The sequence below is a fragment of the Pseudomonas sp. 20P_3.2_Bac5 genome (genome assembly GCF_025466035.1).
Lineage (GTDB): Bacteria > Pseudomonadota > Gammaproteobacteria > Pseudomonadales > Pseudomonadaceae > Aquipseudomonas.
In genome coordinates this window covers 1-56,510 of sequence record NZ_JANLOA010000067.1, presented here as the reverse complement: position 1 = coordinate 56,510, position 56,510 = coordinate 1, and the positions used below count along the sequence as shown (strand labels likewise).

52 protein-coding genes (1 of these 52 running past the window's edge) are annotated in these 56,510 nt (G+C 64.2%); 19 read left to right on the top strand and 33 right to left on the bottom strand.

The features are described 5' to 3' along the window. From rimM to NTD88_RS12340, 4 genes are all read left to right on the top strand, one after another. On the top strand, window positions 1-42 hold the end of the coding sequence (gene rimM / locus NTD88_RS12355; RefSeq protein WP_095154193.1) for a ribosome maturation factor RimM. 495 nt of this gene lie to the left of the window's left edge; the window shows 42 of its 537 coding nt (coding positions 496-537); its start codon lies beyond the left edge, outside the window; it ends in the stop codon at window positions 40-42. Between the two features lie 3 nt (window positions 43-45). After that, the gene (gene trmD / locus NTD88_RS12350; protein ID WP_110968198.1) at window positions 46-798 is read left to right on the top strand and encodes a tRNA (guanosine(37)-N1)-methyltransferase TrmD; all 753 of its coding nucleotides are present in this window, start codon (window positions 46-48) and stop codon (window positions 796-798) included. Window positions 799-840: 42 nt separating this feature from the next. Continuing rightward, complete coding sequence (gene rplS / locus NTD88_RS12345; protein ID WP_095154191.1) at window positions 841-1,191, top strand: 50S ribosomal protein L19; 351 nt, start codon at window positions 841-843, stop codon at window positions 1,189-1,191. A gap of 194 nt (window positions 1,192-1,385) precedes the next feature. Next, complete coding sequence (locus tag NTD88_RS12340) at window positions 1,386-1,793, top strand: acyl-CoA thioesterase (protein ID WP_095154190.1); 408 nt, start codon at window positions 1,386-1,388, stop codon at window positions 1,791-1,793. A gap of 9 nt (window positions 1,794-1,802) precedes the next feature. Here NTD88_RS12340 and NTD88_RS12335 read toward each other — a convergent pair whose 3' ends face one another. Next, entirely contained in the window at window positions 1,803-3,608 is a 1,806-nt protein-coding gene (locus NTD88_RS12335; RefSeq protein WP_262153444.1) for a cation:proton antiporter, read from the bottom strand. 77 nt (window positions 3,609-3,685) lie between these two features. Here NTD88_RS12335 and xerD point away from each other — a divergent pair, with 77 nt between their 5' ends. The 6 genes from xerD to NTD88_RS12305 all read left to right on the top strand — a co-directional run bounded on the left by xerD (window position 3,686) and on the right by NTD88_RS12305 (window position 10,312). Further along, complete coding sequence (gene xerD / locus NTD88_RS12330; protein WP_262128505.1) at window positions 3,686-4,582, top strand: site-specific tyrosine recombinase XerD; 897 nt, start codon at window positions 3,686-3,688, stop codon at window positions 4,580-4,582. Window positions 4,583-4,758: 176 nt separating this feature from the next. Then, the gene (gene dsbC / locus NTD88_RS12325; protein ID WP_095154187.1) at window positions 4,759-5,484 is read left to right on the top strand and encodes a bifunctional protein-disulfide isomerase/oxidoreductase DsbC; all 726 of its coding nucleotides are present in this window, start codon (window positions 4,759-4,761) and stop codon (window positions 5,482-5,484) included. Window positions 5,485-5,566: 82 nt separating this feature from the next. After that, the gene (locus tag NTD88_RS12320) at window positions 5,567-6,871 is read left to right on the top strand and encodes a homoserine dehydrogenase (protein ID WP_095154186.1); all 1,305 of its coding nucleotides are present in this window, start codon (window positions 5,567-5,569) and stop codon (window positions 6,869-6,871) included. A 95-nt stretch (window positions 6,872-6,966) separates the two neighbouring features. Continuing rightward, a complete protein-coding gene (gene thrC, locus NTD88_RS12315; protein ID WP_095154185.1) occupies window positions 6,967-8,376 on the top strand; it encodes a threonine synthase in 1,410 nt (469 codons plus the stop codon). Between the two features lie 275 nt (window positions 8,377-8,651). Continuing rightward, window positions 8,652-9,863, top strand: coding sequence for an EAL domain-containing protein (locus NTD88_RS12310; protein WP_262153443.1), 1,212 nt, complete (start codon window positions 8,652-8,654; stop codon window positions 9,861-9,863). Window positions 9,864-10,027: 164 nt separating this feature from the next. Next, window positions 10,028-10,312, top strand: coding sequence for a DUF3509 domain-containing protein (locus NTD88_RS12305; protein ID WP_095154359.1), 285 nt, complete (start codon window positions 10,028-10,030; stop codon window positions 10,310-10,312). Window positions 10,313-10,461: 149 nt separating this feature from the next. On the opposite strand, the gene NTD88_RS12300 is transcribed toward NTD88_RS12305, so the two are convergent. Beyond that, a complete protein-coding gene (locus NTD88_RS12300) occupies window positions 10,462-11,310 on the bottom strand; it encodes a TIGR02285 family protein (protein WP_410017273.1) in 849 nt (282 codons plus the stop codon). A gap of 23 nt (window positions 11,311-11,333) precedes the next feature. Continuing rightward, window positions 11,334-12,533, bottom strand: a complete 1,200-nt coding sequence (locus NTD88_RS12295; protein WP_262153442.1) for a CaiB/BaiF CoA transferase family protein — start codon at window positions 12,531-12,533, stop codon at window positions 11,334-11,336. A gap of 151 nt (window positions 12,534-12,684) precedes the next feature. Between NTD88_RS12295 and NTD88_RS12290 the strand changes: the two genes are divergently transcribed. The 3 genes from NTD88_RS12290 to NTD88_RS12280 all read left to right on the top strand — a co-directional run bounded on the left by NTD88_RS12290 (window position 12,685) and on the right by NTD88_RS12280 (window position 16,208). Beyond that, on the top strand, window positions 12,685-13,227 hold the full coding sequence (locus NTD88_RS12290; protein ID WP_095154181.1) for a YaeQ family protein: 543 nt from the start codon (window positions 12,685-12,687) through the stop codon (window positions 13,225-13,227). Between the two features lie 45 nt (window positions 13,228-13,272). After that, entirely contained in the window at window positions 13,273-14,982 is a 1,710-nt protein-coding gene (recJ, locus tag NTD88_RS12285; RefSeq protein WP_262153441.1) for a single-stranded-DNA-specific exonuclease RecJ, read from the top strand. Window positions 14,983-15,101: 119 nt separating this feature from the next. Then, entirely contained in the window at window positions 15,102-16,208 is a 1,107-nt protein-coding gene (locus NTD88_RS12280; RefSeq protein ID WP_262128498.1) for an NADH:flavin oxidoreductase/NADH oxidase, read from the top strand. 36 nt (window positions 16,209-16,244) lie between these two features. Here the strand turns inward: NTD88_RS12280 and NTD88_RS12275 are convergent, their stop codons facing one another. The 23 genes from NTD88_RS12275 to NTD88_RS12165 form a co-directional block, all read right to left on the bottom strand. Further along, a complete protein-coding gene (locus tag NTD88_RS12275; protein WP_095154178.1) occupies window positions 16,245-16,577 on the bottom strand; it encodes a type II toxin-antitoxin system HicB family antitoxin in 333 nt (110 codons plus the stop codon). Then, entirely contained in the window at window positions 16,574-16,828 is a 255-nt protein-coding gene (locus tag NTD88_RS12270) for a type II toxin-antitoxin system HicA family toxin (RefSeq protein ID WP_095154177.1), read from the bottom strand. Before NTD88_RS12270 ends, NTD88_RS12275 begins: the two co-directional genes overlap by 4 nt. Before the next feature lie 179 nt (window positions 16,829-17,007). After that, window positions 17,008-18,870 (bottom strand): NAD(P)/FAD-dependent oxidoreductase, encoded by a 1,863-nt coding sequence (locus NTD88_RS12265; protein ID WP_262153440.1) that lies wholly within the window; start codon window positions 18,868-18,870, stop codon window positions 17,008-17,010. A gap of 16 nt (window positions 18,871-18,886) precedes the next feature. After that, complete coding sequence (locus NTD88_RS12260; RefSeq protein ID WP_262153439.1) at window positions 18,887-20,311, bottom strand: gamma-aminobutyraldehyde dehydrogenase; 1,425 nt, start codon at window positions 20,309-20,311, stop codon at window positions 18,887-18,889. A 27-nt stretch (window positions 20,312-20,338) separates the two neighbouring features. Continuing rightward, window positions 20,339-21,145 carry an ABC transporter permease gene (locus NTD88_RS12255; RefSeq protein ID WP_262153438.1) on the bottom strand — a complete coding sequence of 269 codons (807 nt, stop codon included), beginning with the start codon at window positions 21,143-21,145 and terminating at the stop codon, window positions 20,339-20,341. Further along, window positions 21,135-22,085, bottom strand: a complete 951-nt coding sequence (locus tag NTD88_RS12250) for an ABC transporter permease (protein WP_095154173.1) — start codon at window positions 22,083-22,085, stop codon at window positions 21,135-21,137. Before NTD88_RS12250 ends, NTD88_RS12255 begins: the two co-directional genes overlap by 11 nt. 1 nt (window position 22,086) lies before the next feature. Beyond that, window positions 22,087-23,124 carry an ABC transporter ATP-binding protein gene (locus NTD88_RS12245; protein WP_262153437.1) on the bottom strand — a complete coding sequence of 346 codons (1,038 nt, stop codon included), beginning with the start codon at window positions 23,122-23,124 and terminating at the stop codon, window positions 22,087-22,089. 152 nt (window positions 23,125-23,276) lie between these two features. Beyond that, window positions 23,277-24,428: a putative ABC transporter substrate-binding protein YdcS gene (gene ydcS / locus NTD88_RS12240; protein ID WP_262128492.1), complete on the bottom strand. Its 1,152-nt coding sequence runs from the start codon at window positions 24,426-24,428 to the stop codon at window positions 23,277-23,279. 83 nt (window positions 24,429-24,511) lie between these two features. Next, window positions 24,512-25,975: a gamma-aminobutyraldehyde dehydrogenase gene (locus NTD88_RS12235; protein ID WP_095154170.1), complete on the bottom strand. Its 1,464-nt coding sequence runs from the start codon at window positions 25,973-25,975 to the stop codon at window positions 24,512-24,514. Between the two features lie 117 nt (window positions 25,976-26,092). Then, a complete protein-coding gene (locus NTD88_RS12230) occupies window positions 26,093-27,004 on the bottom strand; it encodes a LysR family transcriptional regulator (protein ID WP_095154169.1) in 912 nt (303 codons plus the stop codon). 126 nt (window positions 27,005-27,130) lie between these two features. Further along, complete coding sequence (locus NTD88_RS12225) at window positions 27,131-27,751, bottom strand: TetR/AcrR family transcriptional regulator (protein WP_095154168.1); 621 nt, start codon at window positions 27,749-27,751, stop codon at window positions 27,131-27,133. Between the two features lie 116 nt (window positions 27,752-27,867). After that, entirely contained in the window at window positions 27,868-28,950 is a 1,083-nt protein-coding gene (locus NTD88_RS12220) for an endonuclease/exonuclease/phosphatase family protein (RefSeq protein ID WP_095154167.1), read from the bottom strand. A gap of 61 nt (window positions 28,951-29,011) precedes the next feature. Then, window positions 29,012-29,983, bottom strand: a complete 972-nt coding sequence (locus tag NTD88_RS12215) for a S1/P1 nuclease (RefSeq protein WP_262153436.1) — start codon at window positions 29,981-29,983, stop codon at window positions 29,012-29,014. Further along, complete coding sequence (locus NTD88_RS12210; RefSeq protein ID WP_262153435.1) at window positions 29,980-31,260, bottom strand: phosphopentomutase; 1,281 nt, start codon at window positions 31,258-31,260, stop codon at window positions 29,980-29,982. The genes NTD88_RS12215 and NTD88_RS12210 overlap by 4 nt, the downstream gene beginning before the upstream one ends. Beyond that, window positions 31,257-32,579 carry a thymidine phosphorylase gene (gene deoA, locus NTD88_RS12205; protein WP_262153434.1) on the bottom strand — a complete coding sequence of 441 codons (1,323 nt, stop codon included), beginning with the start codon at window positions 32,577-32,579 and terminating at the stop codon, window positions 31,257-31,259. Before deoA ends, NTD88_RS12210 begins: the two co-directional genes overlap by 4 nt. After that, window positions 32,579-33,355, bottom strand: coding sequence for a deoxyribose-phosphate aldolase (deoC, locus tag NTD88_RS12200; RefSeq protein WP_262153433.1), 777 nt, complete (start codon window positions 33,353-33,355; stop codon window positions 32,579-32,581). The genes deoA and deoC overlap by 1 nt, the downstream gene beginning before the upstream one ends. Window positions 33,356-33,385: 30 nt before the next feature. Then, the gene (locus NTD88_RS12195; protein WP_262153432.1) at window positions 33,386-34,645 is read right to left on the bottom strand and encodes a NupC/NupG family nucleoside CNT transporter; all 1,260 of its coding nucleotides are present in this window, start codon (window positions 34,643-34,645) and stop codon (window positions 33,386-33,388) included. Between the two features lie 65 nt (window positions 34,646-34,710). After that, window positions 34,711-35,127 (bottom strand): cytidine deaminase, encoded by a 417-nt coding sequence (locus tag NTD88_RS12190; RefSeq protein WP_262153431.1) that lies wholly within the window; start codon window positions 35,125-35,127, stop codon window positions 34,711-34,713. Then, window positions 35,117-36,817, bottom strand: coding sequence for a bifunctional metallophosphatase/5'-nucleotidase (locus NTD88_RS12185; protein WP_262153430.1), 1,701 nt, complete (start codon window positions 36,815-36,817; stop codon window positions 35,117-35,119). Before NTD88_RS12185 ends, NTD88_RS12190 begins: the two co-directional genes overlap by 11 nt. Window positions 36,818-36,833: 16 nt before the next feature. Next, on the bottom strand, window positions 36,834-37,478 hold the full coding sequence (locus NTD88_RS12180; protein ID WP_095154159.1) for a MotA/TolQ/ExbB proton channel family protein: 645 nt from the start codon (window positions 37,476-37,478) through the stop codon (window positions 36,834-36,836). A 79-nt stretch (window positions 37,479-37,557) separates the two neighbouring features. Beyond that, entirely contained in the window at window positions 37,558-39,858 is a 2,301-nt protein-coding gene (locus NTD88_RS12175) for a TonB-dependent receptor (RefSeq protein ID WP_262153429.1), read from the bottom strand. 115 nt (window positions 39,859-39,973) lie between these two features. Further along, window positions 39,974-40,732: an energy transducer TonB gene (locus tag NTD88_RS12170; RefSeq protein ID WP_262153428.1), complete on the bottom strand. Its 759-nt coding sequence runs from the start codon at window positions 40,730-40,732 to the stop codon at window positions 39,974-39,976. 3 nt (window positions 40,733-40,735) lie between these two features. Then, window positions 40,736-41,143 carry an ExbD/TolR family protein gene (locus tag NTD88_RS12165; protein ID WP_262153427.1) on the bottom strand — a complete coding sequence of 136 codons (408 nt, stop codon included), beginning with the start codon at window positions 41,141-41,143 and terminating at the stop codon, window positions 40,736-40,738. A gap of 414 nt (window positions 41,144-41,557) precedes the next feature. On the opposite strand from NTD88_RS12165, the gene aphA reads away from it, so the two are divergent. Next, window positions 41,558-42,199, top strand: a complete 642-nt coding sequence (aphA, locus tag NTD88_RS12160) for an acid phosphatase AphA (RefSeq protein WP_262153426.1) — start codon at window positions 41,558-41,560, stop codon at window positions 42,197-42,199. On the opposite strand, the gene NTD88_RS12155 is transcribed toward aphA, so the two are convergent. The 6 genes from NTD88_RS12155 to NTD88_RS12130 form a co-directional block, all read right to left on the bottom strand. After that, the gene (locus tag NTD88_RS12155; RefSeq protein WP_262153425.1) at window positions 42,196-43,461 is read right to left on the bottom strand and encodes an NAD(P)/FAD-dependent oxidoreductase; all 1,266 of its coding nucleotides are present in this window, start codon (window positions 43,459-43,461) and stop codon (window positions 42,196-42,198) included. The genes aphA and NTD88_RS12155 overlap by 4 nt on opposite strands. 3 nt (window positions 43,462-43,464) lie before the next feature. Continuing rightward, window positions 43,465-45,042 (bottom strand): aldehyde dehydrogenase (NADP(+)), encoded by a 1,578-nt coding sequence (locus tag NTD88_RS12150; protein WP_262153424.1) that lies wholly within the window; start codon window positions 45,040-45,042, stop codon window positions 43,465-43,467. Window positions 45,043-45,126: 84 nt separating this feature from the next. After that, window positions 45,127-46,074, bottom strand: coding sequence for a dihydrodipicolinate synthase family protein (locus NTD88_RS12145; protein WP_262153423.1), 948 nt, complete (start codon window positions 46,072-46,074; stop codon window positions 45,127-45,129). 94 nt (window positions 46,075-46,168) lie between these two features. Beyond that, complete coding sequence (locus tag NTD88_RS12140; protein ID WP_262128477.1) at window positions 46,169-47,095, bottom strand: 4-hydroxyproline epimerase; 927 nt, start codon at window positions 47,093-47,095, stop codon at window positions 46,169-46,171. 33 nt (window positions 47,096-47,128) lie between these two features. Beyond that, entirely contained in the window at window positions 47,129-48,142 is a 1,014-nt protein-coding gene (locus NTD88_RS12135; protein ID WP_262153422.1) for an Ldh family oxidoreductase, read from the bottom strand. A 17-nt stretch (window positions 48,143-48,159) separates the two neighbouring features. Beyond that, window positions 48,160-49,788, bottom strand: coding sequence for an APC family permease (locus tag NTD88_RS12130; protein WP_262153421.1), 1,629 nt, complete (start codon window positions 49,786-49,788; stop codon window positions 48,160-48,162). Window positions 49,789-50,289: 501 nt separating this feature from the next. On the opposite strand from NTD88_RS12130, the gene NTD88_RS12125 reads away from it, so the two are divergent. Next, complete coding sequence (locus NTD88_RS12125; protein ID WP_262128474.1) at window positions 50,290-51,072, top strand: AraC family transcriptional regulator; 783 nt, start codon at window positions 50,290-50,292, stop codon at window positions 51,070-51,072. A 552-nt stretch (window positions 51,073-51,624) separates the two neighbouring features. Here NTD88_RS12125 and NTD88_RS12120 read toward each other — a convergent pair. Next, complete coding sequence (locus tag NTD88_RS12120) at window positions 51,625-52,386, bottom strand: DUF2092 domain-containing protein (RefSeq protein ID WP_262153420.1); 762 nt, start codon at window positions 52,384-52,386, stop codon at window positions 51,625-51,627. Window positions 52,387-52,738: 352 nt separating this feature from the next. Between NTD88_RS12120 and NTD88_RS12115 the strand changes: the two genes are divergently transcribed. The 4 genes from NTD88_RS12115 to NTD88_RS12100 all read left to right on the top strand — a co-directional run. After that, on the top strand, window positions 52,739-53,425 hold the full coding sequence (locus tag NTD88_RS12115; RefSeq protein ID WP_262153419.1) for a tellurite resistance TerB family protein: 687 nt from the start codon (window positions 52,739-52,741) through the stop codon (window positions 53,423-53,425). Window positions 53,426-53,622: 197 nt separating this feature from the next. Continuing rightward, window positions 53,623-55,185: a methyl-accepting chemotaxis protein gene (locus NTD88_RS12110; protein ID WP_410017272.1), complete on the top strand. Its 1,563-nt coding sequence runs from the start codon at window positions 53,623-53,625 to the stop codon at window positions 55,183-55,185. 7 nt (window positions 55,186-55,192) lie between these two features. Continuing rightward, window positions 55,193-55,720, top strand: coding sequence for a chemotaxis protein CheW (locus tag NTD88_RS12105; protein ID WP_262153417.1), 528 nt, complete (start codon window positions 55,193-55,195; stop codon window positions 55,718-55,720). Next, window positions 55,717-56,510 (top strand): CheR family methyltransferase (locus tag NTD88_RS12100; protein WP_262191729.1); only part of this gene is annotated, 794 nt, incomplete at its 3' end. The genes NTD88_RS12105 and NTD88_RS12100, both read left to right, overlap by 4 nt.

Genomic DNA, 56,510 nt, shown 5'->3' with positions numbered 1-56,510 from the left:
GCGGCAGGCGAAATGAGGGTGGAATGGGACGCGGACTTCTAAGCAATGGCCAGCCTGCGCGTAGACGTCATCACGCTGTTTCCCGAGATGTTCTCGGCCATCAGTGAGTACGGCATTACCAGCCGAGCGGTGAAACAGGGGTTGTTGCAACTGACCTGCTGGAACCCGCGGGACTACACCACGGATCGTCACCACACGGTAGATGATCGGCCTTTTGGCGGTGGTCCGGGCATGGTGATGAAGATCAAGCCTCTGGAAGACGCCCTGGTCGAGGCCAGGCAGGCAACCGGAGGAACGGCGAAGGTGATCTACCTGTCGCCACAAGGCCGCAAGCTGACTCAGTCGGCGGTCAAGGACCTGGCGAAGCATGAATCGTTGATTCTGATAGCCGGTCGTTATGAAGGCATTGACGAGCGCTTTATTGAGGCTCATGTCGATGAAGAGTGGTCGATTGGTGACTACGTATTGTCTGGCGGTGAGCTGCCGGCAATGGTCCTGGTTGATGCGGTTACACGGCTGCTGCCCGGAGCTTTAGGGCATGCGGACTCGGCGGAGGAGGATTCCTTCACCGACGGTCTGCTAGATTGCCCGCACTACACCCGTCCGGAGGTGTATGCGGATCAGCGTGTTCCCGACGTGTTGCTCAGTGGCAACCATGCACACATCCGGCGTTGGCGTTTACAGCAGTCCCTTGGGCGGACCTATGAACGACGCGTCGATCTTCTGGAAAGTCGCTCACTTTCTGGAGAAGAGAAGAAGCTGCTCGAGGAGTACCTCCGCGAGCGGGACGATAGTTAACGTATCGATGGTAGATCCGACGATTTACCTTAGGAGCACAAGATGACCAACAAAATCATTCAGCAGATCGAAGCTGAACAGATGAGCAAAGAAATCCCGGCCTTCGCCCCGGGCGACACCATCGTCGTTCAGGTGAAAGTGAAGGAAGGTGACCGCTCCCGTCTGCAGGCTTTCGAAGGCGTTGTAATCGCCAAGCGCAACCGTGGTCTGAACAGCGCTTTCACCGTTCGCAAAATCTCCAACGGTGTTGGCGTTGAGCGTACTTTCCAGACCTACAGCCCGCAAATCGACAGCCTGGCCGTGAAACGTCGTGGTGACGTGCGTAAAGCCAAGCTGTACTACCTGCGTGACCTGTCCGGTAAAGCAGCTCGCATCAAGGAAAAACTGGCTTAAGTCCAGTCCGACCTTTGCGAAAGAAAGGGCAGCCTCCGGGCTGCCCTTTTTGTTTTTCAGCGCTGTGAGCTTCAAGCCGCAAGATGTTTGTCGGTTAAATATGTTGGGACCCTTCGCGAGCAAGCTCGCTCCTACAGTGCACCCCGACCTTATGGCTTGCAGCGTGCAACTGCATTCTTTGTTCAAGTGATCCCATGACCCCCAGAGACCAGGAAATCGAACGCCGCACCGAGCTGTCGGTCACCCGCGTGACCAAGGCGGTATTCCCCTCCACGACCAACCACCACAACACCCTGTTCGGCGGCACCGCGCTGGCCTGGATGGACGAAGTGTCGTTCATTGCCGCGACGCGCTTCTGCCGTCTGCCACTGGTAACCGTGTCCACTGACCGCATCGACTTCAAGCACCCGATCGCCGCGGGTTCCATCGTCGAGCTGGTGGGTCGGGTCGTTAAAGTCGGCAACACCAGCCTTAAGGTGGAAGTCGAAGTGTTCGTCGAAAGCATGAGCTGCGACAGCCGCGAGAAGGCCATTCACGGCCTGTTCAGTTTTGTCGCCATCGACGAGGACAAGCGTCCGGTTCCGGTATTGCCCGGGTTCTGATCGCAGTGCTCAACGGCTTTCATCCTGTCTAATCAGCGCCAGCACCGTCCACCCCGGCCCGGGCTTGAGCGGGCTGTCCGGGCCGAACACATGCACCCAGCCATTGGCGTCCCGGGCAAACAGCAAGGTCGCCCGCTCACCATGCAGCGCCCGATAGGCGTCCCAGTCGAAGGCTTCGGTCAGGTGTGTGCTGTACAGCTCGGCGCCGTGGTGCAATTGATTGGCCAGTTGTACATAGGTCAGTGGCGGATTTCCCAGCACATGCCCGCGGTGTTCGTCACTGGCCCGGTGCTTGTCGCTGCGGCTGACCTCCAGGCCGCTGGCCAACGAGAACAGCCGTTGCTGGCCGAAATCATGACGAAAACGCATGCACGCCAGGGCATTCAATTCTCCCGCGGGAGAAAGCCCGAGCAGATGGCCCAGGCCGACCAGATCCAGGTGCGCGTCCGCATGCTGCGAGGCCGGATTGCCGAAGTAAGTCGCCAGCCCTTCCATGCGCGCCGCGCGGATGTTCTCCCAACTGGAGTCGGTCAGCAGCACCCGGCAATCCATCTGTTGCAAGGCCTTGCCAATCGCCCGTGCGGGCGGGTTGGCGCCGACGATAAGAAAGCCGCTGGGCGCGGGCTCCGCGACTTTCAGCAGGCGGGCCAGCGGCCGCGCCGTTGCACTCTGCAAGACCACCGTGCCGATGATCACGGCGAAGGTCAGCGGCACCAGCAGCAAGGCGCCCTCGTGACCGGCCTCGTTCAGGCGAATCGCAAAGATCGCCGAGACCGCCGCCGCGACGATCCCCCGCGGTGCGATCCAGGCCAGCAGCGCCCGTTCGCGCCAGTTCAGCGGCGAGCGCCAGGTTGAGAGCGCGACGTTCAGGGGGCGGGCGATCAACTGGATCACCAGCAGCAGCGCCAGCACCGACGGGCCAAGGCCGAGGAGGGCGGCCAGGTCCAGGCGCGCGGCGAGCAGAATGAACAGCCCGGAGATCAGCAGCACGCTGAGGTTTTCCTTGAAGTGCAGGATCTGCCGGACGTCGACGCCTTTCATGTTGGCCAGCCACATGCCCATCAGGGTCACCGCCAGCAGTCCCGATTCGTGCATCACCTGGTTGGCGGCGATGAAGATCCCCAGCACCGCCGCCAGCGACGCCAGGTTGTGCAGGTATTCCGGCAACCAGTGCTCACGCATCACCTGGCCCAGCAACCAGCCGCCGGCGGCACCGAACGCGCTGCCACAGAGAATGACTCCGGCGAAGGTTCGCAGGCTCTGGCTCAGGCCGTCATCCGCGGCACTGGCGATGATGAAGCTGTAGACCACCACGGCCAGCAGCGCGCCGATCGGGTCGATGACGATGCCTTCCCAGCGCAGGATGTTGGCGATCGTCGCCTTGGGTCGCACCACCCGCAGCATCGGCACGATCACCGTGGGGCCGGTAACCAGCGTCAGGGTGCCGAACAGCACCGCCAGCGGCCAGTCGAAACCCAGCAGCCAGTGCGTTGCGACGGCAATCACCACCCAGGTGACCAGCGCGCCGACGGTCACCATGCGCTGCACAACGCTGCCGATGTCGCGCCATTGCGACAGGTGCAGGGTCAGGCTGCCTTCGAACAGGATCAGCGCCACCGCCAGCGACACCAGTGGCATCAGCAGCGGGCCGAACATTTCCTGCGGATCAAGCCAGCCCAGCACTGGGCCGGCGAGAATGCCGCTGAGCAGCAGAAACAGGATGGCCGGGAGCTTCAGGCGCCAGGCCAGCCACTGGCAGCCCAGTGCTGCCGCACCAATGCCGCCAAACGCGAGCAGAATCTGTTGTTCGTTCATTCGGACTCCCTATCCCGGCATGGTTATGGAAGACTAGCGGCACTTCGGCGTTTTCATCGCCCCGTCTCCGAGTTTTCATGCCTGCTATCGACCACCCCCTGATTGACCAGTTTCTTGATGCCCTGTGGCTGGAAAAAGGCCTGTCGGACAACACCCGAGCGTCCTATCGCAGCGACCTGGCGCTGTTCAACGGCTGGTTGCAGGAAAAGGGCATTGCATTGCCCGATGCCGGCCGCGAACTGATCCTCGATCACCTCGGCTGGCGCCTGGATCACGCCTACAAGCCGCGCTCCACGGCGCGTTTTCTTTCCGGCCTGCGCGGTTTCTACCGCTACCTGCTGCGGGAAAAACTGATTGCCGTCGACCCGACTCTGCAGATCGATATGCCGCAGCTCGGCCGGCCATTGCCCAAATCGCTCTCCGAGGCTGACGTCGAAGCCCTGCTACGGGCGCCGGACCTGAGCGAAGACATCGGCCAGCGCGACCGCGCCATGCTCGAAGTGCTGTATGCCTGTGGTTTGCGGGTTACCGAACTGGTCAGCCTGACCCTCGACCAGATCAACCTGCGCCAGGGCGTGCTGCGGGTCATGGGCAAGGGCAGCAAAGAGCGGTTGGTGCCGATGGGCGAGGAAGCGGTGGTCTGGCTGGAGCGCTACCTGCGTGATGGTCGCAATGGCCTGCTCAATGGTCGTCCCAGCGACGTGGTGTTTCCCAGCCAGCGTGGTGAGCAGATGACTCGCCAGACCTTCTGGCACCGTATCAAGCACCACGCCCAGGTCGCCGGGATCGGCAAGGCGCTGTCGCCCCACACCCTTCGCCACGCCTTCGCCACTCATCTGCTCAACCACGGCGCCGACCTGCGCGTGGTGCAGATGCTGCTGGGCCACAGCGACCTGTCGACCACCCAGATCTATACTCACGTAGCCAGAGCGAGGCTGCAGGAACTGCATGCTCGGCACCATCCCAGGGGTTAGAGAACGAATCGGCCGCGGCCGCTTCGTTTGTCTGCGCATTCGAGCGGTCAAGGTGCCCGTCGCAGGGCGATGAATATGGTAGTCTTCCGGGGTTTACGTCTTGGGCCGGCCAATCCCCCGTGTTTTCCATCCGGGCGTCCCCATCCCGGCCCCTTGTACGCTTTCAGGAGCTCCAAATGCGCATGATCAAGATTGTTGCCGCCGCCGCGCTGGCGCTGGCCAGTTCGTTCGTCCTGGCTGACGAGCAGGCGATCCGCAAAACCCTGCAGTCGCTGGAGTCGGAAGTCCCGGTCGACAGCATCGCCGCCAGCCCACTCAATGGCCTGTACGAAGTCAAACTCAAGGGCGGACGTGTGCTGTACGCCAGCGCCGACGGCCAGTTCCTGGTCCAGGGCTATCTGTTTCAGGTGCAGGACGGCAAGCCGGTCAACCTGACTGAAAAGACCGAGCGTCAGGCCATCGCCAAGACGATCAATGCCATTCCAGGCGCAGAAATGGTGGTTTATCCTGCCATTGGCCCGGCCAAGTCGCACATCACGGTGTTCACCGACACCACCTGCCCGTACTGCCACAAACTGCACGCCGAAGTGCCTGAGCTGAACAAGCTCGGTATCGAAGTGCGCTATGTCGCCTTCCCGCGCCAGGGCCTCGGCTCGCCGGGTGACGAGCAGTTGCAGGCGGTCTGGTGCTCCAAGGACCGCAAGGGTGCGCTGGACAAGATGATCGACGGCAAGGAAATCAAGGCCGCCAAGTGCGAGAACCCGGTCAGCAAGCAGTTCACCATGGGCCAGTCCATCGGTGTCAACGGCACGCCAGCCATCGTGCTGGAAGATGGCCAGGTGATCCCGGGCTACCAGCCGGCCCCGCAAGTGGCCAAGCTGGCCCTGGCCGTCGCCAAGTAATTCAATCAGTGAGCCGCCACCATGGGGAGGCGGCTTTTTTCACGATCGGTTCCACACCGGTCGTTCAATGGGGAGTTTCACAGTGAAACCGGTCAAAGTAGGCATCTGTGGGTTAGGGACCGTCGGTGGCGGAACCTTCAACGTACTTCAGCGAAACGCCGAGGAGATTGCCCGCCGCGCCGGGCGTGGAATTGAAGTGGCACAGATTGCCATGCGTTCGCCCAACCCGAACTGCCAGATTACCGGTACCCCCATTACCGCTGATGTGTTCGAAGTCGCGAGCAACCCCGAGATCGATATCGTCATTGAACTGATCGGTGGCTATACCGTGGCCCGCGAGCTGGTGCTCAAGGCCATCGACAACGGCAAGCACGTGGTCACCGCGAACAAGGCGCTGATCGCCGTGCACGGCAACGAGATCTTCGCCCGCGCCCGCGAAAAAGGCGTGATCGTCGCCTTCGAAGCCGCTGTGGCCGGCGGCATCCCGGTGATCAAGGCGATCCGTGAAGGCCTCTCGGCCAACCGTATCAACTGGGTCGCCGGCATCATCAACGGCACCGGCAACTTCATCCTCACCGAAATGCGCGAGAAGGGTCGCACCTTCCCGGACGTGCTGGCCGAAGCCCAGGCGCTGGGTTATGCCGAAGCGGACCCGACCTTCGACGTCGAAGGCATCGATGCTGCGCACAAGCTGACCATCCTCGCTTCCATCGCTTTCGGCATCCCGCTGCAGTTCGACAAGGCCTACACCGAAGGCATCACTCAGCTCACCACTGCTGACGTGAACTACGCCGAGGCCCTGGGCTACCGCATCAAGCACCTGGGCGTGGCGCGCAGCACTGCCGCCGGTATCGAACTGCGTGTGCACCCGACGCTGATCCCGGCTGACCGCCTGATCGCCAACGTCAATGGCGTGATGAACGCTGTGATGGTCAACGGCGACGCCGCGGGTTCGACCCTGTTCTACGGCGCTGGCGCCGGCATGGAACCCACTGCTTCCTCGGTCGTCGCCGACCTGGTGGACGTGGTTCGTGCCATGACCGCCGACCCGGAAAACCGCGTTCCGCACCTGGCCTTCCAGCCGGATTCGCTGTCGGCCCACCCGATCCTGCCGATCGATGCCTGCGAAAGCGCCTACTACCTGCGCATCCAGGCCAAGGACCATCCGGGCGTACTGGCCCAGGTGGCAAGCATCCTCTCCGAGCGCGGGATCAACATCGAGTCGATCATGCAGAAGGAAGTCGAGGAACAGGACGGCCTGGTGCCGATGATCCTGCTGGTCCACAAGGTCCAGGAGAAACGCATGAACGACGCCATCGCGGCGCTGGAAGCCCTCCAGGACGTGATCGGCAAGGTCGTGCGGATCCGCGTCGAACAGCTCAACTAACGTCTAGCTGCAAGTTACAAGCTGCAAGAAGGTGCACCGCCGCTCTCTTGCAGCTTCACGCTTGAAGCTTGCAGCTCAAAGAAAGGTTTGCCCTCATGCGCTATATCAGTACCCGTGGCCAAGCTCCTGCCCTGAATTTCGAAGACGTGCTGCTGGCCGGTCTTGCCAGCGATGGCGGTCTTTATGTGCCGGAAAACCTGCCGCGTTTCACCCAGGAAGAGATCGCTTCCTGGGCCGGCCTGCCATACCACGAGCTGGCGTTCCGGGTGATGCGCCCGTTCGTCACCGGCAGCATCGCCGACGCCGATTTCAAGAAGATTCTCGAAGAAACCTACGGTGAGTTCGCTCACGCCGCGGTCGCACCGCTGCGTCAACTGAACAGCAACGAATGGGTGCTGGAGCTGTTCCACGGCCCAACCCTGGCGTTCAAGGACTTCGCCCTGCAACTGCTCGGTCGTCTGCTGGACCACGTGCTGGTCAAGCGCGGCGAGCGCGTCGTGATCATCGGTGCTACCAGTGGTGATACCGGTTCCGCGGCCATCGAAGGCTGCCGCCGTTGCGACAACGTCGATATCTTCATCCTGCATCCGCACCAGCGCGTGTCGGAAGTGCAGCGTCGCCAGATGACCACCATCTTCGGCGAGAACATCCACAACATCGCCATCGAAGGCAACTTCGATGACTGCCAGGAAATGGTCAAGGCCAGCTTCGCCGATCAGGACTTCCTCAAGGGCACTCGCCTGGTAGCGGTCAACTCGATCAACTGGGCGCGGATCATGGCCCAGATCGTCTACTACTTCCACGCGGCCCTGCAGTTGGGCGGCCCGGCGCGTTCCGTGGCGTTCTCGGTGCCGACCGGCAACTTCGGCGACATCTTCGCCGGCTACCTGGCGCGCAACATGGGCCTGCCGATCAGCCAACTGATCGTCGCCACCAACCGCAACGACATCCTGCACCGCTTCATGAGCGGCAACCAGTACGTCAAGGAAACCCTGCACGCGACCCTGTCGCCGTCGATGGACATCATGGTGTCGTCGAACTTCGAGCGCCTCCTGTTCGACCTGCACGGTCGTAACGGCGCGGCTATCGCCGAGCTGATGGCCAACTTCAAGCAGGGTGGCGGCTTCAGCGTCGAAGAAGACCGTTGGGTCGAAGCCCGCAAGCTGTTCGATTCCCTGGCCGTCGATGACGCGCAGACCTGCGAAACCATCGCCGAAGTCTTCGCCCAGACGGGCGAGATCCTCGATCCGCACACCGCGATCGGCGTCAAGGCCGGCCGCGAGTGCCGTCGCAGCCTGGATACGCCGATGGTGGTGCTGGGCACCGCGCACCCGGTCAAATTCCCGGAAGCGGTGGAGAAGGCCGGCATCGGCAAGGAACTGGAACTGCCAGCCCACCTGACCGACCTGTTCTCCCGTGAAGAGCGGTGCACGGTCCTGGCCAACGACCTGAGCCAGGTTCAGGCTTTCGTCAGCAAGCACGGCAACCGCGGCAAACCGCTCTGATCGGACACCGGAAAAGAAAAAGCCCGTCGAATGACGGGCTTTTTCTTTTCCGGCTGCAAGCTGCAAGCTACAAGAAAGAGCAGGTATCGCGCAGGTTGGTTTGTTCTTGCAGCGTGACACTTGAAGCTTGCAACTGCGTTTCAGGCCGGTTCGTCGGCGGCGGTTGGAAATGGAGCGCTAAATTTGGGATTTTTCCTATAGGGCCGCGGTTCTGTTTTCCCTAGAGTTGCGACTTTGTGCCGCCGCACGAGCCTGCAACCTGCGGAGAAACGTTGATGCACTCGCTCAAGGTCCTGATCCTCGAAGACCATCCCTTTCAACTCATGGCATTGCACCAGATGCTCAACGCCAACGGCGTGTTCGACGTCCTGGCCGCCGAGTCGGTGGAGTGCGCGAAGCAGATGCTGGCCCGCCGTGGGCCGGTGGATATCGCCATCTGCGACCTGTACATGGAAGGTGCCGACGGTTTGGCGTTGATCCGGCACCTGGCGGAAAACGCGCTGGCTGACGCGTTGATCGTCCTCAGTGATGCCGAGCCCGCGCTGCTCGACAGCATTGGCGAGCTGTCCCGGCAGCTTGGTCTGCAACTGCTGGGCTGCGTGCGCAAGCCGGCCAGTTGCGCCACGCTGCACCGCCTGCTGTCGCAGTACTGCGAAGACGCACACGTGCCACAACAGGCGGGCGTACCGCCGCATATCCTCGAACTGACTCGCCTGTCTCCCGAGCAACTGGCCTTGTCCCGCGCGCAGTGGCGGGTTCGTTACCAGCCGATGATCTGCGCCGCGGGTGCGCTGGTTGGCGTCGAAGCGAGCGTGCGCTGGCAGCACCCGACCCTTGGTCTGTTGGCACCGGGCCAGTTCTTTACCGTGCCCAATGGGGTCGGGCTGCTCGACGTGCTGACCTGGCATGTGCTCGAACACGCACTGGCTTTCAGTTCGGTGACCTGCCTTGGCGGTGGTCAGCCGCTACCGGTGACGGTGGAACTGCCACCCGCGTTGTTGCCGGATGCCGGCTTCGTCGCACGGTTGGCGCAACTGCTGGTGACGCTGGAACTGCCTGCCAGCGTGCTCACGCTGACGTTGAAGGAGGGCCACTGTGGCCTGCTCGACGGCGAGCAATGGGCGGTCTTGCGTCAGCTCGGTTGTCGTCTTGCACTGGAATGTTCAGGCAGCGCCGCCGGCCATCTGCCGCAACTGTTTGCGCTGCCCCTGAGTGAATTGAAGTTGCCTGCCGAGCTGCTGCGCGGCCTGGCCGCTGACGGCAAGAAGTCGGGCGCAGTGGCGACGGCGTTGATCCTGGCGCGGCGCCTGGCGTTGGACGTGGTGGTGCAGGGCGTGGAGACCTTCAACGATTGGCGGGCCCTGAACCATGTAGGAAAACCGCGGGTGCAAGGTGGTTTTGTCGCGAGGCCGATGGGCGAAGAAGAGTTGTTGAAGTGGATGAGTGCCCATGAGCCGGCGGCGCTGGCACGAAACGGTGCGGCTTGAGCTGGCTACTGGCTTTCTGATATTAATCAGGGGTGCAGATTGAATCTGTCATGTTCCGTGGGCATTCTCGCTGAACGTGTAGCGAAGTGACCTGGCCGAACTTTCCCGCCGCTCACAGGGTCAGTTAAAGACCCTTTGTCCTAACGAGGTGAATAGTGAACAAGATGGAATCTGTCAGCTTGTTGCTCAACGAAGCATTCGCACCTTATCTGGTCACGCTGGCGCCCCAGGGGACTACCGATTTTGCCTTGTCGCTGAGCGACGAGTCCGGCCTGGAAGTGTTGCAGCGCACGGTCAGGGCCAGCCAGTTGCAGGACCAGCGCCTGCTGGTGGACTTGGTGGACGGCTTGCAGCGCGATTTGCGCATTGCCGAAGGACGTTTGCAGCCCTGTGTGATCGCGGCCTGGCAACACGCCCGACAGGATAGGAATTTATCGGCTACCTTGTAGGAACCTTTCCTTAGCAACGTAATCAGACCTTATACAGGCGGCCAGATGGCATTTTGCTCCGATGCTTTCTGACTGTCATACACGAGGCCCAAGGGCCTTCGTTTAACCCCGAGCGGCCTCCCCACCGTCCGGGGTTTCTTTTTGCCTGTTTACGGCGCGTCATCGTCGAAAAAGCGTTCGGCATCCTTCATGTAGCTTTCGCGCATTTGTGGGTCGAGCCACTGGCCATAGAGCGGCGGCAGGGTTTCCTTGCGCAGCTCCAGCAGCAACTGGTTGATGTGGGTAACGGCTTCGTGACCCAGCGGCGTATCGGAACAGCCGACGTGGATGAACTGGTACTGCGTCACGCCCTGGATCGGGTAGAACACCAGATCGTCCAATGACTGGCCCAGTTCAAGGCTCAGATAACGCACCTCCGGCCAGTAGGCCAGCAGCCATTTCAACCGCCCCAGATGCTGCATCTGCAGAAGGCTCCTGACCGCATCGGTGCCGTAATGTGGCGTCAGGTTTTCTGCGGGCGTGGTCCTCAGCACGCTGTCGATCGGTGTGCTGTAGCTGCGTTCGGCGACCATGCCGAGCCGGGCCGGCGGGTTGGCCAGTAGCGCCTTGAGGTCGACGGCATGATTGGCCAGGAAAGGATCCACCAGCGCCTGGTCCTGCTTGCGCACCACCAGGCCGTTGCTCAGGGTGCCCATGCTCGGCACCGAAAAATGGATGAAGCGCGCACGTTCGGGCGTCCAGAGCAGCGTCGGGTCGCAATTGAAACCGCCCTCCTGGAGCATCTGCAAGGCTCGGGCACGGTTGACCCGCTGGATGCTGTGGTCGTACTCGGGCATGCGCTCGATCAGCATCGCCAGCATCTGATCCACCGCGCCCTGGCTTTTGCGCGAACCCTCGAAAATCGTCAGCGGCGGCAAATCACGCAGCAGCCAGATCAGCCGTTCCTTCGCCCACGCTGCGCCCGGCGCGGCCAGCAGCGCGCCGAGCAGGACGCCCAGGCCGAGTCGACGCAGCGCCCCGGTCAGATGGCACCCTGCTCGCGCAGGTTGGCGATGGTCGCTGCGGTGTAGCCCAGGTCACTCAGCACCTGTTCGGTGTGTTCGCCGAGTTTGGGCCCGACCCATTCGGTGGAGCCCGGCGTGTCGGAAAGCTTGGGCACGATGCCGGGCATCTTGAACGGCTTGCCGTCGGGCAGCCTGGCCTGGAGGAACATCTCGCGGGAGAGGTATTGCGGGTCGCTGAACATGTCCTCGGCGGAATAGATGCGGCTGGCCGGCACTTCCGCGTCGTTGAGCGTCTGCATCAAGGTGTCCAGCGGCACGCTGTTGGCCCAGCGGTCGATCACGCCATACAGTTCGTCGCGGCGCAGGTCGCGGCCGTCGTTGCTGGCCAGGGTCGGGTCGTCGGCGAGGTCGGGGCGACCGATGGCCAGCATGAAGCGTTTGAAGATGGCGTCACCGTTGGCGCCGATCTGCACGTGCTTGCCGTCGGCGCTGGTGTGGATGGAAGAGGGCGTGATGCCGGGCATGATGTTGCCGGTGCGCTCGCGGATGAAGCCGAATACGTCGAACTCCGGAACCATGCTTTCCATCATGGCGAAGATCGCTTCGTACAGCGCCACGTCCACCACTTGGCCTTCGCCACCGTTCACCTCGCGGTGGCGCAGCGCCATGAGCGCGCCGATCACACCCCACAGGGCGGCAATGGAATCACCGATGGAAATCCCGGTGCGCACGGGCGGGCGGTCTTCGAATCCTGTGATGTAGCGCAGCCCGCCCATGGATTCGCCTACCGCGCCGAAGCCCGGCTGGTCTTTCATCGGCCCGGTCTGGCCGAAGCCGGACAGGCGCACCATCACCAGTTTCGGGTTCAGCGCCTTGAGCACGTCCCAGCCCAGGCCGAGCTTTTCCAGCACGCCGGGGCGGAAGTTCTCGATGAGGATGTCGGCATCGGCCAGCAGGCGCTTGAGGATCGCCAGGCCGTCGGGATGCTTGAGGTTGAGGGTCAGCGACTGCTTGTTGCGCGCCTGGACGAACCACCACAGCGAGGTGCCCTCGTAGAGCTTGCGCCACTTGCGCAGCGGGTCGCCGCCGTCGGGTGACTCGACCTTGACCACCTGGGCGCCGAATTCGGCACAGATCCGCGAGGCGAACGGTCCGGCAATCAGGGTTCCGAGTTCGACGACCTTGAGGCCGGCAAGAGGTTTGCTGGGCAGCGACATAAGACATCCGTGGCGGTGGGCAAGGCGCTCGTTTTTATCACAGGGCGAAAGGCTCAGATACTGTTGTAGCTCATGATTGTGGGTTCGCTTAGTTGATAGCCGTCGCATCGGGTAGACTGGGCGACTTTCCCCGTTATCAGAAGCCCGCCCCATGGCCCAGCCGTCCACCACCTACAAATTCGAACTGAACCTCACTGACCTCGACCGCGGCGTGTACGAAAGCGTCAAGCAGACCATCGCCCGCCACCCTTCGGAAACCGAAGAGCGCATGGCCGTGCGGCTGCTGGCCTACGCCTTCTGGTACAACGAGCAGTTGTCGTTCGGGCGTGGTCTGTCGGACGTCGATGAGCCTGCGCTGTGGGAAAAGAGCCTGGATGACCGCGTTCTGCACTGGATCGAAGTCGGCCAGCCGGACGCCGATCGCCTGACCTGGTGCTCGCGCCGCACCGAGCGCACCAGCCTGCTGGCTTACGGCAGCCTGCGTGTGTGGACCGGCAAGGTAGTCGATGCGGTCAAGGGCCTGAAGAACGTCAATATCGCCGCGGTGCCGCAAGAGGTGCTGGAAACCCTGTCTACCAACATGCCGCGCGCTATCAAGTGGGACGTGATGATCAGCGAAGGGACGATCTTCGTCACCGACGACCGTGGTCAGCATGAAGTCCAGTTGGAGTGGTTGCTGGGTGATCGCGGCTAAGCCGCCGTCCGTTTTTTTGTTTTTCATGGAAGCCAAAGCCGTCCCATGCGTATCGAGCCGCGTTCACTGCCGTCCACCCTGCCGTTTCTTGGCGACCTGCCACCCCTGCTGACCCGCCTGTACGCCGCCCGTGGCGTGCAGAGCGCGGAAGAGCTGGACAAGAGCCTGGGCCGGCTGCTGCCGTACCAGATGCTCAAGGGCATCGATGCCGCGGTGGACCTGCTGCTGGACGCCCTGGCCAAGCGCCAGCGCATCCTTATCGTCGGTGACTTCGATGCCGACGGCGCCACCGCCAGTACGGTCGGCGTGCTCGGCCTGCGTCTTCTCGGTGCGGCCCATGTCGATTATCTGGTGCCCAACCGCTTCGAATATGGCTACGGCCTGACCCCGGAAATCGTTGCAGTAGCGCTGCAGCGTTCGCCGGACCTGCTGGTGACCGTGGACAACGGCATTTCCAGCGTCGAAGGCGTGGCGGCGGCGCGGGCGGCGGGGCTGAAAGTGCTGGTCACCGACCACCACTTGCCCGGCAGCGAATTGCCCCAGGCCGATGCGATCGTCAACCCGAACCAGCCTGGGTGCGAGTTCCCGAGCAAGTCGTTGGCCGGCGTCGGGGTGATCTTCTATGTGCTGCTGGCATTGCGCGCGCAACTGCGCAGCCTTGGCCACTTCCAGGACAAACCGCAACCCAACCTCGGCGAACTGCTGGATCTGGTGGCTCTGGGCAGTGTGGCCGACGTGGTGCCGCTGGACGCCAACAACCGCATCCTGGTGCACCAGGGCCTGGAGCGGATTCGCGCCGGTCGCGCTCGCCCCGGGCTCAAGGCGATTCTGGAGGTGGCGCGCCGCGATCACCAGCGCATCACCTCCACCGACCTCGGCTTTATCATCGGCCCGCGCCTCAACGCCGCCGGACGCCTGGATGACATGAGCCTGGGCATCGAATGCCTGCTCAGCGAAGACCCGCAACTGGCGCGGGACATGGCTGCGCAACTGGACGAACTGAACCAGGACCGCAAGTCCATCGAGCAGGGCATGCAGCGCGAAGCCCTGGCCCAGCTCAAGGACCTGCCGGTGGAATCCATGCCGTTCGGCCTGTGCCTGTTCGAAGCCGATTGGCACCAGGGCGTGATCGGTATCCTCGCTTCGCGGATGAAAGAGCGCTATCACCGTCCGACCATCGCCTTTGCCGATGCTGGCGAAGGCATGCTCAAGGGCTCGGCGCGGTCGGTGCCGGGCTTTCATATTCGCGACGCGCTGGACGCCGTGGCGGCGCGTCATCCGCAGCTCATCAGCAAATTCGGCGGCCACGCCATGGCGGCGGGCCTGTCGTTGCCGGCGGATAACTTCCCGGCGTTCGCCGAAGCCTTCGATGAGGAAGTCCGCCGCCAGTTGCGCGAAGAAGACCTGACCGGCCGGTTGCTGTCCGACGGCACCCTGGCGGTCGAGGAATTCCACCTCGAACTGGCCCGTGCCCTGCGTCATGCCGGGCCGTGGGGTCAGCATTTCCCCGAGCCGTTGTTCCACGGCGTGTTCCAGTTGGTGGAGCAGCGGGTGGTGGGCGAGCGGCACCTGAAGGTGGTGCTCAAGAGCGAATGCGGTGCGGTCAGGCTGGACGGTATTGCCTTCAGTGTCGACCGCGAAGTCTGGCCGAACCCCACCGTGCGCTGGGTGGAACTGGCCTACAAGCTCGACGTCAACGAGTTCCGCGGCCAGGAAAGCGTGCAGTTGATGATCGCGCACATGGAGCCGCGCTGATCGGTCCGCTGACCCGAGGGTAGGAAACTGGTCTAGGCTCAGTAGGACCGGCACTGAGCCGCAGGGAAGAATGAGCGCTCGGTTCGGCCTACCATTCGGAGTCATGGAGAGGTGCCCTCATGAGCCTGTTGCTTGAGCCATACACCCTGCGTCAGTTGACCCTGCCTAACCGCATCGCCGTTTCCCCCATGTGCCAGTATTCCAGCGTCGATGGCCTCGCCAACGACTGGCACCTGGTGCACCTCGGCAGTCGGGCGGTCGGTGGCGCCGGCCTGGTGATCACCGAAGCCGTGGCGGTTACCGCCGACGGCCGTATCACCGCCCAGGACCTGGGCCTGTGGGACGACGCGCAGATCCCGGCGCTACAGCGAATCACTCGTTTCATCACCGCTCAAGGCGCCGTGCCGGGTATCCAGTTGGCCCATGCCGGGCGCAAGGCCAGCACCCATCGGCCGTGGCTGGGCAAGCATGGCAGCGTCAAGCCGGAAGACGGCGGCTGGATCCCGGTGGGACCGTCAAAAATCGCCTTCGACCCGCAACACACGCCGCCCACCGAACTCAGCGAATCGCAGATCCGTGACGTTATCGATGCCTTCGTCGCCGCGGCGAAAAGGGCGTTGGTGGCGGGGTTCAAGGTGGTGGAAATCCACGCGGCCCACGGTTATCTGCTGCACCAGTTTCTGTCGCCGTTGAGCAACCAGCGGCGTGACAGCTATGGCAGTTGCTTCGACAACCGCATCCGCCTGACCCTGCAAGTCACCGAGGCGGTGCGCGAGGTCTGGCCGGATTCCCTGCCGCTGTTCGTGCGGGTGTCGGCGACCGACTGGGTCGAGGATGGCTGGAACCCGGACGAAACCGTCGAACTGGCCAGACGCCTCAGAGCGTTGGGCGTGGACCTGATCGACGTGTCCTCCGGCGGCACCTCGATGAACGCCGAGATTCCCACCGGCCCTGGCTACCAGACCCGTTTTGCCGAGCGGGTGCGCAAAGAGTCGGAGATTGCCACCGGCACCGTCGGCATGATCACCGAGCCGGCCCAGGCCGAGCACATCCTGCGCACCGGCCAGGCTGACCTGATCTTCCTCGCCCGCGAGCTGCTGCGTGATCCGTACTGGCCGCTGCATGCGGACGATGATCTGGGCGGCAACAAAGCGGTCTGGCCGGCGCAGTATCAGCGGGCGACCAGTCGGGAGCAGCCGATTCATGAGTCGGATTTGAGGGATTGAACATGTTGGGGGGCAGATCGCACGATCTGCCCGCTTTCAGGCGTGGGCTGCTTGATTCAGCACATCATTGACCCATTGATTGATGCTTTTTTGTTCCAGCTCGGCTTTAGCGGCCACGCTGGCATGTAGTTCCGGTTCAAGGCGCAGGCTCAGTTTTCCGGAATAGGTTTTCTGCGGCTCGCGCCCCAACCGGGCGCAGGTTTGCAGATAATCATCCACCGCCTCCTCGAAAGCAGTGCGCAACTCCGAGACGGATTCGCCATGGAAGCCAATCACATCGCGAATACCTGCTACATGACCGACCAGCAGTTGGTCTTCATCGCTGTACTCGATTCGAGCGGAATATCCCTTGTAGGTCATTACGTTCATGGGGTCACTCCTGCCTGCTCCAAAAACAGGCGCGCATCGCGAACCTGGTAGGGCTTGGCATGTTTGTCGGGGTGAGGGCGATGAAAGGTCGCGATCACTCCATTGAGATCAAAACGAACCCTGGAGCCACTGCCTTCGATCACCGCAGCTCCGACACTGTTGAGCAGTGACTCGATACGGGACCCTTCAAGGCTCTTGGGTAGCGGTTTGCTGAAGATCAACTTCAAGGTGCTGCGTTGATGATTATTCATGGTATCAAACTATGATACCAGTCGTTTTTGCTCAATCTTCCGGGCGTAGGAGAGGGTGGAGGGTGTTGTAGCCGGCTTCTTTGAATAAGACAGCCACCCTGTGCTGGATGGGTTTGGGGCCGCTGGGCGGCCCTTCGCGGCTAACAGCCGCTCCTACAGGTTCTGCGTCAAACCACGGTTCAACCCAACTCCCCAACCGCCCGCCACGCCTCATCAATCGCCGCATGCGCGTAAGCGCTCCACGCCGCATCCGAGTTGGCGATGGTGACGTTGCCCAGCGGTTTCTTCGCTTGTTCCATCCACTTTTCAGTCTGTCCGGCGTCGTCGTACAGGCTGTTGGTGAAGCACGCATAGCCGTGGGACCAGCGGTTGACGGTGATCGCCAGAATATCTTTCTGGTGATCAAAGCCACCGGGGCCGAGCATCCGCTGTAGCTGCTCCCGCAACTGTGCCTCAAGCTGATCGAAACTTTGTGCGTAAAGTTTTGCCCGCCCGGTCCGCGCCTGGTCGCGGGCGTTCATGCCGGCGTTAGGCGTGGTCGGGACGTAGACCAGGTGCAAGCCGATCGGCTTCGACGGGTCTCGCGGGTGCTCGTAGCCGCCCATGCTCACCGGATAGTCCAGCTTGATCCGGCTGTAAGGCTGGGTCGCGGCGTAGATTTCGTGCACGCCAAGCTTCTGGAACGCCTGCCAGTTACGCACCACGACCTTGGTGTACACCAGCGGGAACTTGACGTTCTGGCTCAGCGCGTTGGCCTGTTCGGCCGGCAGGTCGCGCAGCAGGTACGGGATCATCATGTTGTAGCAGGCCAGCACGCAGTGTTTGCCGCGCACTTGCGTCAGTTGCCCGCCACGGCTGTAGCCAATGTTCACCCCGCCATCGACGTTGCGCACGCTCACCGCCGTGCTGTTCAGGCGGATGCGCACCGGGTGCGCGGCCTGGTCCAGTTGGCCGTAGTCGAATTTCGCCAGGACGATGTCTTCCATGTCCTTGCCCGGCGCTACCTGTGGAATCAGGCTGCGCACCAGCAGCCGGGCGACCGAGGCGTTGCCGTCGGGGAAGTGATAGATGTACGGCTCTTCCATTTCCGCCCGGGCTTCTTCGCTGATGGGGTCGAGTTGCATGGCGGCGAAGCCCGGGAAGCCGACGTTGTAGGCGTCGGCGGCGGCCACGGCATCGATGCTCAGGGCCATGAAGTCATTGGTGCGGCCCTGGAAATAGGCCACCGCCGTCGGCGACAGGCCCACGTCCTTGAGCAGGAAGTCGCGGTAGCTGGTGCGTTCCAGGTGCGTGGTCTTTTCTTCCTTGGTCTTGCCGGCCAGGTAGTCCCGCGGCGCTTCGTGCAGGTCGATCAGCGCCTTGCGGTCGGCCTCCGGCAGCGGGAAGTCGTTGATGAAATCGCGGATCGAGCGGGCATTGAGGCGCTCGGGGGCGATGTCGTCGGCCACCATCGGCGTCGGGTCGCCGGTCACCAGCTTGTCGCTGCCGAAGGTTTCCTTGTCGAAGAACACCCCGCGAGACAGCTTCAGGTCCGGGTAGAAGTTGCGGTCGAAGGCGGTTTCGAAGCGCTTGATGTCCACGCCCAGCGCCTTGAGCAGGCCGTTCACTTCCTTGCTGTAAAGGTGGTTCGGCGACTGGAAGGCTTCGCTGCCGCCATAGCCGATGATCATCTGGCCGCCGGCGTTGAATTCGTTGCGCTTGGCGTGGCCGCCGAAGTCGTCGTGGTTCTCCAGCACCAGAATCCGCGCTTGCGGGTGACGCTGGCGATAGAACCAGGCCGCCGACAGGCCGCTGAGGCCGCCGCCGACCACTACCAGGTCGTACTGTTCGGCGATGGGCAGGGCGTCGGTGTCGAACGTCTTTTTTTCCCAACCCATCTGGTGCGCCACTTCAAAGGCGCCCGCGTGGCTGCCGCGCAGGCCGGTCAGCGTCGGCGGATAGTAGCGTCCGTCCGGTGCGGCCTGGAGGATCTGCAGCGGGGTCATCCCCGCCGCGATGCCGATGGCGACGCCGTTGAGAAAGTCGCGTCGTGTGATTTGCATGCAAGGTTCCTGTCGATCAGTGCTTGAACATCACGTGTCTGATGCACGTGTAGTCTTCCAGGCCGTACATGGACATGTCCTTGCCGTAGCCGGAGAGTTTCTGGCCGCCGTGAGGCATTTCGCTGACCAGCATGAAGTGCGTGTTGACCCAGGTGCAGCCGTATTGCAAACGCGCCGAGACGCGGTGGGCGCGGCCAGTGTCGTTGGTCCACAGCGACGAGGCCAGGCCGTAGTCGGAATCGTTGGCCCACGCCAGCACTTGCGCTTCGTCGTCGAAGCGGGTTACCGAGACCACCGGGCCGAACACTTCGCGGCGGACGATCTCGTCGTCCTGCTGGGCATCGGCGAGCACCGTCGGCTCGAAGAAGAAACCGTCGCCGGGCACCGCCTTGCCGCCGGTGACCAGGCGGATATGCGGCTGGGCGATGGCACGTTCGACAAAGCCCGCCACGCGGTCGCGGTGCTGCGCGGTGATCAGCGGGCCAAGCTCGGTGTCCGGGTCGTCCTGCAGGCCGTACTTGATGCTGGAAACCGCTTTGCCGAGTTTTTCCACGAACTGCTCGTAGATGCCGCTCTGCGCGTAGATGCGGCACGCCGCGGTGCAATCCTGCCCGGCGTTGTAGAAGCCGAAAGTGCGGATGCCTTCGACGGCGGCGTCGATATCGGCGTCGTCGAAGATGATCACCGGGGCCTTGCCGCCCAGCTCCATGTGCATGCGCTTCACGCTGTCGGCGGTGCTGGAAATGATGTTGGCGCCGGTGGCGATGGAGCCGGTCAGCGAGACCATGCGCACTTTCGGGTGGCTGACCAGCGGCGCGCCGACGCTCGGCCCCTTGCCGAAGACGATATTGAGCACACCCGCCGGGAAGATCTCGGCGGCGATCTGCGCCAGGCGCAGGGCGGTCAGTGGGGTCTGCTCGGACGGCTTGAGCACCACGGTGTTGCCGGCGGCGAGGGCCGGGGCGATCTTCCAGGCGACCATCATCAGCGGGTAGTTCCACGGCGCGATGGAGGCGATCACGCCGACCGGGTCGCGGCGGATCATCGAGGTGTGCCCCGGCAGGTACTCGCCCGCCGCCGAGCCGTTGAGGCAGCGGCTGGCGCCGGCGAAGAAACGGAACACGTCGGCGATGGCCGGGATCTCGTCGTTCAGCGCGGCGCTGTAGGGCTTGCCGCAGTTGTCCGATTCCAGTTTCGCCAGTTCCTCGCCGTTGGCTTCGATGGCGTCGGCCAGTTTCAGCAGCAGCAGCGAACGGTCCTTGGGCACGGTCTGCGACCAGGCGTCGAAGGCGTGGTCGGCGGCGCGCACGGCGGCATCGACCTGGGCCGAGGTGGCCTCGTTGATGGTCACCAGGGTGGTGCCCCGCGACGGGTTGAGCACGTCGTGGCCCGGTCCTTCGCCGGCCACCAGTTGGCCGTTGATCAGCAGCTTGGTTTGCATGATTCAGTCCTCGTCAGGCAGTCAGGGTTATTTGCCGCTGCCAGCGACGCTTTCGCCGCCGCGGGTCAGGTAGTAGGCGCCAAGGATCGGCAGCATGGTCACCATCATCACCAGCATGGCGACCACGTTGGTCACGGGGACGTCACGTGGCCGGCTGAGCTGGTTGAGCAGCCAGATCGGCAGGGTGCGTTCGTGGCCGGCGGTGAAGGTGGTGACGATGATTTCGTCGAACGACAGGGCGAACGCCAGCATGCCCCCCGCCAGCAGCGCCGAGCCGAGGTTCGGCAGGATGATGTAGCGGAAGGTCTGCCAGCCGTCGGCGCCGAGGTCCATCGAGGCCTCGATCAGGCTTTGCGAGGTACGGCGCAGGCGGGCGATGACGTTGTTGTAGACGATCACCACGCAGAAGGTCGCGTGGCCGACGACGATGGTGAAGATCCCAGGCTCGATGCCCAGGCTCTTGAACGCCGACAGCAGGGCGATACCGGTGATGATGCCGGGCAGGGCGATCGGCAGGATCAGCATCAGCGAGATGCCTTCCTTGCCGAAGAAGCTGCGCCGATACAGCGCCGCCGAGGCCAGGGTGCCGAGCACCAGGGCGATCAGCGTGGCCAGGCAGGCGACTTGCAGCGACAGCTTGATCGACTCGAGCACGTCAGGCCGCGAGAAGGCCACGCTGAACCACTTCAGGGTCAGGCCCTGGGGTGGGAAGCTGAACGCCGAGTCTTCGGTGTTGAAGGCGTAGAGGAAGATGATCAGGATCGGGAAGTGCAGGAACACCAGCCCGCCCCAGGCCGCGATGCGCAGGCCCAACGAAGCTTTTTCAGAGTGCATCGAAGGCCCCCAGGCGTTTGACGATGGACAGGTAGATGGCGATCAGCACGATCGGCACCAGGGTGAACGCCGCGGCCATCGGCATGTTGCCGATCGCGCCCTGCTGGGCGTAGACCATGCTGCCGATGAAGTAGCCGGGCGGACCCACCAGTTGCGGGACGATGAAGTCGCCGAGGGTCAGCGAGAAGGTGAAGATCGAGCCGGCAGCGATGCCCGGCACCGACAGCGGCAGGATCACCTGCATCAGGGTTTGCCGTGGAGTGGCGCCGAGGTCCGCCGAGGCTTGCAGCAGCGACGGCGGCAGGCGTTCCAGCGAGGCCTGGATCGGCAGGATCATGAACGGCAGCCAGATGTAGACGAACACCATGAAGCGCCCGAGGTGCGAGGTCGACAGCGTGCTGCCGCCCACGCCCGGAATGCCGAGGATGAATTGCAGCACCGGCTCCAGATTGAGCGCCTGCACGAACCACTGGGCTACGCCGCCTTTGGCCAGCAGCAGGGTCCAGGCGTAGGCCTTGACGATGTAGCTGGCCCACATCGGCATCATCACCGCGATGTAGAAGAACGCCTTGGTCTTGCCCGTGGTGTAGCGCGCCATGTAGTAGGCGATCGGGAAGGCCAGTGCCGCGCTGCCGATGGACACCGCGACGGCCATGCCCAGGGTGCGCAGGATGATGTCGAAGTTCGCCGGGTTGAACAGCGCGGCGAAGTTGGCCAGGGTCAGGTCCGGCGTCACCGCCATGGTGAAGTCGTCGAAGGTGTAGAACCCTTGCCACAGCAGGCTCAGCAGCGAGCCGAGGTAGATCGCGCCGAACCAGATCAGTGGCGGGATCAGCAGCAGTGCCAGGTACAGGTTGGGTTTGCGGTACAGCAGGGTGGAGAAACGCCGCATCGGCGATCCCGCCGCAGTCAGCGCCGGTTTTTCCAGGGCCAGGCTCATTTCAGCGACCCTCGCTCAGCACGGTTTCGGCCAGTGGCGTCATGGCTTCCCGCGCCCAGTGCGCGGCGAGGCGCTGGCCGGTTTGCAACTGGGCGGCCTCGGCCTGCCACTGGTTGTTGGCCTGGCTGACGTTGAGCAACTGGCCGTTGTCCAGTTTCAATTCGTAGCGGGTGGCGCTGCCTTGGTACTGAATGTCGTGCAGGACGCCGCTGATCTGCACCTGGTCGCTGGCCGCGGCATCGCCGAGACGGATGTGCTCGGGGCGGATCGAGAACGGCTGGGCGGCGCCGCTCAACTGGCTGGCCAACTCGCCACGGACCACGTTGGAGGTGCCGACGAATTCGGCGACGAAGGTGGTCGCGGGCTTCATGTAGAGGTTGCGCGGGGTGTCCACCTGCTCGATGCGGCCGCGGTTGAACACGGCGACCCGGTCGGACATCGACAGCGCTTCGGTCTGGTCATGGGTGACGAAGATGAAGGTGATGCCGAGCTGGCGCTGGAGCTTTTTCAGCTCGGATTGCATCTGTTCGCGCAGCTTCAGGTCGAGGGCGCCCAGCGGCTCGTCGAGCAGCAGCACCCGCGGACGATTGACCAGGGCGCGAGCCAGGGCCACGCGCTGGCGCTGGCCACCGGACAATTGCACCGGCTTGCGCCCGCCGTAGCCGCCGAGGGCGACCATGCCCAGGGCTTCTTCGGCGCGGGCGTGCCGTTCCTGTTTGCCGATGCCCTTGACCTTGAGGCCGTAGGCGACGTTGTCCAGCACGCTCATGTGCGGGAACAGCGCGTAGTCCTGGAACACCGTGTTGACGTCACGCTGATAGGGCGGCAGGCCCGCGGCTTCGGCGCCGTGGATGCGGATCGAGCCGTGGCTCGGTTGTTCGAAGCCGGCGATCAGGCGCAGGCAGGTGGTTTTGCCCGAGCCGGAAGGGCCGAGCATGGAAAAGAACTCGCCGTCCTGGATATCGATGGACACCCGGTCGACGGCTTTCACCTCGCCGAACAAACGGGAAACCTGGGTGAACTGGACTGCAAGGGTCATGGTGCGGTGCTCCGGATAGGCATGGGGGTGTGCAGCGGCCCAGGCCTGGACGACTGAACTGATGTGGAGATTTTTTTGGGGGGGCATCGCGAGCGAGCTCGCTCCTACCTGTGGGATGTAGGAGCGAGCTTGCTCGCGATGAGGTCGATCGCTTACCGCCCGCCCATGATCGCAATGTAATCCTGGGTCCAGCGGCTATACGGCACGAACTTGCCGCCTTCAGCCTGCGGGGTTTTCCAGAAGGCGATCTTGTCGAACTGGTCGAAGCCGTTGGTCTTGCAGCCTTCGGCGCCCAGCAGTTCGCTGCCGGTACAGGCGGCTGGCACCGCTGGCGACGAACCGAACCAGGCGGCAACGTCACCCTGGACCTTCGGTTGCAGCGACCAGTCCATCCACTTGTAGGCGCAGTTCGGGTGCTTGGCCTCGGCGTGCAGCATGGTGGTGTCGGCCCAGCCGGTGGCGCCTTCTTTCGGAATGGTCGAGGCCACAGGCTGGTTGTCGGCTTTCAGGCCGTTGACCATGTAGCCCCAGGAGCTGGACGCGGCCACGCCTTCGTTTTTCACGTCGCTCATCTGCACGGTCGCGTCATGCCAGTAGCGGTGGATCAGTGGCTGTTGCTGGCGCAGCAGATCGAGCACCGCCTTGTATTGGACTTCGGTCAGTTCATACGGGTTCTGGATGCCCAGTTCCGGCTTGGTCGATTTCAGGTACAGCGCGGCGTCGGCGATGTAGATCGGGCCGTCATAGGCCTGCACGCGGCCTTTGTTCGGCTTGCCGTCCGGCAGGTTCTGCGGTTCGAACACCACGCTCCAACTGGTCGGTGCCTGCGGGAACACCTGGGTGTTGTACATCAGCACGTTCGGGCCCCACTGGTAAGGCGTGCCGTACACCTGCTTGTTGACCACGTACCACGCGCCGTCTTGCAGACGCGGGTCAATGTTTTTCCAGTTCGGGATCAGTGCGGTATTGATCGGCTGCACGCGCTTGCCGACGATCAGCCGCAGCGAGGCGTCGCCCGACGCGGTGACCAGGTCGTAGCCACCCTTGGCCATCAGGCTGACCATTTCGTCGGAAGTCGCGGCGGTTTTAACGCTGACCTTGCAGCCGGTTTCCTTCTCGAACCCGGTGACCCAGTCGTAGTTCTTGTCGCTTTCACCGCGCTCGATATAGCCGGGCCAGGCGACGATATCCAGTTGGCCTTCGCCGGCACCCACAGCCTTCAGCGGTTCGGCGGCCTGCAGGCTGGCGCTGGCCAGCAGGGCGGTGCTCAGGGCGCTGAGCAATGCGGTCTTGTGCACGAACATGGTGTTCCCTCTTTTTCAAATTATGGTCGGGGCAGTAAGTGAAAGCGGTACAACGGTCTTGTTAGCGTAGTGCGTATCGGTATTCAGCTCAGGTGTTCGCCGTGGCGGGCCATGATGTGTCTGACCACGCTGTAGTCCTGCAACGAATCACTGGACAGGTCTTTTCCATAGCCGGAGCGTTTCAGGCCGCCGTGGGGCATTTCGCTGACCAGCATGAAATGGCTATTGATCCAGGTGCAGCCGTATTGCAGGCGCGCGGCGACCTGCATCGCCTTGTCCAGGTCGCGGGTCCAGACCGAGGAGGCGAGGCCGTATTCGGAGTCGTTGGCCCAGTCCACCGCCTGTGACAGCTCGTCGAAGCGGGTCACGGTGACCACCGGGCCGAACACTTCGCGCTGGACGATCTCGTCGCTCTGCTTGCAGCCGGCCAGCAGGGTCGGCTGGTAATAGTAGCCAGGGCCCGAATGCACGGCGGCGCCGGTGACCCGTTCGATATGCGGCTGGCTCAGGGCGCGCTCGACGAAGCTGGCCACGCGGTCGCGTTGGCGGATGCTGATCAGCGGGCCGATCTCGTTGTCGGCGTCACGCTTGCCGGCGAAGCGCAGGCTGCTGACCGCCGCGCCGAGTTCGGCCACCAGTTGGTCGTGAATGCCGGCCTGGGCGTAGATGCGGCAGGCGGCGGTGCAGTCCTGGCCGGCGTTGTAATAGCCGTAGCTGCGCACGCCCTCGACCACGGCCTTGAGGTCGGCGTCGTTGCAGACGATCACCGGGGCCTTGCCGCCCAGTTCCAGGTGGGTGCGTTTGAGGGTCTTGGCCGCGGCCTGGAGGATTTTCTGCCCGGTGACGATATCGCCGGTGAGCGAGACCATGCGCACTTTGGCGTGGCTGACCAGATGGCTGCCAACCCCTTCGCCGCCACCGCAGACGATGTTCAGCACGCCGGGCGGCAGCAGCTCGGCGAGGGTCGGCGCGAGGGCCAGGATCGACAGCGGGGTGTGCTCGGACGGTTTGAACACCAGGGTGTTGCCGGCGGCGAGGGCCGGGGCGATCTTCCACGCGGCCATCATGATCGGGTAGTTCCACGGCGCGATGGACGCCACCACGCCCAGCGGATCGCGGCGGACCATGCTGGTGTAGCCGGGCAGGTATTCACCGGCCAGTTGCCCGGTCTGGCAGCGCACGGCGCCGGCGAAAAAGCGGAACACGTCGATGGCGGCTGGCAGGTCGTCCTGGCGCGCCAGGTGCAGCGGCTTGCCACAGTTGAGGGCTTCGAGGCGGGCCAGGTGATCGGCCTGCCGTTGCATGGCATCGGCGATGGCCAGGAGAATGTTCGAACGCTGTTGCGGCGTGGTCCGCGACCAGGTGGCAAAGGCGCGGTGGGCGGCCTGGATCGCCGCCTCGACCTGTTCGGTACTGGCCTCGGCGATCTGCGTCAGCACTTCGCCGTTGGCCGGGTTGAAGATCGGCTCGGCCAGGCCCGCGCCGGCAACCAGTTCGCCATCGATCAACAAGGCTGTGGACAGCGGGGTCGAGTGCGCACCGGACATTCTTCGAGTTCTCTGTTGTTTTAATTATTCGCCCGACATGGGTGGGCGATATTTCTTACAGAGCCTAGAGCGGTGTGCGCAGGTCGACAAATTCTAAATATTGAAGGGGGCGTTCGATTAAATAGATGGCTTGCGCGCGCTGCCCGGTTCGCGGGCTACGGTCAGGAACGGGTCCACCAGCGCCGGCCGCGCCGTACCCCGGCGCCAGGCCAGGCCGATATCGAGGGTCTGGTTGAGGTCGGCCAGCGGCCGCGCCTCGATGATGTCGCCTTCCAGCGACCAGGGGCGGTAGGTCATGTCCGGCTGGATCGATACGCCAAGGCCCGCCGCCACCAGGCTGCGCACCGCCTCGGTGGACGCCGTGCGCAGGCTGATCTGCGCTTGCAAGCCAGCGCCGGCCCACATGCGCCGGGCGTTCTGCTCCATTTCATCGACATTGAGCTGGATCAGCGGCTCGTCCGCGACATCGGCGAGGCTGATGCTGTCGCGCTCCAGCAGCGGGTGCTGGGCCGGCAGCCAGAGACGGTGCGGCGAGTGGGTGAGGACCTCGGTCTGCAGGGCCAGACGGTCTTCGAGGTTGGACAGGATCAGCACGCCGACGTCGATTTCGCCGGCCACCAGCAGGTGCTCGATATACGGCCGTTCGTCTTCGGTCACGCGGATTTCGACGTTGGGGTAGGCGCGCTGGAAGCGGGTGAGCAGGTCGGCGAGGTAATAACCGGCGACCAGGCTGGTCACGCCGATGGTCAATTGCCCGGCCACCTGGTCGGTGCTCTGTTGCAGGCTGCGCTTGGCGTTATCCACCGTGGCGAGGATCAGGTGCGCCTGGCGCAGAAACTGATGGCCCTGGTGGGTCAGGGTCATGCCCTTGGCGTGACGGCTGAACAGGCTGACGCCGATTTCCTCTTCCAGTTGCTGGATCGCCAGGGTCAGCGTGGACTGGGAAATGAACACCGCCTGGGCGGCGGCGGAAATCGACCCGGTTTCGGCGACGGCGATGAAATGACGGATCTGGCGCAGGGTCATCATGGCGGGGAGGCTTTTATGAGTTTTGTTGGTGCCTGGCAGTGTATATCTTTTTTTTAGATGGCTTGGGGCGCTGGCTTCTCGGGACGCCACAGCGAAGCGATAACGCCCGAAAGGCCGACAGCGGTCTCAGGGCTCCAGTCCGATCCCCCGCAACACCACCGCCGTCACGGTCTGCACGGCCCGCTCGAACTGTTCGTCGCTCAGCGGCTGGTGATCGTTGAGCGCCCTGACCTGGTAGTCGAAGTCGGCGTAGTGCTGGGTCGAGGCCCAGATCATGTAGAGCAACGCGAACGGTTCAACGTCGCGGATACGTTTTTCCTCTACCCACTGGCGAATCTTGTTCTCCTTGAACTTGGCGCCCGCGAACAGGTGTTCGTCGAGGATGTCACGGAACAGCGGGGCGCCGTGCATGATCTCGTTGGCCCAGAGTTTCGAGCCATGGGGGCGGATGCGCGAGTGGGTCATCTTTTCGCGCACGTAGCTGGTCAGCACCACGCGCGGGTCGTCGAAGTGCACGAAGCAGGCGCCTTCGCGCTCCCATACCTTGAGCAGGTTGACCAGCACTTCGCGGTACAGGTCGTCCTTGGTGGTGAAGTAGTAATGCAGGTTCGAGCGGGGCAGGTCGGCGCGCTTGGCGATGTCGGACATGGAGGTGCCCGCGTGGCCCTGTTCGGCGAAGACCTGTTCGGCAGCCAAGAGGATTTTCTCGACGTTTTTGCGCCGGATGTTGATCTTGTGGTTTGTCATTCCGTTCCTTGGCGTTGCCACTTGTGGCGGCAACGCTACTACAAACACCGGGTGATTTCGTTGACGTGGGACGCGTGCCAGGGTCGCTGGAGCCACAGTCTTGTCGGACAATTCTGTCAGCGATGGATCTCCGCGTACATCGGCCAGTGATCGGAGACGCCCTCGGGGTATTTGCCGCCCTCGAAGCGCGCCGGCGAGCCCCATTTGTTCACTTGATAGCGGCTCTGATGAGGCAGACGAATGCTGGCGGGATCGACCTTCCAGCCGTTGAAGCCGGTGGTGGTCATTTGCTGCGGGAACAGCAGCATGTCGAAGAACGACCACTCGCGGTTGCGGTGGTAGTAATAGCTGCCCTTGCAGTCGTTGCAGCCGATCAGGTGCGACACGCTCCAGGTGCTGGCGAGGCGGTCGGCGATGTAGCGGTGCTGGCGCTCTTCGCCGGCGTTGATGTTGAAGTCGCCACCGACGATCGGCAGCACATCCGCAGGCAACTGACGCTTGAGCTCGGCCAGGTAGTCCACCGCCTGGCGCCGAAGATAGCCGGGGCCGCCGCCGGAGGGCAGGTGCACGGCGAACACCGAGGCTTTCTGGCCGTCCGGCAGGAGCAGGCGTACTTCGAGAATGCCGCGGGTCTTGCCGGTTTTGTCGGAGCTGTCGCCGTTCTCGTTGCGGTAGGGGACCTTGTGCAGGATCGGTCGATCCCACTGCGGCAGGCGGCTCAGCACGGCGGTGTCGATACCACGCTCGTCCCAGCCTTCCAGCAACACGCGGGTCTGGTAGTCGGACGTGCCGAGGCGGGCATTGAGCATGTCCACCACGTTCAGATTTTCCACTTCTTCCAGCAGCAGGATATCGGGACCGCGCCCGTTGCCGATCTGGCCAATGACGTCCGCCAGGCGGGTGAGTTTTTCGTCCAGCCGGGCATCGGTCCAGTCGTTGTTCTCGCACTCGTCGCGCCAGGCCGCCACGGTGATTCTGGCGCAGGTCGCCAGGTACTCGGGATGTGCCTGCTTCACGCTGCGCGGCAGGTAGGCGAAATCCTCCTTGCCCTCGTCGTGGACGGTGTCGAACAGGTTTTCGACGTTCCAGGTCATCAGTGACACACGCTGTTCGCCCGTGCCGGAGGGGGGCGTAGCGGCGCAACCGGCGAGGCCGAGGGCAAGCAGTAACGGCAGGAAACGCAGGCTTGGAGAGTTCATGGCTACTCACGTTAAGCGAAGAAAAAAATGGCCGGCAAGACCACCCCGGCCAAAAGGGGATTCAGGACGCGGGACGACCGGCGACCAACGCGGCGTTGAGCAGTCGGGCAAGGCGGGCGGAGGCTAGCTGCACCTGTTTCTCGGCAACCGGCACGAAGGTGCTCATGTAGTTGCCGTCGATGCCGTCGCCCGCGCCGTCACGCGGTTTTTCGTTCATCAGCTTGTCGCCACGGCTGTAGTCCTTGCCGGAGCGGTTGTATTCGATGTTCTTGGCGGCGTAGTCGATATCGCCGCTGTCGTCATCGCCCTGGGCGCGATGGGTGGGCAACTTGCGCTTCTTCTCGGCCTTTTGCGGGTAGATGCCGCCGTCGCGAACGATCTGGCAGGCCTGTTGCGACCACTGCGCGGGGTTGTCCGAGTCGGCTGCGGGAAGGTCTTTCTGCAGCTTGTCGGCGTAGGTCTTCACGTCCAGCTTGGCCGAGCCGAGCAGGAAGTCATCCCACACCTGGCGCAGGTTGTAGGTCTTGCCGCCGGCCTTGACCGGGAAGTCGTAGCCGCCCTTGTCGTCCTTGAAGCTGTTGTTCAGCGGCGAGCTGGCATCGCTGGTGTGGTGGATCAGGAACAGCAGGGCCATCAGGCGCGTCTGGTTGGGCGCCTTGGGATCGGCCAGGGCGGCGCGATTCCGTTCGATGGCGGCGACGCTGCAGATGCCGTCCGGGCAATCGCGCGAGAGCTGGAAGGTGCAATCGTCGGCCTTGTAGATCACCAGCCGCTGGTTTTTGGTTTGCTGCCACAGCTCTTTGGTCTGTGGGTTCTGGTCCAGGTTGCCGGCCCAGTTGGCCACCACGGCGAAGTCGGTCTGCTTGATCAGGCCCAGCAGGCGCCCGGCCTCGGCCTTCGCCTCGGGGGTGAGCTGGCGCTGGGTCAGTTCGCCGACCAGGGCCGTGCCCTGTTGGCCCCAGGCCAGGACCTGGCCGGCCCACAGGCCGGCGACGAGCATCAGGCCGTTACGCAGGGATTGGCGTGCATTCATTTGCAGGTACTCCGTGGCGCGGCGCACTGGCCGCGGGGTGAGGGTGAGGTGAAAGGCGTCGAGAGGAACGAGCGGCCATGGGTGCAGGGCGGCATGCCGAAAAAGGCGGCCAGGGTCTGGCCGATATCGGCGAAGGTTTCCCGCTCGCCAAGGCTGCCGGCGCTGACGCCGTTGCCCCAGGCGAGCACCGGGATGTGTTCGCGGGTGTGGTCGCTGCCCGGCGCGCTGGGGTCGCAGCCGTGGTCGGCGGCAAGGATCAGCAGGTCCTGCGGGCCCATCTGCGCCAGCAGTTCAGGCAGGCGCTGGTCGAAGGCTTCGAGGGCCGCGGCGTAGCCGGCAGTATCGCGGCGGTGGCCGTAGAGCATGTCGAAGTCGACGAAGTTGCTGAACACCAGGGTGTTGTCCGGTGCATCGGCCAGGGCCTGCAACGTGGCATCGAACAGCGCGGGGTTGCCGTCGCCCTTGTACTGCCGGCTGATGCCCTGGTGGGCGAAGATGTCGCCGATCTTGCCAACGGCGAACACCTGGCCGCCGCTGGCGCACAGGCGCTCGAGCAGGGTCGGCGCCGGCGGTGGCACCGCATAGTCGCGGCGGTTACCGGTGCGCCGGTAATGCGCGGCGCTGTCGCCGAGGAACGGCCGGGCGATGACCCGGCCGATGCCGTAGGGGTTGCACAGTTCGCGGGCCAGTTCGCACAGGGCGTACAGCCGCTCCAGGCCGAAACGGGTTTCGTGGGCGGCGATCTGCAGCACGCTGTCGGCCGAGGTGTAAAGAATCGGCTGGCCGCTGCGAACGTGCGCGTCGCCGAGCCGTTCGATGATCGCGGTGCCCGAGGCGTGGCAGTTGCCGAGGGTGCCGGGAAGCTGGCCGCGGGTAATCAGTGCGTTCAGCAGTTCGGGTGGAAAGCTTTGTTCCGGCGCGGGGAAATAACCCCAGTCGAAAAGCACCGGCACGCCGGCAATTTCCCAGTGGCCGGACGGTGTGTCCTTGCCGCTGGACAATTCCCTGGCGTAACCCCACGCGCCCTCGACCGGACCGTCGGCGCGCAGGCCCGGCGGGAAGACGCCGCCACTGAGGGCCGTGGCATGACCCAGGCCGAGTCGCGCCAGGTTCGGCAGGTGCAGCGGCCCTTGGCGTCCGCGATCATCGGCCTCGCCGCGGGCACAGGCCTCGGCGATATGCAGCAGGGTGTTGGCGCCGGCATCGCCGAAGCGCTCGGCGTCGGCGCTGGCGCCGATACCCAGGGAGTCGAGGACCAGCAGCAGGGCGCGCTTCATTGCGGCTCCAGGCACAGGCGGGAAATCAGCGCGGGCGCCTCGAAGGGCACGCTGGCAATGCGGTAGGCCGCCTGCACCGCAGCGGCGGCCTGCTCGGCCTGGGCCAGATCGCGGGCGTGCACCCGTGCCAGAGGCTGGTTGGGGCCGACCGCTTCGCCGGGGAAACACAGGCGGGTGAGCCCCACGGCGGGGTCGATCGGATCTTGCGGGTTGCGTCGACCGCCGCCGAGGTTGACCACCGCCAGACCGATGGCGCGGGTGTCGATGCTGTGCACGATGCCCGCTTGCGGTGCCGGCACCGGGATCACCACCGGTGCGGCCGGCAGGTGCGCGTCGGGGCGCTCGGTCAGGTCGGCGGGGCCGCCAAGGGCCTCGACCATGCGCTGGAAACGCTGCAGTGCTGCACCGCTGTGCCAGGCGGCAAGCAGTTGCTCGCGGGCCAGTTCGAGGCTGCTGGCGAGCCCGGCGCAGAGCAGGGTCTGTTCCGCCAGGGCCAGGGTCACCTCCCACAGGCGCGGGCTACGCACTTCACCGCGCAGCAGGGCGATGGCTTCCTCGACTTCCAGGGCATTGCCCGCCGAGCGGGCCAGAGGCTGGCTCATGTCGGTGATCAGCGCACGGGTGCGGACCCCGGCGCCATTGGCCACCGCGACGATGCTTTCGGCCAGTGCGGTGGCATCGCCGGGCAGGGCCATGAATGCACCATTGCCCATCTTCACGTCGATCAGCAACACATCAAGGCCCGCCGCCAGCTTCTTGCTCAGGATCGAGGTGATGATCAGGTCGATCGACTCCACCGTGCCGGTGACATCGCGGATGGCGTACAGGCGCTTGTCCGCCGGCGCCAGGTCGTTGGTCTGGCCGATGATGGCGCAGCCGACCCCGGCCACCACCTCGCGCAGCTTCGCCATATCCGGCTGGCTGTCGTAGCCGGGGATGCTGTCGAGCTTGTCGAGGGTACCGCCGGTGTGACCGAGGCCGCGCCCGGAGATCATCGGCACGTAGCAGCCGCAAGCCGCCAGTAGCGGCGCGAGCGGCAGGCTGACCAGGTCGCCGATGCCGCCGGTGGAGTGCTTGTCCACCACCGGCCCGGGCAGGTTCCAGCTCAGCACCCGGCCGGAGTCACGCATCGCCGAGGCCAGGGCAATGCGTTCCTCGACGTTGAGTCCCTTGAGCAACACGGCCATGGCAAAGGCGGCAGCCTGGCCTTCGCTGATGCTGAAGTCGGTGATGCCGCTGACGAAGCGGCGGATATCCGCGTCGTCGAGCACCTTGCCGTCGCGTTTGCGGCGGATCACTTCCTGTGGGAGCCAGGCCATCAGTACGCTCCTCGCGTCGGGCTGGCCGTGTCCGTGCCGAGGTGGCGCAGCAGGTCGTCGAGCAGGCTGGAAGCGCCCAGGCGCAGATGCCGCGGCGAGATCCAGTGCGGGCCATTGATCTGTTCGGCCAGTTGCAGATAGACCCGCGCATCGGCCAGCGTCCTGATGCCGCCCGCCGGTTTCAGGCCAACGTGGGTGCCGCTCGTGGCGATGCATTCGAGCATGATCCGCGCCGCCTCGGCGGTGGCATTGACCTTCACTTTGCCGGTGCTGGTCTTGATGAAGTCGGCGCCGGCATCGATGGCATCCAGGCTGGCCTGGCGGATCAGCGCCGGGGACGCCAGCTCGCCGGTTTCGAGGATGACCTTGAGCACTGCGCGGTCCGCGCACAGCGCCTTGCAGGCGCGGACCAGGGCGAAGCCGCTGTCGGCATCGCCGGCCAGCAGCGCGCGCCAGGGGTAGACCATATCGATTTCATCGGCGCCGTCGGCCAGGGCCTGGCGGGTCTGTTCGAGCACTTCGTCAACGGGTGCGCTGCCGGCGGGGAAGTTGACCACGGTGGCCACCGCTACGGTCTGCGCGCCGAGTTCATCGAGGGTCTTGCGTGCCAGGGCAACGAAGCGCGGGTACACGCAGACCGCGGCCACGTGGCCGGCCGGGGTTGTAGCTTTGTGGCACAACTCGACGATGTGCGCGTCGCTGTCATCGTCGTTCAAGGAGGTGAGGTCCATCAGCGCAATCAGCGTGCGCGAGTGCTTTGCATCGAGTTCGGTCATGTCAGTTCACACGCATTCATTGGATTCGGTTCAGATGGACAGGAAGAGCCCGGCGAGTGCCGCGCTCATCAGGTTGGACAGGGTGCCGGCCACCACCGCCTTGAGGCCCAGGCGGGCGATGTCCGGGCGTCGCTCGGGGGCCATCACACCCAGGCTGCCCAGTTGGATGCCGATGGAGGCGAGGTTGGCGAAGCCGCACAGGGCAAAGGTGATGATCACCTGGGTCTGCGTGGACAGCACCGCCACGCCCTTGGCGGCAGCTTGTGCCGGGTCGAGGTGGGCGGCGAAGTCGACGTAGGCCACGAACTCGTTGAGCACCAGCTTTTCGCCGATCAGGCCGCCGGCCGTGACGGCTTCGCTCCAGGGCACGCCCAGGACGAAGGCCAGGGGCGCCAGCAGGTAGCCGAGGATCAGTTGCATGCTCAGTTCCGGGACCCCGAACCAGTTGCCGCTCCAACTGAGGATGCCGTTGAACAGGGCGATCAGGGCGATGAAGGCGAGCAGCATGGCGCCGACGTTCAGCGCCAGATGCAGGCCGGACGAGGCGCCGAGGGCGGCGGCGTCGATAACGTTGGCCGGTTTGTCGCCGTGGTCCTGGGGCTCGTCGTCCGGGCGCTGCTGCGGGGTTTCGGTTTCCGGTTCCATCAGCTTGGCCATCAGCAATCCACCCGGAGCGGCCATGAAGCTTGCGGCAATCAGGTATTTCAGTTCGACGCCCAGGCTGGCATAGCCGATCAGCATCGAACCGGCCACCGAGGCCATGCCGCCGGCCATGACCGCGAACAGCTCGGAGCGGGTCAGGCGCCGGATGAAGGGGCGGATCACCATGGGCGCCTCGGTCTGGCCGACGAAGATGTTCGCCGTGGCGGCCATCGACTCGGTGCGGCTGGTGCCCAGCACGCGGTGCAGGCCGCCGCCGATCACCCGGATCACCAGGTCCATCACGCCCAGGTAATACAGCACGGCGATGAAGCTGCTGAAGAACACGATCAGCGGCAGCACGCGAATGGCGAAGACGAAGCCGCCAGTGCCGAAGACGTCGAACATCTTGCTGCTGCTCAAGCCGCCGAAGATGAAGCTGATGCCCTGATCGGCGTAGCCCTGCAGCGAGCTCACCGACTCGGAGATACCGCCCAGGGTGCTCTGGCCCCAGGGCACGTACAGGGCGAATGCGCCCAGCCCGGCCTGCACGGCGAACGCCGCGCCGACGGTGCGCAAACGGATGGCCTTGCGGTTACTGGACAGCGCCACCGCCAACAGCAACAACACCACGATACCGATGAAGCCCATCGATCATTTCCCCGGAGGATTCAAGTAAGCGCCGCCGACGTCTGCGGTCGGTCTGGCGGGTCTGGTCAAAACTCGATGAAGGCGCCGGGCAGCAATTGCCCGGCGGTCCAGTGGCGGGTTGCCGCGCTGTCCTGGCCGACGCAGATCACCGGGCAGTCCTGCGCCAGCAGTTCCACCATCACCTGGCGACAGGCACCGCAAGGCGAAATCAGCGGCACCTTGGGCGCGTACACCAGCAGCGCCTTGAAACTGCCGGGCGCCAGGCCCTGGCTGATGGCGCTGAACAGCGCGCTGCGCTCGGCGCAGTTGGTCAGTCCATAGGACACGTTCTCCACGTTGCAGCCGCGAATCACCTTGCCGTCGGCGGTCAGCAACGCGGCGCCCACGGGGAATTCCGAGTGCGGGCACCAGGCGCTGTCGGCGGCGGCGATAGCCTCCGGCAACAGGCGATCCTGCAGCGTTTGCCAGTCTTCACTGCGCATTGCTGGCCACCTGCGCTGTGGCTTTCTGGATGCGCTGCTGCGCCTCGGCGAGGCCGCCGGGCTGGCCCGCGCGATCACGTTCCTGCAGGTAGCTGATCATCGCGTCGAGGTCGTTGATCCCGGTGTCGAGGCGGTCACTGGCCTGTTTGAGCACGCTGAAGTTGTCGCCGCCCTCGGCGAGGAAGCTGTTCATGACGATGCGGTAGGGCTGCTCCGGCTGCACCGGCTGGCCGTCGACCAGCAGGCTGTCGGCGAGCACGCGCTGGCCCTTCGGCTGGCGGTCGTCCCAGCGGTAGGTCAGCGAGGCCGAAGGTTGCAGCGGATAGAAACCCATGCCGCCGTCCTGCCATTGCTGCTCCAGCAGTTGCCGCAGTTGCGCGCCGGTCAGGGTGAGCAGGATCAGGCTGTTGTTGAACGGCTGCACGGTGGCGACCTGGCCGTAATTCACCTGCTCCTGGCCGTCCTCCAGGCTGATATCCATGCGCATGCCGCCCTGGTTCATCAAGGCGACCTGGGCACCGAGGGCGCGGGTGGCGGCCAGGTGCGAGTCAGCGATCAGGTCGCCCATGGCCGATTCGCCGGCCTCGTTGGTGGCACGCAGCACTTCGCGGGCGCCCAGGCGGGCCACCGGTCTGCTCAGTTGCGCCTGGCTGCGGGTTTCGATTTCCGCCAGCAACGGAGCGATTTCGGGGCTGGCGTGGTAGCGCTGGGCGTCCACCACCAGGTTGTTGGCTTTGACGTCGAGCAACTGGTGCTTGTGGGTATCCACGGTCAGGGTCAGGTGGGTCAGCAGGCGGCCGAACGAGGCGCCCTGGGTCACCAGCTTGTCGCCGACACGGCACAGGTAGCCTTCGTGGGTGTGGGCGGTGAGCACCACTTTGATCGTCGGGTCGAGCCGCTTGGCTACGTCCACCACGTCGCCGCTCAACTGGCTGCACGCCTGCTGGTCGAAGCGCTCCGGGGTGGCGCCGCCCTGGTGGATCACCGCGACGACGGCATCGACCTTTTGCGCGGTCAACTCCGGCAGCAGGGCGTTGATCGCCTCGGCTTCATCGATCGTGTACAGGCCTTTCATGCTGTTGGCGCTGACGTAGGCATCGACGTTCCTGAGGGTGGCGCCGACAAAGGCGATCTTCGCCCCGTGGGCCTGTTCGATGCGGTAGCCGGGGAATAGCGCCTTGCCGGTCTGGCGGTCCATCAGGTTGGCGGAGAGGTAGGGGAAGCCCGCGCCCTTGAACGCCTTGTCGAACTGGCACGCCTGGGCGGCGCGGTCGGACTGGCAGCCGCCGTTGATTTGCCGCAGCAACTCGGCCTTGCCGTGGTCCAGCTCATGGTTGCCGACCACGGAGAACTTCAGGCCCAGCAGGTTCAGCGCTTTCAGGCTGGGCTCGTCGGCCCACATCGAGGAGATCGGCGGGCTGCCGCCGACCATGTCGCCCACGCCCACCAGCAGCAGTTGCGGATCCTGCTTGCGCAACTCGCCCAACGCACCGCTGAGCGGACCGATGCCGCCGGCCTTGAGCTTGACCTCGCCGTTCTGGAACGGGCTCGGTTGCAGGTTGCCGTGGAAATCGTTGAGGGCGGCGATAGTGACGTTGACCGGCGGCTTCGCCGGTTGGCAGCCGCTGGCCAGCAGCAGGGCCGCCAGCATCAGCGGCAGGGGACGTAAGGCAAGACGTGGATGCGGCATGACGATCCTCGGCCGGTCAGGCAGGTTGCAGGCTGGAGGCAGCCGGCGCGGTAACAGGCCGGGTGCTGAAGGCGGTGCCCATGCCGGCGCGCAACAGGAGCATCTTCAGGTTGTCGTTGATCAGTTCGAGGCGGTCTTGAAGGTGGCTGTTGAACACCAGGCCAACCAGGGCGATGGCGATCCCCAAGGCGGTGGCGTACAGCGCGGTACCGATGCCGCGAGAGACTTCGCCCGGGTCGGAAACACCGGCTTCGGCCAGGGCCTTGAAGGTGTCGATGATGCCGAGAATGGTGCCGAGCAAGCCCAGCAACGGTGCGCCGGCGACCACCGCTTCGAGGATCCACAGGCCATGGTTGAGCTTGCCGCGCATGGCGATGTAGATCGCCTGGCCGAGGTCTTCCAGCTCATTGTGCGAATGCAGGCCGACGCGGCCGTCGAAGAGCTGACGCAGCAACTGCAACGGCAGGCTGTCGCGCTGGCGCAGTTCGGCGGGCAGTTCGTCGAAGTGGCGCACCTTCTGGTGCAGGGCCGCTTCCAGGGCGCGGGCGCGGCGCAGGTTGTGGGCGAAGAAAATGCCGCGTTCCACGACCACGAAGGCGGCGAGGGCGGCGGCGCCGTACATGATGTAGAAGGTGATGTCGTGGAGCAGGTCCATGTTCATGGCGGGTTACCTCTGGCGGTTCAGGCACGGGGCAGGACCGGCTCGCAGGCCGGTCCTGGCTCTGGGTTAGAAGACAGGGTTAGAAGTTGGCTTCCACGGAGAGCGCGACCGTCTGCTCTTCGCCGATGGTGTAGTAAGGCGTCTGGGCGCCGGCGAAGGCCGAGCCGCTGCCGTTGTAGCGCACCGAGTTGAAGGTGGTGGTCTGCACGCCGGAGAGGTACTCGCGGTTGAACACGTTGTTCAGCGACAGGCGCACGGTGGCGTCCTTGACGAACTTCTTGTTCACCGGCAAGCGGTAGCCGACGTTCATGTCGACGGTGGTGTAGTGCGGGATGCTCTGGTCGTTGGTCAGGTCGCCGAACTGGTTGTCGACGAACTTGCCGATGACGTTGCCGTAGAAGCGACCGTCGTCGTAGCCCAGGCTCAGGTTGAACATGTTCTTCGGCACGCCGGCGATCTGCTTGCCCTTGGTCGGCACGTACACACCGTAGTAGAGGGTGTCGTTCTGCTGCTCGGCCTCGGTGTAGGTGTAGGAGGCGTAGTAGTTGAAGTTGTGCGGCAGCAGGCCGCTGAACTCCAGTTCGACACCTCTGTTCTCGACCTTGCCGACGTTGAGCATCAGGTAGTCACCGGTGACCTCGTCGCGGCTCGAAACCTGGCGATCCTTGAACTTGAGGTAGAACAGCGTGGCCGACAACGCCATGTCATCGGTGGCGTAGCGCCAGCCCAGCTCCTGGTTCCAGCTCAGCTCGGGTTTGAGGCTGATCGAGTCCCCGGCGTTGTAGAGCACGTAGTTGGGCGGTGTGCGCATGTTGCGGGTGACGTTGTAGAACGCCTGATTGTCCTCGTTGATCTGGTAGCGCGCGCTGAAGCTCGGGAGGAACTCGTGGTAGGTCTTGTCGCGCTTTTCAGGCGTGTCATAGAGGCTGGCCTTCAGGTCGCCGTCACGGGTGGAGTGCTCGTAGGCCAGGCCCATGGTCAGGGTCAGGTCGGGGGTAGCGGTCCAGGTGTCCTGGACGAACAGTTTGTGCACCGGGGTGATGGTGAAGTAGTTGCGGCCCTGTACAACTTTGCCGTTGGCGTCCCTGACCTGGTTGGAACTCTCGTAGTTGCCCCAGATGTCGGTCGGGCTGCCATCGGCTTCAAGGTAGATGAACGGTTGGGTCTGGCGCTGGCGGGCGCGTTCGTACCAGTAGCCGAAGTCGATGTTGTGTTCGTCGTTGAACGCCCAGCTCAGCTTGGTGTTGACGCCCGGACGCCAGGTTTCGGTCCAGGACGGACGGTAGTAACGGCCGCTGACCGGGTCGCCGTCGGCGTTGTACTGGGCAGTGGTCTTGAGGTTGCTCAGGTCATAGTTGCCAGAACTGTTGGTGGTTCGGGTGAGGGTGGCTGGCGAACCGAAGGCGCGGTAGCTGCCGCCGTTGGCCCAGTAGTAGTAAGGCGCGACGGTCAGTTGCAGGTCATCGCGCAACTGCCAGCGGCTGGTGACCGATGCCGTGACGTTTTCGTACGGGTTGCGGCTGGTCTCGTAGCTGGCGGTGGTGAGCTTGCCGGTGGTCGGGTTGTAGGTCGATACGTTGGGGAAATCGTAGTCGTGGTCCGACTTGTACTGCGCCAGGCTCGGCGAAACGTAGTTGTAGTTTTCCTGCTTGTGGTACTTGATGATGCCCTGGATCGAGTTGCCTTCGCCGAACTTGAACAGGCTGTTCAGTTCGAACTTCTCGGCGTCCAGGTCGCCTTTGCCTTTCCATTTGTCGCTGTTGGTTTTCGACGCGGAAATGTAGTTGCTCAGGCCGTTGTATTCACCGGTGTTCAGGCGAACGAAGGTCTTGCTCAGGTTGTTGCTGCCAACGGTCTGCTTGAAGAACACCCCGGCGTCCTTGCTCGGGGCCATCGAGACCAGGCCGATGTTGCCGCCGCTGGAACCGATATGCGGCGCATCCAGTTCGGAGGAGCCCTGGGTCACGAAGACTTCCTGGAGGTTTTCCGGGTCGCCCAGCAGGTTCGGGTACACCTCGAAGCTGCCCGAGTCGTTGATCGGCACGCCGTCCATGGTCATGCCGATCTGGTCGGATTTCATGCCACGCATGGTGAAGTTGAAACCGCTCAGGCCGGTGCTGTCGTCGCTGGAGACGTTGATGCCGGGCGTGTATTTCAGCTTGTCGATACCGTTGCTTGTCGGACTCATCTTGTCCAGGGCTTCCTTGGTGACCGTGGAGCGCGCTTTGGCCGCTTCCTCCTGCACCATCAAACCGTTGCCCACGGTTTGACCGGTAACGTTGACGCTACCGATATCGACGGAGTCTTCCGCCAGTGTCGAGGCGGTCCAACCGCCGCAACCAACGGTCAACATCATGACGAACAGCCGATTGAGTTTCACCAAGCTTCCCTCCCTTGTTTGTGATTGATCGTGTGAAGACAGATGCCAGGTTTCGCGCGTGCAGAGGCCCGCCCGGCGATCTGAGCGATCGTCGGCTGGGCACTTTCCGGGGAACCTAGTTTTCTATGTTGTAAACAAGCGTCGCGATGAAACGGTACTTATCCCTGCCCTCGAATACGGCCTTGGGAAAGGGCCTTACTTGCTCGATACGGCGCAAGCTGGTTTGCGCTGCCTTGTTCAGCAGCATGCTCACGGCTTTCTTCTCGATGCCCGAATCGAGCACCTTTCCTCCCCGGTCGATCAGCAGCCAGATCACGACACTGCCCTCCGGGCGTTGCAGCGATGCCTCGCGGCCTCGCGGGTATTGCTTGTACTTCTCCAACTCCGCGTGCAGCGCGGCGATGTAGCTGTTTTCCAATGCCGCGATGTTGACCTTGGGCGGCGCCGGCGGTGGTGGTGGCGCCGGTGTCGCGGCCGCTGGCGGTTTGCTTGCCACTGCCGGGGCCACTGCCGGTTGCGCGGCTGGCTGGGGTGGTGCTGGCTTGGCCACCTGGGGTTTCGGCTTGGGCGGCTGCGGCTTGGGCTCAGGCGGTTTTGGCTTGGGCTTGGGCGGCGGCTCCGGCAGTTCGACCACGGGCTCCGGGTCTGGCTCGGGCAGTGGCTCGGGCACAGGTTCCGGCTCTGGCGGCGGTGGCGCAGGCGCCGGTTCTGGCTGCAGGTCCGCCGGATCGATCAGTGCCACCTCCACCGTGGTTTCGTCGTACTTCGGGGTGATCTTCAACTCCGCCTTGAGGGCGCTCTGAACAGCGATCACCAGCAGGCAGATGGCCGGCAGGCACGCGATGACTTTTCGCGATTTGAACAGGACCGACATGGCTTACAGCTTTCGCGTGGCGATGGAAACAGACGAAAAACCGTTGCTCTTGAGCAGGTCCATCACGGCCACGAGCCGACCGACTTCGACGTCTTGATCGCTGTTGAGGATGATCACCAGTTTCTCGCTGGTGTTTTCCAGGGTCTTCAATTGCGCGACCAATGCGTCTTCGCCGAGGTCCTGGCCGTCGAGTTGCAAACGGTCATTCAGGCCGAGGGTGATCACCGCCTTGTTCTGCGGTTTCAACTGCTGGGCGTGGGCGGCGCCGGGCAACTGGGTCTTGATGCCCAGGGCCGGAATCACGTTCAGGCTGATCAGCACGAAAAACACCAGCAGGAACATCATCACGTCGATCATCGGGATGATTTCGATATGCACGCGTTTCTTTTTCGGTTCTTCCCAACTGCGCATTGCCTTGGCTCTCCACTTTTGTTCGTCGGCCGGCTGATAGCGGCGCGGCTACTTCGACTGTGTTGTGAGAGCCCTCGGTGCGAAACCTTTCAAAGCTGTCACTGATGTCAGGAACACCCTAGGAGGAGGACGTTACAGTTTGATTAAGTGCTCGCTGTCGAGTGGCAAAAAGATATCAATCCCGGAAAAACGATGCGATTTAAAGGGCGCTGGCAGGCTGTAAGGGTCTAAATAGACTGTTTGTTGAACAGTCTGGAACCGGTAATGGGGTGCCGGTATCAGTTGCTGACGAAACCTGGCGTATCGAAACGAAATTGACATGACTGTCAGTTATTCAGGTAGACCCCTTGTCGGGCACCACGGGTGTGGCGCCAGCGAGTGACAAGGTCTCCACTTTCGAAACGAGAGGTTTGTGTGCGTACTTTCCAACGGATGCTGGCCGCATTGCTGGCGCTGACCCTGGCGGGATGTTCCGACCCGTCGCGCCCTGCCGGTGTGCACTGGATTACCCTGCAGCAACTCACCAGCAGCCTCGGCGACACGGCGCCGATGGCGGTAGGGTTCGATATCGACGACACCGTGTTGTTCTCCAGCCCCTGTTTCTACGAGGGCCAGCAGAAGTATTCGCCGGGCAGCAACGACTACCTGAAGAACAGGGCGTTCTGGACGGAAACCAACGCGGGCTGTGACCGCTATTCGATTCCCAAGGACGTAGCCCGTGCCCTGATCGACCTGCATCAGCGTCGCGGCGACACGCTGTTTTTCGTCACCGCCCGACCGAAGACCGAGGGTGAGCAGGTCACTGCCATCCTTGAGCAGGTTTTCGCCATCAGGGACATGCAGCCCGTGGTGTTCACCTCCGGCCCGGAGAAGGCGCGCTTTCTCCAGGACCGTGGGGTGCACCTCTATTACGGTGACTCCGACAGCGACATCCGTTCCGCACAGGCCGTCGGCGCGCGTGCGATCAGGGTGATGCGCGCGGCCAACTCGACCAATCAGCCGCTACCCGCCAACGGGGCGTTGGGGGAAGAAGTGCTGGTGGACTCGACTCACTAGAAACGCGCGAGCCGATAGGCTGCGACGTTCGGCAACGCAGTGGCGGGCGTCGCCAAGCCCGCCAATGCTGCGACCATCTCCGCCGTCACCGCCGCCTGGGTCAGCCCCAGATGTTGATGACCGAAAGCCAGCAGCACACGGCCTTCGCACACCCGGTCAATCACCGGCAACGAATCCGGCAGCGAAGGCCGAAAGCCCATCCACGGCGTTGCCGCTTCGGCATTCAGTTCGCGCTTGAACAGGCCCTGGCTCAGCCGCTGCAACTGCCAGGCCCGGGCCATGTTGGCCGGGCGCTCCAGGCCGGCGAATTCGACGGTGCCGGCCAGGCGCAGGCCGCCGGTCATGGGCGTCATGATGAACTTGCGCTCCAGCGAGGTGACGGCGAACGGCAGCCGGTCGTGCTCGTGGGGCAGCATCAGGTGATAGCCGCGTTCGGTATCCAGCGGCACCCGCGTGCCGGTCAGCGCTTCGGTCAGGTGAGCCGAATGCGCGCCGCATGCGATCAGCACCCGAGGCACCACCAGTTCGCCCTGTTCGGTGCGCAGCGAGACACCGTCGGCCTTGAGTTGCCCGCCCTGTACCTCGCGCTGAACGAACTGCACGCCCGCAGCCGTGGCGGCGTCGAACAGTGCTTCCACCGCCTGGTGCGGATCGAGGAAGTGCCCGGTCGCGGGGAAGAACAGACCGCCCAACAGATGCTCGCTCAGTTGCGGCGCGGCGGCGCGCACGGCGTCCGCCTGCCACAACGTCACCTCGACATTCTGCTGGCGCATGCGCGCTTGCAGGGCGTCGATGGCGGGGCGGGATTCGGGGCGCTCGAAGACCAGCAGCGAACCGTCCTGCTTGAGCATTTCCGCCCGGCCAATGGAATCCAGCAGGCGCCGCCAGGCCGCCAGGCTGCCTTCGTTCAGCGCGCGAATGCCGGCCACGCTGCGGCGAAACGGTGCCGGGCGCAGGTTCAGCAGCAGGCGAGTGAACCACGGCAAGGCCCGCGGCAGGTATTTCCAGTCCAGGCGCAGCGGGCCCATGGGGTCCATGAGCATCGCCGGCAGGCGCTTGAGGATCGACAGGTCGGCGATGGGAAACACCTGCTCGGTCGCCAGGTGCCCGGCGTTGCCGAACGAGGCGCCCATGCCCGGCGCCTGGCGGTCGACCAGCAACACCCGCTGGCCCTGGCGGGCCAGTTGCAGGGCGCAGGCGACGCCGACGATGCCGGCGCCGATCACGGCGATATCCACGTTGGGGGTGAAGGTCGTGGCCATCGATCAGGCCTCTCTCTGGCCGTCGAGCAGGCGCCGCAAGTGCAGCGGATTGCCGTGTTGCAGCGCAGCAGGCAGCAGATTGTCGGGGAAGTCCTGGTAGCACACCGGACGCAGGAAACGCAGGATCGCCGCCGTCCCCACCGAGGTGCTCCGGGTATCCGAGGTGGCCGGGAACGGGCCGCCATGGACCATCGCATCACAGACTTCCACGCCAGTCGGCCAGCCGTTGACCAGCAGGCGTCCGGCCTTGCGTTCAAGCGTCGGCAGCAGGGCGCGGGCGTCGTCGAGGTCGGCTTCGTCCAGGTGCAGGGTCGCGGTCAATTGGCCTTCGAGGTGCTCGGCCACCTGGCGGACCTGCGCGTCATCGGCGCAGGTCACCACCAGCGAGGCGGAGCCGAACACTTCGGCTTGCAGGCTCGGATCGGCGAGGAAATCCGCCGCCTGGGTGACGAACAGGTGCGTCTGGCACTGGTTCGGGCCTTCAGCGGCGAGGCCGGCGGCGGCGGTGTCGGCGTTGGGGTTGCTGGCCAGCGTTTCGATGCCGTTGCGGTAGGCGCTGAAGATGCCCGGGGTGAGCATGGTTTGCGCCGGGCTCTGCCAGATGTGCTGGGCGGCGGTGGCGATAAAGCGGTCGAGGTCGGCGCCTTGGCGGGCGATCACCAGGCCGGGGTTGGTGCAGAACTGTCCGGCGCCCTGGTTCAGCGAGGCGACGAAGCCCTGGGCCAGTGTTTCGGCGCGGGCCTGCAAGGCGGACGGGAAGAGGAACACCGGGTTGATCGAGCTCATTTCCGCGTACACCGGAATTGGCTCGGCCCGTGCCGCGGCCGCCTGGCACAGGGCGATGCCGCCGCTGCGCGAGCCGGTGAAACCCACGGCCTTGATGCGCGGATCGCAGACCAGCGCGATGCCCACTTCACGACCGGAACCGTACAGCAGCGAGAACACTCCGGCTGGCAGCTCGCAGTGTTTCACCGCGCGGGCCAGTGCCTGGCCGACCAGTTCACTGGTGCCGGGATGGGCGCCGTGGGCCTTGACGATCACCGGGCAGCCGGCGGCCAGGGCCGAAGCGGTGTCGCCGCCGGCGACGGAGAAGGCCAGCGGGAAGTTGCTGGCGCCGAACACGGCCACCGGGCCCAGCGCCACCTGCCGCTGACGCAGGTCGGCGCGGGGCAGCGGTTGGCGTTGCGGTTGCGCGTTGTCGACGCGCACGTCCAGCCATTCACCGGCGCGAACAGTACGGGCGAAGGTGCGCAGTTGCCCGCAGGTGCGACCGCGTTCGCCCTGGATCCGGGCGCGGGGCAGGCCGCTTTCGGCCACGGCGCGGTCGATCAGTTCGTCACCCAGCGCTTCGATCTCGCTGGCGATACGTTCGAGAAACTGCGCGCGAACTTCCAGCGAAGTTTCCCGGTAGCGGTCGAACGCCGACCAGGCCAGGGCGCAGGCTTGTTCCACCTGCTCGGTGGTGCCGCCCGGATAAGCCGGTTCGAGCACCCGGTTGGTGGCCGGGTCGATCGCGCGGATGGCTTCGCGGCTGCCGGTTACGGCGTGCTGACCGATCAGCATGTTGCCTGTCAGGGTCATAACGGCTCCTGAAATGAATTCGAGGGTGGCCGGCTGCGTACAGCCGGCAAGAAACGGAAGCGGCGCACAAGGCGCCGCGAGGGATCAGGCGACGTTGTTGCTCGCCGACCAGGTGGCGAACCACTGGCGGAACAGCGTGTACTGGGTCTCGGCGTAGTTGCGCTGGGCGTCGCTGAGCACGTCGGTTTCGTTGAAGTGCAGGCTGTATTCGGTGTCGCCGTTGAGCACCATCAGGTGCTTGTAGTAGAGCACCAGGTCGCAGCCTTCATCGAAGGACGACAGCACTTGCAGGGCGTCCGACAGTTCCAGCGCCTGGCGGCGGGCGACGGCGTCACCCTTGGCGGCTTTCTTGCTCAGGTCGACCAGCAACAGCACTTCACGCGGCAGGGCGTTACCGATACCGGTGATGGCACCGGTGGCGCCGCAGTTGACGAAACCGTGCACGACCTGGGTGTCGACGCCGGCCATCAGGATCACGTCCTTGTCCTGCGAGGTGATGTGCTCGGCGGCGTAGCGCATGTCGGCGGCACCGCCGAACTCCTTGAAGCCGATCAGGTTCGGGTACTGGCGGCGCAGCTTGAAGAACAGGTCGGCGCGGGTGGCGAAGCCGTAGTAAGGGCTGTTGTAGATCACCGCCGGCAGTTTCGGCGCGGCTTCCAGGATTGCCGCGAAGTGCGCTTCCTGAGCGGCCGGCGAGGCGCCGCGAGACAGCACGCGGGGAATCACCATCAGGCCGTGGGCGCCGACTTTGGCGGCGTGGGCCGCGTGGGACACGGCTTCGCGGGAGTTGACCGCGCCGGTGCCGACGATGGTCGGAATGCCGGCGGCCACCAGGCGCGCCACACCTTCCTGGCGCTCGGCTTCGGTCAGCAGCGGCCAGTCACCCATGGAGCCGCAATAGACCACGGCGCTCATGCCGGCTTCGATCAGTTCGCGGCCTTTTTTCACCAGCGCGTCGAAGTCCGGTTTGCGGTCCGGGGTGCAAGGGGTCATCAGGGCGGGGATGGTGCCGGTGAAGATGTTGGTGGTCATGAGTCTTGGTCCTTTGTGTTCAGTTTGAGTCGGGAGAGGGGACGGGACCGCTTGGCGGTCCTTCGCGAGCGAGCTCGCTCCTACAGCAGGGGGCTCAGATGCCCCAGGCGAAGGGGTCGTTTTCGTCGATAAGCAGGGTGGCGTCGGCGGTCATGTAGGCGCGGCCGGTGATGAACGGACGGATGCGCTCGCCGTCCCATTCGTAGCGACCTTCGAAGCGGCTGGCGGTGATGCTCGCCTGTACCCAGGGCTCGCCGGCGGCCAGCTTGCCGTCGGCGGCCAGGCACGCGAGCTTGGCGCTGGTGCCGGTGCCGCAGGGCGAGCGGTCGTAGGCTTTGCCGGGGCACATGACGAAGTTGCGGCTGTCGGCCTCGGCGTCGTCGGCGAACAGTTCGATATGGTCGATCAGCGCGCCGTCTTCGCCGTGGATGCCTTGGTCTTCGAGGGCGCGAAGCATCTTCCAGGTGAAGTCGGTGAGCAGCTCGACGTTGCTCAGGTGCAGTTCCTGGCCGTGCTCGGACACCAGGAAGAACCAGTTGCCGCCCCAGGCGATATCGCCGAAGACGCGGCCGTAACCCGGCACGTCCACCGGCACCTGCTTGCGGTAGCGGTAGGACGGCACATTGGCCACGGTGATCGCGCCGTCGGCATGCAGGGTGGCGCTGACCTGGCCGACCGGGGTGTCGATCTTGTGCTCGCCAGGGGCGATCTTGCCCAGGTGATACAGGGATGCGACCAGGCCGATGGTGCCGTGGCCGCACATGCCCAGGTAGCCGGCGTTGTTGAAGAAGATCACGCCGCAGGTGGCGTCTTCCGACACCGGTGGCGTGTACAGCGCGCCCACCAGGACATCGTTGCCACGCGGCTCCAGCAGGCAGGCGCGGCGCCACTGGTCATGCTGCTGGCGCAGTGCATCGCGCTTTTGCGCCATGGTCTCGCCGGCCGGTTGCGGAAAGCCGTCCAGCACCAGGCGGGTGGGTTCGCCTTCGGTGTGGGAATCGATCACGCGGATCTGTTTCATCAGTCTGTCCTTCAAGAATGCGTTGTTGTCAGGTCAGGCCAGCAGGCCTTCGATATCCCGCAGCAGGCTGCGCTCGACCCACACGCCCTCGGCCTGTGAGCGCTGGCGCGCGGCGAAGCGGCGTTGCGAGGGCAGCCTCGCGCCCTGGCCGGTGATGGCGCTGAACAGGTCTTCGGCGCGTTGCTGGCCCCGTTCGAAATCGTCACCGCCGAAGCGCTTCGGATCGAACGCCAGCAGCAGTTCGCCATGGCATGGCGTAGCCCCGGCCCCGGCGTCGAAGGCCAGGGAGTCGGCGCTGGTGAGGTCGCCGATCAGCGCGCCGGCCAGCAATTCGATCATCGCCGCCAGGGCCGAGCCCTTGTGTCCGCCGAAGGTCTGCATGGCACCGTCCAGCGCGGCGCGGGCGTCGGTGGTCGGCTGGCCTTCGGTGTCCAGGCCCCAGCCCAGTGGAATGGCTTTCTCCTGGCGGGCGTGCAGTTCGATGTCGCCGCGGGCGATGGCGCTGGTGGCGAAGTCGAAGACGAACGGCTGCTGTCCCGCCCGTGGCCAGGCGAAGGCCAGCGGGTTGGTACCGAACACGCCGCGGTTACCGCCTTCCGGCGCTACCCAGGCATGGCTCGGCGTCATCGCCATGCCCACCAGTCCGTGGGCGGCGATGGCTTCCACTTCCGGCCACAGCGCCGAGAAGTGGAAGCAGTTGCGGATCACCAGCGCCGCCACGCCCTGTTTGCGCGCCGCTTCGACCAACTGCGGCAAGCCGTGCTGGAAGGCCAGCAGCGAGTAGCCGAAGTGCGCATCCACCTTGACGATGGCCGGCGCCGGCTGACTCACGGTCGGTTGCGCCGCCGGATCGACCTTGCCCGAGCGCAGCGAACGCACGCACACCAGCACCCGGTACAGACCGTGGGAGTGGCATTCGTCGCGCTGGCCCTGGGTGATCACCTCGGCGATCGCCCGGGCATGGTCGTCGGCCATGCCGTTGTGGGTCAGGGCGCGGTGAGCCAGGTCGAACACCTGGTCGAGGCTGAGGTTGATGCGCTCGCTCATGGCAGGTCTCCGTTGGCTCAGGACAGTTGGGCGCGGGCGCCGGCCGGAGCGCTCTGGGCGTTTTGCTCGACGTCGCTTTCCGCGTCGTCGGACTCCAGTTGCACCAAGTGCGCCGGTACGCCGGTTGCCGCGCCCCAGTAGTAAATGCCGAGGGCGCAGGCGGCCACGACCAGGGTGTCGAACGGATGGGCAATGACACCCATGCCGCCGAAACTGCCGAGCCAGGAGAGCAGGATGGTCACCGCGTAGAAACCGATCAGCCAGGCTGACGAGCGCACTTGCTGGGCCAGGCTCAGGTGCTGGGTCGGGACGAAGCGGCCGCACATCAGGTAGATCACGAACATCAGGATTTGCAGGCTGAGCAGCCAGGACACGGTCTTCCAGCCGGACCAGTAGACGATCAGCGCGGCGATGATGAACGACAGCGGACCGAGCAGGCCCATGCGGCGGACGCGGAACGGACGCGGCATGTCAGGGGCATTGCGGCGCAGCGCGGCGACCGACACCGGGGCGACGGCGTAGCTGAGGATCAGCGCGGCGGAAACCACATTGATCAGCGCTTCCCAGGACGGGAACGGCAGGGTCCAGAACACCGACAGGCCGAAGGTCAGCCACAGCGCCGGGCGCGGGATGCCGGATTGTTCGTCGATGCGGGTGAAGACCTTGAAGAAGGTGCCGGTCTTGGCCCAGCCGTAGACCACGCGCGGGGTGGCGTTCATGTAGATGTTGCCGCAGCCGCTGGGCGAGATCACCGCGTCGGCCACCACCAGATACGCCAGCCAGCCCACGCCCAGCGCCAGGGCGATGTCGCGGTACGGCAGGGCGAGTTCCTTGGCGATGCCGGACCAGCCGTTGGCCAGCATTTCGGTCGGAATGCCGCCGAGGAAGGCGATCTGCAGCAAGGCATAGATGGCGGTGGACAGCAGCACCGAGAGGATCAGCGCGATCGGGATGGTGCGTTGCGGGTTCTTCACTTCCGAGGCCACCGAGATGATCGGGGTCAGGCCCAGGTAGGCGAAGATGATGCCGCCGGCGGATACCGCCATTTCCACGCCGGAAAGCCCGAATGGCATGAAGCCCTGGGAGGTGAAGTTTTCCGGTTTGAAGAAGGTGAACAGCACGCCGATCACCAGCAGCGGCACGATGAACTTGAACACGCTGATCAGGTTGTTGGACTTGGCGAAGGTCTTCACGCTGTAGTAGTTGAGGGCGAAGAACAGGCAGAGCAGGCCGAACTGCACCAGCCAGCCAAGGACGGTCGGGTCACTGGAACCGACCTTGGTCAGCTCCGGGAACCAGGCCGCGGCGTATTGGCGCGCGGCGACCACTTCGATGGCCACCAGGCTGGAAAACGCGATCAGCGTGATGAAGCCCATCAGGTAGCCCAGCAGCGGGCCGTGGGAATAGACCGGGTAACGCACCACGCCACCGGCGCGGGGCAGGGCGGCGCCCAGTTCGCAGTAGACGATGCCCAGCAACAGAACGGCGAAACCGCCCAGCAACCAGGAAAAGATCCCGGCGGGACCGGCGATGGCGGACACGTGGCTGGCGGCGAACAGCCAGCCCGAACCAAAGATGGCTCCCAGTCCGATAAAGGTGAGGTCTATCAATGAAAGTTGTTTTTTGAACTTGCCTTTGCCTGACATGGCGTCGCCTTCTTGTGGGTTATTGGATAGGCAGAAGTGATGTCACTTTGAAAGCACTGTTTCGGGGATCACCCGATACGGTGTTTGCGGTTGTGGGCAACCGCGCTCTTATAAAAATCCGTATTCATGGAGTCATTGCATTGGGGGGGCGAAGACACACTTCCTCGTTACCCCGGCGCACGCTCGCCAACGCATTCCAGGGCGCGGGCTGGTGGTCTTGCCTGGACTTCGCCACAACGTTTTCGACGACTCAGGCAATGCCAATACAGTGGACCCATCGGCGCCTCGGCGCTTGATGGTTTTCTTCAAGAGGAATGACGAAATCGGCATAGTTAGGAAATTTCCCTATGACTCTTCGGAAAATTTCTGAAGCCTTACAAGCCACGCCCTCTGTGGCGTCCGTCGAGGCTCGACAGTCCGGGGAGGGTGCGGCAAAGTGTCCACCTGGTGAGAACCCGCTTGTGGATTTTTACCAATCGGTCAAGAACGAGAGCCCGCCCCATGACCCCCAGCGCGTTTGCCATCCTCTGTCAGGGCAATGATCAGTGCCGTCCTGAAACCATCGAAGAGCTGTTATCCGGCATGGCGTTCTTATTGCCGTTGTTCGATGCCATTCCCAATGTGGCGATATTCATCAAGGATGTTCAGGCGCGTTATCTGTTGGCCAATCTGGCGTTGATACAACGCTGTGGTTTCAAACAACTGAGGCCTTTGTTGGGCAAGACCAGCGCCGAAGTCTTTCCGGCGCAATTGGGCCCCGGATATACCGATCAGGATCGGCGGGTACTGGAAGAAGGCCGGGTATTGGAAGACCAACTGGAATTGCACTTGTACGGGTCGCGCGAACCCGGCTGGTGTTTGACCCACAAGCGCCCGTTATATAACCGCCGCGGTGAAATCATCGGCCTGGCCGGGGTGTCGGTGGACCTGCAATCGGCCAGCGACTCCCACCCCGCGTATCAGCGGCTGGCGGCGGTGGATGAATACATCCGGGCGAATTTTCACCAGCCGGTGACCATGCGCGAATTGACCCGCGTCGCCGGGATTTCCGTGGCGCAACTGGAGCGCTACTGCAAACGGGTGTTCCACCTGACGCCGCGGCAGATGATCCACAAAGTGCGGCTGGAACATGCGCATCAGCTTTTACATACCGAGTTGCCGATTACCGAGGTGGCGTTGCGCTGCGGGTATACCGATCACAGTGCGTTTACCCGGCAGTTCAAGGTGCTGACCGGGTTTACGCCGAGGCAGTACCGGCAGGCGACGGGGGGCGTTCTGGTATAGCGCCCCGTTACCAAGGCGCCCTGACCACCACGAACCGGACGCTGTTACCCACATACTGCGGCTGATACCACGTGCTCCCGCAATGCTGGTACGCGACCCCGCTGGCCACCACCGACACACAATCCGGCGGCACCGACGCCACTTCGCTGCCAATCGCAATTGCGGTCGCGGTGGTTGCCCCGATCACTGCGGCGGTCGCCCAAGGGTGATACCAGCCATCCGGTGGGGGCGGCGGTGGAGGTGGCGGAGGCGGCATGGGTCCTGGCCCGGGTCCGGGAGGCATGGGATGTGGTCCGGGGCCCGGCTCAGGATGTGGCCCCGGATGCGGCTCTGGCCCAGGATGCGGCCCCGGCCCCGGCCCCGGCTGCGGCCGAGGCATGGGCTGCGGCCGATAACCCGGCTCGAACCCCGGCCGCTGGAATCCACCCCTCGCATGATGCGGCACCACGAACGTGCGCCCACCACCGCCCCCGCGCAACTGCCAGGCCTCGCTCACGGCGGGAATCAGCAGAACCACCGCGACCCCGAGCACCAGCGCACCGCGCCCGTAATTCATGGCTGTTCTCCCTTGCGCAGTTCGACCAGCGGCACCGCCAGCGCCTTGGCCGGCGGAATGAAGGTGAAGGCGTCGGCCTTGATCGGCGAGGTGAGGTCCCAGGCGAAGCTGACGCTGTGCCGCGGCCGCTCCGGGTCGTCGCGGCGGGTGATCACCAGCCGGCACGGCAATGGCGCCGCGCCTTCGCGCAGCCACAGTTGCCAGTCGATGTCCGGCTGGCGGTAGGCGTAGTGCGTGCAGGTCTGTCCTTCGATGTTTTCCTTGTCGATCACGTAGGCCTGGCTGATGCCTACGTCATCGGCGGTCCCGGCGTTCCAGCGAAACAGGTCGGCCAGCGGCAGCTCGATGCCGTAGCGATCGGCCAGCCGGTCCAGCAGCTTGTCGATGCTGTCGGGGGCGTCGCCGCGGGTGAAGTAGTTCAGGCGCTGGTCGTACAGGGTGAAGCGCTTGCTGTCGTAGAAGAACTGCCGGCTGGCACTGTTCTGGTCAACGTTGACGTAGAGCTTGTCGGGACGCTCCGCGAGCACCTGGGTGTGGTGCTGGAAGGCGATGGTCTGGCCGCTGTCGAGTTGCTGGTCGGTTTCGCTGCGGGCGCTCAGGCTGAAGCGTTCGATGCTTTGCAGGTAGTTGCCGAGGGCAACGAGCGCGGCGATGGCCGCCGGGTCGCGCTGTGGATCATCCGCGCCGTGTGCGTTCGGCGGCAGCAAGGACAGCGACAGTGCCAGTGTGGTGGCGGTGAACAACAGCGGTAAGCGCATCGACGAACTCCGTTTGGCAGATGGGCTGTCGCGACAAGCGCGGGTGATCGGCAGGCCTGTGCGGGGCACCTCTGAAAGTAGTTGGGCGAAGGGGTTAATACAAAAGCGCGGTTAACCGAATTTGCTATATGCGCGACGATGCAGCCGAACAAAGCAACGATTGCCACCGATTCGAGGACGCCGGCGTTGTCACGAGAGGAAATACATTTTCACCCAGAGGCCCGGAAACCCGCGGTTAGGATTCGGCTCTTATCCGTCAGTGTTTTTCCCACATTGGCAATTCAGGTTTTCCGATTACCACGCTGACATTTCATCGGGTGCTTTCGGACAACCGCGCCTCAGGAGGCTCGCAATGAACACCCGTGGTTTGCTCGATCAACTGCTCAAGTCCGGCCAGGACTTGCTGCAAAAACAGACCGGCACATCCTCCAGCGCGAACAAGGGCGGCAGCGGCGGCCTCGGCAGTCTCCTCTCCGGTGCCGGCGGTGGTGCGCTGGCGGCGGGGGCGATGGGGTTGTTGCTCGGCAACAAGAAGGCCCGTAAATACGGTGGCAAGGCGCTGACCTACGGCGGCCTGGCCGCGCTCGGCGTGCTGGCCTACAAGGCCTACGGCAACTGGCAGGCGCAACAGGCCGCCGCGCCGAAAGGCGAGCCGCAGACCCTCGACCGCCTGCCCCCCGCGCAAGTCGAGCAGCACAGCGAGGCGATCCTCAAGGCGCTGGTGGCCGCAGCCAAGGCTGACGGGCATGTCGATGAACGCGAGCGCGAGTTGATCGAAGGCGAGTTCGTCAAACTTTCCGGCAACGACCGCGACCTGCAGCACTGGCTGCACGCCGAGCTGAACAAACCGCTCGACCCGGCCGACGTCGCGCGTGCCGCCGGCACGCCGGAAATGGCCGCGGAAATGTACCTGGCCAGCGTCATGCTGGTGGACGAAGAACATTTCATGGAGCGCGCCTACCTGGATGAACTGGCCCGCCAGTTGCGGCTCGATCCGGCGCTTAAGGTCGAGCTTGAGAAGCAGGTTCGGACGATCTGAGTCAATGAAATGGGCAAATGGCCACAAATGAGGCCGTTTTGCCCGTTCACTCCTGTAGGATCAGTCCCATGCTGGCGTAAGGCGTGGGCTATAATCAGCCCATTTTTCCTGACGCGTAGAACGCTCGAGGGCTGATTGTGAAGAACTGGACATTGCGCCAACGGATCCTGGCAAGTTTCGCCGTGATCATCGCCATCATGTCGCTGATGGTCATTGCCGCGTATTCGCGGTTGATGGCCATCGAAAGCAGCGAAGAAACCGTCCGCTCCGACAGCATCCCCGGGGTCTACTACAGCTCGATGATCCGCAGCGCGTGGGTCGACAGCTATGTGCTGACCCAGCAACTGGTGGGCCTGTCCAATCACCGTGAGCTCAGCGACGCCGACCTGGCGTTGTACAAGAACTTCGAAGAGCGCCTGCGCCAGCAGATGGCCAACTACCAGCAGACCATGAACGATGCCGAAGACACGGCCAACTTCGAAACCTTCAAGGTGCTGGTCGAGACTTACCATCAGACGCTGAACGCGGTGCTGGCGGCCTATCGCAAGCAGGACTACGCCGAAGCGCAACGCTTGCTCATCGAGAACCTGACCCCGGCCTGGGCCGAAGGTCGCAAGAACCTCAACGGGCTGATCGACTGGAATCGCCGCTCCGCCGATCACGCCACCGACAACATCGTCGACGCCGTGTCCACCGCCAAGATCAGCATGATCGTCTCGCTGCTGCTGGCGGTCGTTGCCGCCGGCATCTGCGGCCTGCTGCTGATGCGCGTCATCACCGAGCCGATGCAGCGCATCGTTCGCGCCCTGGAAGTGCTGCGCGGCGGTGACCTCAGCGTGCGCATGAACCTGGACCGCAACGACGAATTCGGCGCGGTGGAAAACGGTTTCAACGAGATGGTCAGCGAACTCACCGGCCTGGTGTCCCAGGCCCAGCGCTCGTCGGTGCAGGTCACCACCTCGGTGACCGAGATCGCCGCCACCTCCAAGCAGCAACAGGCCACCGCCACCGAAACCGCCGCCACCACCACCGAGATTGGTGCGACGTCGCGGGAAATTGCCGCGACTTCGCGGGATCTGGTGCGGACCATGACCGAAGTGACGTCCGCCGCCGACCAGGCCTCGGTGCTCGCCGGTTCCGGCCAGCAGGGCCTGGCGCGGATGGAAGAAACCATGCACCAGGTGATGGGCGCTGCCGATCTGGTCAACAACAAGCTGGCGACCCTCAACGAGAAGGCCGGCAACATCAATCAGGTGGTGGTGACCATCGTCAAGGTCGCCGACCAGACCAACCTGCTCTCGCTCAACGCCGCCATCGAAGCGGAAAAGGCCGGTGAATACGGTCGCGGGTTCGCCGTGGTCGCCACCGAAGTGCGCCGCCTGGCCGACCAGACCGCCGTGGCCACCTACGACATCGAACAGATGGTCCGGGAAATCCAGTCGGCGGTGTCCGCCGGGGTGATGGGCATGGACAAGTTCTCCGAAGAAGTGCGCCGCGGCATGTTCGAGGTGCAGCAGGTCGGCGAGCAGTTGAGCCAGATCATCCATCAGGTCCAGGCGCTGGCACCGCGGGTGCTGATGGTCAACGAGGGCATGCAGGCCCAGGCCACCGGCGCCGAGCAGATCAACCACGCCCTGGCCCAGCTCAGCGACGCCAGCAGCCAGACCGTCGAGTCGCTGCGCCAGGCCAGTTTCGCCATCGACGAATTGAGTCAGGTGGCGGTCGGCCTGCGTGGTGGCGTTTCACGGTTCAAAGTCTGACGTGGCGATGAACGAGCTGAAGCCCCGCCGCAGCGAGGACGCGGCCTGCCAGGGACGGTTGTTCCTGGTGTTCCGCATTGGCGGGCAGCGGTTTGCCCTCGACACCCGCGAGATTGCCGAGGTGCTACCGCGCTTGCCGCTCAAACCCATCGCGCGGACGCCCGAGTGGGTGGCCGGGGTGTTGGCCCATCGCGGCGCGCTGGTGCCGGTGATCGACATCAGCGCCCTCAGCTTTGGCCAGCCGGCATCGCACCGCACCAGCACGCGCCTGGTGCTGGTGCATTACCGCGCTGACACCGCACGCCCGGACCTGTTGCTCGGGCTGATTCTCGAACAGGCCAGCGATACGCTGCGCTGCGATCCGGCGGAATTCCGTCCCTACGGCGTCGACAACCGCGAGGCGCCGTACCTCGGCCCGGTGCGCGAAGACGCTCAGGGCCTGTTGCAGTGGATCGGCGTTCAGGACCTGCTCAGCGACGATGTCCGCGGCTTGCTCTTTCCGCCCGCCGGGACCGCGCTCGAGGTGCAGCCATGAGCATCGAGCGGCGGTTCTTCCGCTTTTTGCAGGAGCGCATCGGCCTCGACGTCGCCTCGGTTGGCGAGCAGATGGTCGAACGCGCCTTGCGCCAGCGCTGCGCGGCGCTGGCGGCCCACGACCTGGACGATTACTGGCTGCGTTTGCAGCAGTCGCCCCAGGAACAACAAGCGCTGATCGAGGCCGTGATCGTTCCCGAGACGTGGTTTTTCCGCTATCCGGAATCCTTCACCGCACTGGTCGGCCTGGCCCACAAACGCCTGGCCGAACTCGGCGGTGCGCGGCCATTGCGGATTCTCAGCCTGCCCTGTTCCACCGGCGAGGAGCCGTATTCGATTGCCATGGCGCTGCTCGACGGCGGCGTCGCGTCCCACGCATTTCGCGTCGATGCCATGGACATCAGCCCCAATTCCATCGCCCGTGCCGAGCGCGGGCTGTACGGGCGCAACTCGTTTCGCGGCAGCCACCAGGACTTTCGCGAGCGGCACTTCAGCGAAACCGATGACGGCCATCGCCTCGACGACCGCGTGCGCAAGCAGGTGCAGTTCGAAGCGGGGAATGTCCTCGATCCCGCGCTGTTGGCCCGTCAAGGCACCTACGACTTTGTGTTCTGCCGCAACTTGCTGATCTATTTCGATATCCCCACCCAGCAGCGGGTGTTCGAGGTGTTGAAGAACCTCACTCATGCCGGTGGCGTGCTGTTTATCGGCCCGGCCGAAGGCAGCCTGCTGGCGCGGTTGGGCATGCGGCCGTTGGGTATCGCTCAATCGTTCGCCTATGTGCGGCATGT

Coding starts and splice junctions, on each gene's coding strand:
- NTD88_RS12125 (WP_262128474.1), top strand. CDS start 50,290: ATGACCCCCAGCGCGTTTGCCATCCTCTGTCAGGGCAATGATCAGTGC.
- NTD88_RS12220 (WP_095154167.1), bottom strand. CDS start 28,950: ATGAACTCTCCAAGCCTGCGTTTCCTGCCGTTACTGCTTGCCCTCGGC.
- NTD88_RS12335 (WP_262153444.1), bottom strand. CDS start 3,608: ATGAACGAACAACAGATTCTGCTCGCGTTTGGCGGCATTGGTGCGGCA.
- dsbC (WP_095154187.1), top strand. CDS start 4,759: ATGCGCATGATCAAGATTGTTGCCGCCGCCGCGCTGGCGCTGGCCAGT.
- NTD88_RS12130 (WP_262153421.1), bottom strand. CDS start 49,788: ATGTCAGGCAAAGGCAAGTTCAAAAAACAACTTTCATTGATAGACCTC.
- NTD88_RS12225 (WP_095154168.1), bottom strand. CDS start 27,751: ATGACAAACCACAAGATCAACATCCGGCGCAAAAACGTCGAGAAAATC.
- deoC (WP_262153433.1), bottom strand. CDS start 33,355: ATGACCGAACTCGATGCAAAGCACTCGCGCACGCTGATTGCGCTGATG.
- NTD88_RS12270 (WP_095154177.1), bottom strand. CDS start 16,828: ATGAATAATCATCAACGCAGCACCTTGAAGTTGATCTTCAGCAAACCG.
- NTD88_RS12215 (WP_262153436.1), bottom strand. CDS start 29,983: ATGAATGCACGCCAATCCCTGCGTAACGGCCTGATGCTCGTCGCCGGC.
- NTD88_RS12265 (WP_262153440.1), bottom strand. CDS start 18,870: ATGCAAATCACACGACGCGACTTTCTCAACGGCGTCGCCATCGGCATC.
- NTD88_RS12105 (WP_262153417.1), top strand. CDS start 55,193: ATGAACGAGCTGAAGCCCCGCCGCAGCGAGGACGCGGCCTGCCAGGGA.
- NTD88_RS12230 (WP_095154169.1), bottom strand. CDS start 27,004: ATGATGACCCTGCGCCAGATCCGTCATTTCATCGCCGTCGCCGAAACC.
- NTD88_RS12190 (WP_262153431.1), bottom strand. CDS start 35,127: ATGCGCAGTGAAGACTGGCAAACGCTGCAGGATCGCCTGTTGCCGGAG.
- trmD (WP_110968198.1), top strand. CDS start 46: ATGGCCAGCCTGCGCGTAGACGTCATCACGCTGTTTCCCGAGATGTTC.
- NTD88_RS12155 (WP_262153425.1), bottom strand. CDS start 43,461: ATGGCCACGACCTTCACCCCCAACGTGGATATCGCCGTGATCGGCGCC.
- NTD88_RS12245 (WP_262153437.1), bottom strand. CDS start 23,124: ATGACCCTTGCAGTCCAGTTCACCCAGGTTTCCCGTTTGTTCGGCGAG.
- ydcS (WP_262128492.1), bottom strand. CDS start 24,428: ATGTTCGTGCACAAGACCGCATTGCTCAGCGCCCTGAGCACCGCCCTG.
- NTD88_RS12280 (WP_262128498.1), top strand. CDS start 15,102: ATGAGCCTGTTGCTTGAGCCATACACCCTGCGTCAGTTGACCCTGCCT.
- NTD88_RS12180 (WP_095154159.1), bottom strand. CDS start 37,478: ATGAACATGGACCTGCTCCACGACATCACCTTCTACATCATGTACGGC.
- NTD88_RS12195 (WP_262153432.1), bottom strand. CDS start 34,645: ATGGGCTTCATCGGTATCGTGGTGTTGTTGCTGTTGGCGGTGGCGCTG.
- NTD88_RS12135 (WP_262153422.1), bottom strand. CDS start 48,142: ATGAGCGAGCGCATCAACCTCAGCCTCGACCAGGTGTTCGACCTGGCT.
- recJ (WP_262153441.1), top strand. CDS start 13,273: ATGCGTATCGAGCCGCGTTCACTGCCGTCCACCCTGCCGTTTCTTGGC.
- NTD88_RS12235 (WP_095154170.1), bottom strand. CDS start 25,975: ATGTCCGGTGCGCACTCGACCCCGCTGTCCACAGCCTTGTTGATCGAT.
- NTD88_RS12120 (WP_262153420.1), bottom strand. CDS start 52,386: ATGCGCTTACCGCTGTTGTTCACCGCCACCACACTGGCACTGTCGCTG.
- NTD88_RS12110 (WP_410017272.1), top strand. CDS start 53,623: ATGTCGCTGATGGTCATTGCCGCGTATTCGCGGTTGATGGCCATCGAA.
- NTD88_RS12275 (WP_095154178.1), bottom strand. CDS start 16,577: ATGAACGTAATGACCTACAAGGGATATTCCGCTCGAATCGAGTACAGC.
- rplS (WP_095154191.1), top strand. CDS start 841: ATGACCAACAAAATCATTCAGCAGATCGAAGCTGAACAGATGAGCAAA.
- NTD88_RS12295 (WP_262153442.1), bottom strand. CDS start 12,533: ATGTCGCTGCCCAGCAAACCTCTTGCCGGCCTCAAGGTCGTCGAACTC.
- NTD88_RS12115 (WP_262153419.1), top strand. CDS start 52,739: ATGAACACCCGTGGTTTGCTCGATCAACTGCTCAAGTCCGGCCAGGAC.
- NTD88_RS12260 (WP_262153439.1), bottom strand. CDS start 20,311: ATGCAAACCAAGCTGCTGATCAACGGCCAACTGGTGGCCGGCGAAGGA.
- xerD (WP_262128505.1), top strand. CDS start 3,686: ATGCCTGCTATCGACCACCCCCTGATTGACCAGTTTCTTGATGCCCTG.
- NTD88_RS12210 (WP_262153435.1), bottom strand. CDS start 31,260: ATGAAGCGCGCCCTGCTGCTGGTCCTCGACTCCCTGGGTATCGGCGCC.
- NTD88_RS12145 (WP_262153423.1), bottom strand. CDS start 46,074: ATGACCACCAACATCTTCACCGGCACCATCCCCGCCCTGATGACCCCT.
- NTD88_RS12305 (WP_095154359.1), top strand. CDS start 10,028: ATGGAATCTGTCAGCTTGTTGCTCAACGAAGCATTCGCACCTTATCTG.
- thrC (WP_095154185.1), top strand. CDS start 6,967: ATGCGCTATATCAGTACCCGTGGCCAAGCTCCTGCCCTGAATTTCGAA.
- NTD88_RS12185 (WP_262153430.1), bottom strand. CDS start 36,817: ATGCCGCATCCACGTCTTGCCTTACGTCCCCTGCCGCTGATGCTGGCG.
- deoA (WP_262153434.1), bottom strand. CDS start 32,579: ATGGCCTGGCTCCCACAGGAAGTGATCCGCCGCAAACGCGACGGCAAG.
- NTD88_RS12310 (WP_262153443.1), top strand. CDS start 8,652: ATGCACTCGCTCAAGGTCCTGATCCTCGAAGACCATCCCTTTCAACTC.
- NTD88_RS12165 (WP_262153427.1), bottom strand. CDS start 41,143: ATGCGCAGTTGGGAAGAACCGAAAAAGAAACGCGTGCATATCGAAATC.
- NTD88_RS12340 (WP_095154190.1), top strand. CDS start 1,386: ATGACCCCCAGAGACCAGGAAATCGAACGCCGCACCGAGCTGTCGGTC.
- NTD88_RS12290 (WP_095154181.1), top strand. CDS start 12,685: ATGGCCCAGCCGTCCACCACCTACAAATTCGAACTGAACCTCACTGAC.
- NTD88_RS12255 (WP_262153438.1), bottom strand. CDS start 21,145: ATGCACTCTGAAAAAGCTTCGTTGGGCCTGCGCATCGCGGCCTGGGGC.
- NTD88_RS12140 (WP_262128477.1), bottom strand. CDS start 47,095: ATGAAACAGATCCGCGTGATCGATTCCCACACCGAAGGCGAACCCACC.
- NTD88_RS12170 (WP_262153428.1), bottom strand. CDS start 40,732: ATGTCGGTCCTGTTCAAATCGCGAAAAGTCATCGCGTGCCTGCCGGCC.
- NTD88_RS12250 (WP_095154173.1), bottom strand. CDS start 22,085: ATGAGCCTGGCCCTGGAAAAACCGGCGCTGACTGCGGCGGGATCGCCG.
- NTD88_RS12150 (WP_262153424.1), bottom strand. CDS start 45,042: ATGACCCTGACAGGCAACATGCTGATCGGTCAGCACGCCGTAACCGGC.